The sequence below is a fragment of the Streptomyces sp. NPDC031497 genome, from assembly GCF_055580905.1.
Genome location: NZ_JBVIKO010000016.1, coordinates 114,658 through 172,328, shown reverse-complemented (window position 1 = coordinate 172,328; position 57,671 = coordinate 114,658). Strand labels below are relative to the sequence as shown.

The 57,671-nt window shown below is 70.4% G+C and carries 54 protein-coding genes (2 of these 54 only partly in view); 45 read left to right on the top strand and 9 right to left on the bottom strand.

Annotated features, from left to right (window positions below; translation table 11 throughout):
- The 12 genes from ACZ5K7_RS29720 to ACZ5K7_RS29665 form a co-directional block, all read left to right on the top strand.
- On the top strand, positions 1 to 944 hold the 3' portion of the coding sequence (locus ACZ5K7_RS29720) for a glycosyltransferase family 4 protein (protein WP_468917983.1). It extends 217 nt beyond the left edge of the window; only the last 944 of its 1,161 coding nucleotides appear in the window; the start codon falls outside the window, past its left edge; the stop codon is at positions 942 to 944.
- A gap of 157 nt (positions 945 to 1,101) precedes the next feature.
- Positions 1,102 to 1,665: a LemA family protein gene (locus ACZ5K7_RS29715; RefSeq protein ID WP_351707260.1), complete on the top strand. Its 564-nt coding sequence runs from the start codon at positions 1,102 to 1,104 to the stop codon at positions 1,663 to 1,665.
- A gap of 127 nt (positions 1,666 to 1,792) precedes the next feature.
- Complete coding sequence (gene pdxS / locus ACZ5K7_RS29710; RefSeq protein WP_351707257.1) at positions 1,793 to 2,698, top strand: pyridoxal 5'-phosphate synthase lyase subunit PdxS; 906 nt, start codon at positions 1,793 to 1,795, stop codon at positions 2,696 to 2,698.
- Positions 2,698 to 3,300 (top strand): pyridoxal 5'-phosphate synthase glutaminase subunit PdxT, encoded by a 603-nt coding sequence (gene pdxT / locus ACZ5K7_RS29705; protein ID WP_362565298.1) that lies wholly within the window; start codon positions 2,698 to 2,700, stop codon positions 3,298 to 3,300. The genes pdxS and pdxT overlap by 1 nt, the downstream gene beginning before the upstream one ends.
- 52 nt (positions 3,301 to 3,352) lie before the next feature.
- Complete coding sequence (locus ACZ5K7_RS29700) at positions 3,353 to 4,105, top strand: YebC/PmpR family DNA-binding transcriptional regulator (protein WP_351707251.1); 753 nt, start codon at positions 3,353 to 3,355, stop codon at positions 4,103 to 4,105.
- Positions 4,106 to 4,228: 123 nt separating this feature from the next.
- Positions 4,229 to 4,768 (top strand): crossover junction endodeoxyribonuclease RuvC, encoded by a 540-nt coding sequence (ruvC, locus tag ACZ5K7_RS29695; RefSeq protein ID WP_351707248.1) that lies wholly within the window; start codon positions 4,229 to 4,231, stop codon positions 4,766 to 4,768.
- Complete coding sequence (gene ruvA / locus ACZ5K7_RS29690; protein WP_351707245.1) at positions 4,765 to 5,370, top strand: Holliday junction branch migration protein RuvA; 606 nt, start codon at positions 4,765 to 4,767, stop codon at positions 5,368 to 5,370. The genes ruvC and ruvA overlap by 4 nt, the downstream gene beginning before the upstream one ends.
- 27 nt (positions 5,371 to 5,397) lie before the next feature.
- Positions 5,398 to 6,465, top strand: coding sequence for a Holliday junction branch migration DNA helicase RuvB (gene ruvB / locus ACZ5K7_RS29685; RefSeq protein WP_351707242.1), 1,068 nt, complete (start codon positions 5,398 to 5,400; stop codon positions 6,463 to 6,465).
- Between the two features lie 581 nt (positions 6,466 to 7,046).
- The gene (gene yajC / locus ACZ5K7_RS29680; RefSeq protein WP_351707239.1) at positions 7,047 to 7,586 is read left to right on the top strand and encodes a preprotein translocase subunit YajC; all 540 of its coding nucleotides are present in this window, start codon (positions 7,047 to 7,049) and stop codon (positions 7,584 to 7,586) included.
- 141 nt (positions 7,587 to 7,727) lie between these two features.
- Positions 7,728 to 9,518 carry a protein translocase subunit SecD gene (gene secD, locus ACZ5K7_RS29675; RefSeq protein ID WP_468917980.1) on the top strand — a complete coding sequence of 597 codons (1,791 nt, stop codon included), beginning with the start codon at positions 7,728 to 7,730 and terminating at the stop codon, positions 9,516 to 9,518.
- Positions 9,519 to 9,521: 3 nt separating this feature from the next.
- Entirely contained in the window at positions 9,522 to 10,628 is a 1,107-nt protein-coding gene (gene secF / locus ACZ5K7_RS29670) for a protein translocase subunit SecF (protein ID WP_468917978.1), read from the top strand.
- Positions 10,625 to 11,164: an adenine phosphoribosyltransferase gene (locus ACZ5K7_RS29665; RefSeq protein WP_468917976.1), complete on the top strand. Its 540-nt coding sequence runs from the start codon at positions 10,625 to 10,627 to the stop codon at positions 11,162 to 11,164. The genes secF and ACZ5K7_RS29665 overlap by 4 nt, the downstream gene beginning before the upstream one ends.
- A 99-nt stretch (positions 11,165 to 11,263) precedes the next feature.
- Here the strand turns inward: ACZ5K7_RS29665 and ACZ5K7_RS29660 are convergent, their stop codons facing one another.
- Positions 11,264 to 11,491, bottom strand: a complete 228-nt coding sequence (locus ACZ5K7_RS29660) for a hypothetical protein (protein WP_403373808.1) — start codon at positions 11,489 to 11,491, stop codon at positions 11,264 to 11,266.
- Between the two features lie 414 nt (positions 11,492 to 11,905).
- On the opposite strand from ACZ5K7_RS29660, the gene ACZ5K7_RS29655 reads away from it, so the two are divergent.
- The gene (locus ACZ5K7_RS29655; RefSeq protein ID WP_468917973.1) at positions 11,906 to 14,446 is read left to right on the top strand and encodes a RelA/SpoT family protein; all 2,541 of its coding nucleotides are present in this window, start codon (positions 11,906 to 11,908) and stop codon (positions 14,444 to 14,446) included.
- 67 nt (positions 14,447 to 14,513) lie between these two features.
- On the opposite strand, the gene ACZ5K7_RS29650 is transcribed toward ACZ5K7_RS29655, so the two are convergent.
- Both ACZ5K7_RS29650 and ACZ5K7_RS29645 read right to left on the bottom strand, forming a co-directional pair.
- On the bottom strand, positions 14,514 to 15,743 hold the full coding sequence (locus tag ACZ5K7_RS29650; protein WP_468917970.1) for a DUF349 domain-containing protein: 1,230 nt from the start codon (positions 15,741 to 15,743) through the stop codon (positions 14,514 to 14,516).
- Between the two features lie 135 nt (positions 15,744 to 15,878).
- Positions 15,879 to 16,700, bottom strand: a complete 822-nt coding sequence (locus ACZ5K7_RS29645) for a peptidylprolyl isomerase (RefSeq protein WP_351707221.1) — start codon at positions 16,698 to 16,700, stop codon at positions 15,879 to 15,881.
- 178 nt (positions 16,701 to 16,878) lie between these two features.
- On the opposite strand from ACZ5K7_RS29645, the gene ACZ5K7_RS29640 reads away from it, so the two are divergent.
- Together ACZ5K7_RS29640 and hisS are read left to right on the top strand one after the other, a co-directional pair.
- On the top strand, positions 16,879 to 17,589 hold the full coding sequence (locus ACZ5K7_RS29640) for an MBL fold metallo-hydrolase (RefSeq protein WP_351707218.1): 711 nt from the start codon (positions 16,879 to 16,881) through the stop codon (positions 17,587 to 17,589).
- Between the two features lie 11 nt (positions 17,590 to 17,600).
- Positions 17,601 to 18,863: a histidine--tRNA ligase gene (hisS, locus tag ACZ5K7_RS29635; RefSeq protein WP_351707215.1), complete on the top strand. Its 1,263-nt coding sequence runs from the start codon at positions 17,601 to 17,603 to the stop codon at positions 18,861 to 18,863.
- A gap of 36 nt (positions 18,864 to 18,899) precedes the next feature.
- Here hisS and ACZ5K7_RS29630 read toward each other — a convergent pair whose 3' ends face one another.
- The 4 genes from ACZ5K7_RS29630 to ACZ5K7_RS29615 are packed head-to-tail and all read right to left on the bottom strand — an operon-like array spanning position 18,900 to position 22,424.
- Entirely contained in the window at positions 18,900 to 19,523 is a 624-nt protein-coding gene (locus tag ACZ5K7_RS29630) for a response regulator (protein ID WP_468917967.1), read from the bottom strand.
- Positions 19,520 to 20,716, bottom strand: coding sequence for a sensor histidine kinase (locus ACZ5K7_RS29625; RefSeq protein WP_468918085.1), 1,197 nt, complete (start codon positions 20,714 to 20,716; stop codon positions 19,520 to 19,522). The genes ACZ5K7_RS29630 and ACZ5K7_RS29625 overlap by 4 nt, the downstream gene beginning before the upstream one ends.
- Positions 20,713 to 21,561 carry an ABC transporter permease gene (locus ACZ5K7_RS29620; protein WP_468917964.1) on the bottom strand — a complete coding sequence of 283 codons (849 nt, stop codon included), beginning with the start codon at positions 21,559 to 21,561 and terminating at the stop codon, positions 20,713 to 20,715. The genes ACZ5K7_RS29625 and ACZ5K7_RS29620 overlap by 4 nt, the downstream gene beginning before the upstream one ends.
- Positions 21,558 to 22,424 (bottom strand): ABC transporter ATP-binding protein, encoded by an 867-nt coding sequence (locus ACZ5K7_RS29615; protein WP_468917962.1) that lies wholly within the window; start codon positions 22,422 to 22,424, stop codon positions 21,558 to 21,560. Before ACZ5K7_RS29615 ends, ACZ5K7_RS29620 begins: the two co-directional genes overlap by 4 nt.
- A gap of 145 nt (positions 22,425 to 22,569) precedes the next feature.
- Between ACZ5K7_RS29615 and ACZ5K7_RS29610 the strand changes: the two genes are divergently transcribed.
- From ACZ5K7_RS29610 to rpsD, 3 genes are all read left to right on the top strand, one after another.
- Positions 22,570 to 23,226, top strand: a complete 657-nt coding sequence (locus tag ACZ5K7_RS29610; RefSeq protein WP_450972894.1) for a vitamin K epoxide reductase family protein — start codon at positions 22,570 to 22,572, stop codon at positions 23,224 to 23,226.
- A 43-nt stretch (positions 23,227 to 23,269) separates the two neighbouring features.
- On the top strand, positions 23,270 to 24,625 hold the full coding sequence (locus tag ACZ5K7_RS29605; RefSeq protein ID WP_450972893.1) for a replication-associated recombination protein A: 1,356 nt from the start codon (positions 23,270 to 23,272) through the stop codon (positions 24,623 to 24,625).
- 304 nt (positions 24,626 to 24,929) lie between these two features.
- Positions 24,930 to 25,544, top strand: coding sequence for a 30S ribosomal protein S4 (rpsD, locus tag ACZ5K7_RS29600; RefSeq protein ID WP_351707197.1), 615 nt, complete (start codon positions 24,930 to 24,932; stop codon positions 25,542 to 25,544).
- Between the two features lie 27 nt (positions 25,545 to 25,571).
- Here rpsD and ACZ5K7_RS29595 read toward each other — a convergent pair whose 3' ends face one another.
- Complete coding sequence (locus tag ACZ5K7_RS29595; protein ID WP_468917958.1) at positions 25,572 to 27,737, bottom strand: ATP-binding protein; 2,166 nt, start codon at positions 27,735 to 27,737, stop codon at positions 25,572 to 25,574.
- Positions 27,738 to 27,896: 159 nt separating this feature from the next.
- Here ACZ5K7_RS29595 and ACZ5K7_RS29590 point away from each other — a divergent pair, with 159 nt between their 5' ends.
- The 13 genes from ACZ5K7_RS29590 (at position 27,897) to nusB (ending at position 40,728) form a co-directional block, all read left to right on the top strand.
- Positions 27,897 to 28,340, top strand: coding sequence for a DUF948 domain-containing protein (locus ACZ5K7_RS29590; RefSeq protein WP_351707371.1), 444 nt, complete (start codon positions 27,897 to 27,899; stop codon positions 28,338 to 28,340).
- Between the two features lie 11 nt (positions 28,341 to 28,351).
- On the top strand, positions 28,352 to 28,699 hold the full coding sequence (locus tag ACZ5K7_RS29585; RefSeq protein WP_351707191.1) for a hypothetical protein: 348 nt from the start codon (positions 28,352 to 28,354) through the stop codon (positions 28,697 to 28,699).
- Positions 28,699 to 31,371: an alanine--tRNA ligase gene (alaS, locus tag ACZ5K7_RS29580; RefSeq protein ID WP_468917955.1), complete on the top strand. Its 2,673-nt coding sequence runs from the start codon at positions 28,699 to 28,701 to the stop codon at positions 31,369 to 31,371. The genes ACZ5K7_RS29585 and alaS overlap by 1 nt, the downstream gene beginning before the upstream one ends.
- A gap of 14 nt (positions 31,372 to 31,385) precedes the next feature.
- Entirely contained in the window at positions 31,386 to 31,850 is a 465-nt protein-coding gene (gene ruvX / locus ACZ5K7_RS29575) for a Holliday junction resolvase RuvX (RefSeq protein ID WP_351707185.1), read from the top strand.
- A 122-nt stretch (positions 31,851 to 31,972) separates the two neighbouring features.
- Positions 31,973 to 33,706: an endolytic transglycosylase MltG gene (gene mltG, locus ACZ5K7_RS29570; protein ID WP_468917952.1), complete on the top strand. Its 1,734-nt coding sequence runs from the start codon at positions 31,973 to 31,975 to the stop codon at positions 33,704 to 33,706.
- Complete coding sequence (locus tag ACZ5K7_RS29565) at positions 33,687 to 34,526, top strand: shikimate dehydrogenase (protein ID WP_468917949.1); 840 nt, start codon at positions 33,687 to 33,689, stop codon at positions 34,524 to 34,526. Before mltG ends, ACZ5K7_RS29565 begins: the two co-directional genes overlap by 20 nt.
- Before the next feature lie 168 nt (positions 34,527 to 34,694).
- A complete protein-coding gene (aroC, locus tag ACZ5K7_RS29560; RefSeq protein WP_351707176.1) occupies positions 34,695 to 35,879 on the top strand; it encodes a chorismate synthase in 1,185 nt (394 codons plus the stop codon).
- The gene (locus ACZ5K7_RS29555) at positions 35,876 to 36,394 is read left to right on the top strand and encodes a shikimate kinase (RefSeq protein WP_468917946.1); all 519 of its coding nucleotides are present in this window, start codon (positions 35,876 to 35,878) and stop codon (positions 36,392 to 36,394) included. Before aroC ends, ACZ5K7_RS29555 begins: the two co-directional genes overlap by 4 nt.
- A complete protein-coding gene (gene aroB, locus ACZ5K7_RS29550) occupies positions 36,391 to 37,482 on the top strand; it encodes a 3-dehydroquinate synthase (protein ID WP_351707170.1) in 1,092 nt (363 codons plus the stop codon). The genes ACZ5K7_RS29555 and aroB overlap by 4 nt, the downstream gene beginning before the upstream one ends.
- Positions 37,483 to 37,624: 142 nt before the next feature.
- Positions 37,625 to 38,473 carry a Pro-rich N-terminal domain-containing protein gene (locus ACZ5K7_RS29545; RefSeq protein WP_450972891.1) on the top strand — a complete coding sequence of 283 codons (849 nt, stop codon included), beginning with the start codon at positions 37,625 to 37,627 and terminating at the stop codon, positions 38,471 to 38,473.
- Positions 38,474 to 38,576: 103 nt separating this feature from the next.
- Entirely contained in the window at positions 38,577 to 39,683 is a 1,107-nt protein-coding gene (locus ACZ5K7_RS29540; protein WP_351707164.1) for an aminopeptidase P family protein, read from the top strand.
- Between the two features lie 44 nt (positions 39,684 to 39,727).
- Complete coding sequence (gene efp, locus ACZ5K7_RS29535) at positions 39,728 to 40,294, top strand: elongation factor P (RefSeq protein WP_351707161.1); 567 nt, start codon at positions 39,728 to 39,730, stop codon at positions 40,292 to 40,294.
- Between the two features lie 2 nt (positions 40,295 to 40,296).
- Positions 40,297 to 40,728, top strand: a complete 432-nt coding sequence (gene nusB, locus ACZ5K7_RS29530) for a transcription antitermination factor NusB (protein ID WP_351707158.1) — start codon at positions 40,297 to 40,299, stop codon at positions 40,726 to 40,728.
- 285 nt (positions 40,729 to 41,013) lie between these two features.
- Here the strand turns inward: nusB and bldD are convergent, their stop codons facing one another.
- On the bottom strand, positions 41,014 to 41,517 hold the full coding sequence (gene bldD, locus ACZ5K7_RS29525; protein WP_351704518.1) for a transcriptional regulator BldD: 504 nt from the start codon (positions 41,515 to 41,517) through the stop codon (positions 41,014 to 41,016).
- A 252-nt stretch (positions 41,518 to 41,769) separates the two neighbouring features.
- Between bldD and pyrR the strand changes: the two genes are divergently transcribed.
- The 14 genes from pyrR to ACZ5K7_RS29455 all read left to right on the top strand — a co-directional run.
- Complete coding sequence (gene pyrR, locus ACZ5K7_RS29520; RefSeq protein ID WP_351707155.1) at positions 41,770 to 42,345, top strand: bifunctional pyr operon transcriptional regulator/uracil phosphoribosyltransferase PyrR; 576 nt, start codon at positions 41,770 to 41,772, stop codon at positions 42,343 to 42,345.
- A gap of 85 nt (positions 42,346 to 42,430) precedes the next feature.
- Positions 42,431 to 43,411, top strand: a complete 981-nt coding sequence (locus tag ACZ5K7_RS29515) for an aspartate carbamoyltransferase catalytic subunit (protein WP_351707152.1) — start codon at positions 42,431 to 42,433, stop codon at positions 43,409 to 43,411.
- A gap of 5 nt (positions 43,412 to 43,416) precedes the next feature.
- Positions 43,417 to 44,703, top strand: coding sequence for a dihydroorotase (locus ACZ5K7_RS29510; protein WP_468917939.1), 1,287 nt, complete (start codon positions 43,417 to 43,419; stop codon positions 44,701 to 44,703).
- The gene (locus ACZ5K7_RS29505) at positions 44,700 to 45,269 is read left to right on the top strand and encodes a PH-like domain-containing protein (protein ID WP_351707146.1); all 570 of its coding nucleotides are present in this window, start codon (positions 44,700 to 44,702) and stop codon (positions 45,267 to 45,269) included. Before ACZ5K7_RS29510 ends, ACZ5K7_RS29505 begins: the two co-directional genes overlap by 4 nt.
- The gene (gene carA / locus ACZ5K7_RS29500) at positions 45,266 to 46,420 is read left to right on the top strand and encodes a glutamine-hydrolyzing carbamoyl-phosphate synthase small subunit (RefSeq protein ID WP_468917936.1); all 1,155 of its coding nucleotides are present in this window, start codon (positions 45,266 to 45,268) and stop codon (positions 46,418 to 46,420) included. The genes ACZ5K7_RS29505 and carA overlap by 4 nt, the downstream gene beginning before the upstream one ends.
- Positions 46,413 to 49,721, top strand: coding sequence for a carbamoyl-phosphate synthase large subunit (carB, locus tag ACZ5K7_RS29495; protein ID WP_351707140.1), 3,309 nt, complete (start codon positions 46,413 to 46,415; stop codon positions 49,719 to 49,721). Before carA ends, carB begins: the two co-directional genes overlap by 8 nt.
- Positions 49,722 to 49,877: 156 nt before the next feature.
- Positions 49,878 to 50,984: a quinone-dependent dihydroorotate dehydrogenase gene (locus tag ACZ5K7_RS29490; RefSeq protein ID WP_351707137.1), complete on the top strand. Its 1,107-nt coding sequence runs from the start codon at positions 49,878 to 49,880 to the stop codon at positions 50,982 to 50,984.
- Positions 50,981 to 51,826 (top strand): orotidine-5'-phosphate decarboxylase, encoded by an 846-nt coding sequence (gene pyrF / locus ACZ5K7_RS29485; RefSeq protein ID WP_351707134.1) that lies wholly within the window; start codon positions 50,981 to 50,983, stop codon positions 51,824 to 51,826. The genes ACZ5K7_RS29490 and pyrF overlap by 4 nt, the downstream gene beginning before the upstream one ends.
- A gap of 278 nt (positions 51,827 to 52,104) precedes the next feature.
- Positions 52,105 to 52,428 carry an integration host factor gene (locus ACZ5K7_RS29480; protein ID WP_003977346.1) on the top strand — a complete coding sequence of 108 codons (324 nt, stop codon included), beginning with the start codon at positions 52,105 to 52,107 and terminating at the stop codon, positions 52,426 to 52,428.
- A gap of 60 nt (positions 52,429 to 52,488) precedes the next feature.
- Entirely contained in the window at positions 52,489 to 53,082 is a 594-nt protein-coding gene (gene gmk / locus ACZ5K7_RS29475; RefSeq protein WP_351707131.1) for a guanylate kinase, read from the top strand.
- A 51-nt stretch (positions 53,083 to 53,133) separates the two neighbouring features.
- Positions 53,134 to 53,406 (top strand): DNA-directed RNA polymerase subunit omega, encoded by a 273-nt coding sequence (gene rpoZ, locus ACZ5K7_RS29470; protein WP_003982715.1) that lies wholly within the window; start codon positions 53,134 to 53,136, stop codon positions 53,404 to 53,406.
- Positions 53,407 to 53,534: 128 nt separating this feature from the next.
- Entirely contained in the window at positions 53,535 to 54,740 is a 1,206-nt protein-coding gene (coaBC, locus tag ACZ5K7_RS29465) for a bifunctional phosphopantothenoylcysteine decarboxylase/phosphopantothenate--cysteine ligase CoaBC (RefSeq protein ID WP_351707128.1), read from the top strand.
- Positions 54,741 to 54,980: 240 nt separating this feature from the next.
- Positions 54,981 to 56,189 carry a methionine adenosyltransferase gene (gene metK / locus ACZ5K7_RS29460; protein ID WP_351707125.1) on the top strand — a complete coding sequence of 403 codons (1,209 nt, stop codon included), beginning with the start codon at positions 54,981 to 54,983 and terminating at the stop codon, positions 56,187 to 56,189.
- 406 nt (positions 56,190 to 56,595) lie between these two features.
- On the top strand, positions 56,596 to 57,671 hold the 5' portion of the coding sequence (locus ACZ5K7_RS29455; RefSeq protein ID WP_468917932.1) for a primosomal protein N'. Its footprint extends 1,072 nt past the window's final position; the window shows 1,076 of its 2,148 coding nt (coding positions 1–1,076); the start codon lies at positions 56,596 to 56,598; its stop codon lies off the right edge, out of view.

Below are 57,671 nucleotides of genomic sequence, written 5' to 3'. Positions count from 1 at the left end.
TCCTGTCCGCCGCGCGGGTGCGCCGCTGGTTGCACGACGGCGCCTTCGACGTGGTCCACATCCACGAGCCGACCTCCCCGTCCCTCGGCCTGCTGACCTGCTGGGCGGCGCAGGGCCCGATGGTCGCGACCTTCCACACCTCCAACCCGCGCTCCCGCGCGATGATCGCCGCGTACTCGATCCTCCAGGCCGCCCTGGAGAAGATCAGCGCCCGGATCGCGGTCAGCGAGTACGCCCGCCGCACGCTGGTCGAGCACCTCGGCGGGGACGCGGTGGTCATCCCCAACGGCGTCGACGTCGACTTCTTCGCCAGGGCCGAGCCGCGCCCCGAGTGGCAGGGCGACACCATCGGCTTCATCGGCCGGATCGACGAGCCCCGCAAGGGCCTTCCGGTGCTGATGAAGGCCCTCCCCAGGATCCTCGCCGCCCGCCCGGAGACCAGGCTCCTGGTGGCCGGCCGCGGCGACGAGGCGGCCGCCGTCGAGTCCCTGCCCGCCGAGCTGCGCTCCCGAGTCGAGTTCCTCGGCATGATCAGCGACGAGGACAAGGCCCGCTTCCTGCGCAGCCTCGACCTGTACATCGCGCCCAACACGGGCGGCGAGAGCTTCGGCATCATCCTGGTCGAAGCCCTCTCGGCCGGGGCCCCCGTCCTCGCCTCCGACCTCGACGCCTTCGCCCAGGTCCTGGACCAGGGGGCGGCGGGCGAACTCTTCGCCAACGAGGACGCCGACGAACTGGCGGAGGCCGCGCTACGGCTCCTGGCGGACCCGGAGCGCCGGGCCGCGCTGAGCGCACGCGGCAGCGTGCACGTACGCCGCTTCGACTGGTCGACCGTGGGCGCGGACATCCTGTCCGTCTACGAGACGGTGACCGCGGGCGCGGCCGCGGTCGCGGCGGACGAACGCCCGGGCCTGAGAGCCCGCTTCGGACTGGCACGGGACTGAGCGCCGAGCGCTCCGCCGGGAGTGCCGCGATGTGCCGTCGTTCGGCCGCAGCGCCGTCGTGGCTGGTCGCGCCCGCGCGGCGGCAGCCGTATGTCGGATAGGGCCCAGCGCCCCTTTGGGGCGCACTGCCGTGGGAGCGTCCTATAGCGTTCCGCCCGTGACCGCAACGCTCATCTGGACGCTCTGGATTCTCGCCGCCCTCGTCGTGACCGGCCTCTATCTGAGCTGGACCGCGGGGCGGCTCGACCGGCTGCACGCGCGCATCGACGCCGCTCGCGCCGCCCTCGACGCCCAGCTGCTGCGACGCGCCTCCGTCGCCCAGGAGCTGGCGACCTCCGGGGTGCTGGACCCGGCCGCCTCGATCGTGCTCTACGAGGCCGCGCACGCCGCCCGGCAGGCCGAGGAGGACCAGCGGGAGGTCGCCGAGAGCGACCTGAGCCAGGCCCTGCGCGCGGTCTTCGAGCACCCGCAGCAGGTCGAGGAGGTCCGCGCGGCCCCCGGCGGCGAGGCCGCGACGAGCGAGCTGGCCGAGGCCGTACGCCGGGTGCCGATGGCCCGCCGCTTCCACAACGACGCCGTCGGCGGGGCCCGCCGGCTGCGCGAGCACCGCAAGGTCCGCTGGTTCCGGCTGGCCGGGCACGCCCCCTTCCCGATGGCCTTCGAGATGGACGACGAGCCGCCCGCGGCACTGGTGGACCGGGGCACCGGACCGGCCGCCTGAACTGCGGCGGGGCGACCCCGGAGGGCCAAAAGGATCCACCGGCTTGCCATTGGCCCTTGCTGTGGACTGGTCCACTCGCGTTTCCTCGGTGTTTGCAGAAATCCTCTTTCACCCAGTGAGGTCACCCGTGTCCACCGTTGAGAACCAGGCCCCCGAGACCGGCACCGCCCGCGTGAAGCGCGGCATGGCCGAGCAGCTCAAGGGCGGCGTGATCATGGACGTCGTCACGCCGGAGCAGGCGAAGATCGCCGAGGACGCGGGCGCCGTCGCCGTCATGGCCCTGGAGCGGGTCCCGGCCGACATCCGCAAGGACGGCGGCGTGGCCCGGATGTCCGACCCGGACATGATCGAGGGCATCATCGAAGCCGTCTCCATCCCGGTCATGGCCAAGTCCCGGATCGGTCACTTCGTCGAGGCCCAGGTCCTCCAGTCGCTCGGCGTCGACTACATCGACGAGTCCGAGGTCCTCACCCCGGCCGACGAGGTCAACCACTCCGACAAGTGGGCCTTCACCACCCCCTTCGTCTGCGGCGCCACCAACCTCGGTGAGGCCCTGCGCCGGATCGCCGAGGGCGCGGCCATGATCCGCTCCAAGGGCGAGGCCGGCACCGGCAACGTCGTCGAGGCCGTCCGCCACCTGCGCCAGATCAAGGGCGAGATCGCCAAGCTGCGCGGCTGCGACAACAACGAGCTGTACGCCGCCGCCAAGGAGCTGCGCGCCCCCTACGAGCTGGTCAAGGAGGTCGCCGAGCTCGGCAAGCTCCCGGTGGTGCTGTTCTCCGCCGGCGGCGTCGCCACCCCGGCCGACGCGGCCCTGATGCGCCAGCTCGGCGCCGAGGGCGTCTTCGTCGGCTCCGGCATCTTCAAGTCCGGCGACCCGGCCAAGCGCGCCGCCGCCATCGTCAAGGCGACCACCTTCTACGACGACCCGAAGATCATCGCGGACGCGTCCCGCAACCTCGGCGAGGCCATGGTCGGCATCAACTGCGACACCCTCCCCGAGACCGAGCGCTACGCGAACCGGGGCTGGTGATGACCACTCCGGTGGTCGGAGTCCTCGCGCTCCAGGGCGACGTACGGGAACACCTCGTCGCCCTGGCCGCGGCCGACGCCCTGGCCAGGCCGGTCCGGCGCCCCGAGGAACTCGCCGAGGTGGACGGCCTGGTCATCCCGGGCGGCGAGTCCACCACCATCTCCAAGCTGGCCGTCCTGTTCGGCGTGATGGAGCCTCTCCGCGCGCGCGTGCGGGCCGGAATGCCCGTCTACGGCACCTGCGCGGGCATGATCATGCTCGCCGACAAGATCCTCGACCCGCGCTCGGGCCAGGAGACGATCGGCGGCATCGACATGATCGTGCGCCGCAACGCCTTCGGGCGGCAGAACGAGTCCTTCGAGGCGGCGGTCGACGTCAAGGGCGTCACGGGCGATCCTGTAGAGGGCGTGTTCATCCGCGCCCCCTGGGTCGAGTCGGTCGGCGCCGCGGCCGAGGTGCTCGCCGAGCACGACGGTCACATCGTCGCGGTCCGCCAGGGGAACGCCCTCGCCACGTCGTTCCACCCGGAGCTGACCGGCGACCACCGCGTGCACTCCTTGTTCGTCGACATGGTGCACGCGAACCGGGCGACGGAGTCCTAGTAGGATCTCTGGCGTTCGTTGCAGAGATGGGTTACGCGAAGGAGACAGGCAGATGTCCGGCCACTCTAAATGGGCCACGACGAAGCACAAGAAGGCCGTGATCGACGCCAAGCGCGGCAAGCTCTTCGCGAAGCTGATCAAGAACATCGAGGTCGCCGCGCGTATGGGCGGCGTCGACATCGAGGGCAACCCGACGCTCTACGACGCCATCCAGAAGGCGAAGAAGCAGTCGGTCCCGAACAAGAACATCGACTCCGCGGTCAAGCGCGGCGGTGGTCTTGAGGCCGGCGGCGCCGACTACGAGACGATCATGTACGAGGGCTACGGCCCGAACGGCGTCGCGGTGCTCATCGAGTGCCTCACCGACAACCGCAACCGCGCGGCCTCCGACGTCCGCGTCGCCATGACCCGCAACGGCGGTTCCATGGCCGACCCGGGCTCGGTGTCGTACCTCTTCAACCGCAAGGGCGTCGTGATCGTCCCCAAGGGCGAGCTGACGGAGGACGACGTGCTGGGCGCGGTGCTCGACGCGGGCGCCGAGGAGGTCAACGACCTGGGCGAGTCCTTCGAGGTGCTCAGCGAGGCCACCGACATGGTCGCGGTCCGCACCGCCCTCCAGGACGCCGGCATCGACTACGACTCCGCCGAGGCCAACTTCGTCCCGACCATGCAGGTCGAGCTGGACGAGGAGGGCGCCCGGAAGATCTTCAGGCTGATCGACGCCCTCGAGGACAGCGACGACGTGCAGAACGTCTTCGCCAACTTCGACGTCAGCGACGAGGTCATGGAGAAGGTCGACGCGTAACACGCGCACGGGCTGAACGGACCGAACGGGCCGACGGGACACACCCGTCGGCCCGTCGTCATGTCGGCCGCTGTCGGTGGCACCGGATAGCCTGCACAAACAGGTGACCGAAGGGAGGGGCGCGTGCGCGTACTGGGGGTGGATCCCGGGCTGACCCGATGCGGTGTCGGGGTCGTCGACGGCGTCGCCGGACGGCCGCTGACCATGGTCGGTGTCGGAGTCGTGCGCACGCCCGCGGACGCCGAACTCGGCCGGCGCCTGGTCGCCATCGAGCAGGGCATCGAGCAGTGGCTGGACGAGCACCGGCCCGAATACGTCGCCGTGGAGCGGGTGTTCAGCCAGCACAACGTCCGGACCGTGATGGGCACCGCCCAGGCCAGCGCCGTCGCCATGCTGTGCGCCGCCCGCCGGGGCATCCCGGTCGCCCTGCACACCCCCAGCGAGGTCAAGGCCGCCGTCACCGGCTCGGGGCGCGCCGACAAGGCTCAGGTCGGCGCCATGGTCACCCGGCTGCTACGGCTCGACGCGCCGCCCAAACCGGCCGACGCCGCCGACGCCCTCGCGCTCGCCATCTGCCACATCTGGCGGGCCCCCGCCCAGAACCGACTCCAGCAGGCCGTCGCCCTGCACGCAGCCAACGCAACGAAAGGCCGTACGGCATGATCGCCTTCGTGAGCGGCCCGGTCGCCGCCCTCGCCCCGGACTCCGCGGTCGTCGAGGTGGGCGGGATCGGCCTCGCGGTCCAGTGCACGCCCAACACCCTGTCCGGGCTGCGGATGGGCCAGCAGACCAAGCTCGCCACCTCCCTCGTCGTCCGGGAGGACTCGCTCACCCTGTACGGCTTCGCCGACGACGACGAGCGCCAGACCTTCGAACTGCTGCAGACGGCGAGCGGGGTCGGCCCCCGGCTCGCCCAGGCCATGCTGGCGGTGCACAGCCCCGACGCCCTGCGCCGGGCCGTCGCCACCGGAGACGAGAAGTCCCTCACCGCCGTCCCGGGCATCGGCAAGAAGGGTGCCCAGAAGCTGCTCCTGGAGCTGAAGGACCGCCTCGGCGAGCCCCTCGGCGCCCCCGCGATCGGTGCGCCGGTCAGCCAGGGCTGGCGCGACCAGCTGCACGCCGCGCTGATCGGTCTCGGCTACGCGACCAGGGAGGCCGAGGAGGCCGTCACCGCCGTCGCCCCGCAGGCCGAGGCCGCCGGGGGCACCCCCCAGGTCGGCCAGCTGCTCAAGGCGGCCCTGCAGACCCTCAACCGCGCCCGCTGACCCCACCACCGCTGAGGCACATCACTTATGAACTGGGACGACACGACCGACACCGGCGCCGACGCGGAGCGGCTGGTGGGTGCTGTCGCCGACCGTGAGGACCAGGCCGTCGAGGCCGCCCTGCGCCCCAAGGACCTCGGCGAGTTCATCGGCCAGGAGAAGGTCCGCGAGCAGCTCGACCTGGTCCTGCGGGCCGCACGCGCGCGGGGCGCCACCGCCGACCATGTGCTGCTCTCCGGCGCGCCCGGCCTGGGCAAGACCACGCTCTCCATGATCATCGCGGCGGAGATGGGCGCGCCGATCCGCATCACCTCGGGCCCCGCCATCCAGCACGCCGGCGACCTGGCCGCGATCCTCTCCTCCCTCCAGGAGGGCGAGGTCCTCTTCCTCGACGAGATCCACCGGATGTCGCGGCCCGCCGAGGAGATGCTGTACATGGCGATGGAGGACTTCCGGGTCGACGTGATCGTCGGCAAGGGCCCCGGCGCCACCGCCATCCCCCTCGAACTGCCCCCGTTCACCCTGGTCGGCGCCACCACGCGGGCCGGCCTGCTGCCGCCGCCGCTGCGCGACCGCTTCGGCTTCACCGGGCACATGGAGTTCTACGAGCCGCGGGAGCTGGAGCGGGTGGTGCACCGCTCGGCGAACCTGCTGGACGTCGAGATCGACACCGCCGGCGCCACCGAGATCGCCGGCCGCTCGCGCGGCACGCCCCGGATCGCCAACCGGCTGCTGCGCCGCGTCCGCGACTACGCGCAGGTCAAGGCGGACGGGCTGATCACGCGCGAGATCGCGCACGCCGCGCTGGCCGTCTACGAGGTGGACGAACGCGGCCTCGACCGCCTCGACCGCGCGGTCCTGGAGGCCCTGCTCAAGCTGTTCGGCGGCGGCCCGGTCGGCCTGTCCACGCTCGCCGTCGCGGTGGGGGAGGAGCGCGAGACGGTCGAGGAGGTCGCCGAGCCCTTCCTGGTCCGTGAGGGACTGCTCGCCCGCACCCCACGCGGCCGCGTCGCCACCCCCGCCGCCTGGGCCCACCTGGGCCTGACCGCCCCGCGGGGGACGGGACCCGGCCAACAGGACCTGTTCGGCACGTGACACCGGGCCGACACCCGGCTCCCACCACAGGCCGCCCCACCGGCCCGGCAACGCCACCGAGGCAGACGGCCCCCAATGCCCGGCGCCCGGTGCCCGGTCTTCACGCATGCCGACGGATACGTGGCGGCAGGCCTACGTGCCTGCTGTCGGGCGTGGTGCCGTGTCCGGTCCTCGCGTCTGCCCGCGGACGTGCCTCGTCCGGTCTTCGCGTCTACCGTCGGATGTAGTGGTGCCGGGCCTCCGTGCCGGTTCCCTGTGCGTGGTGTCCGGTCGTGGCACCTGTGCCGGACGTACCGGGCCGCGGCTTCGTGTCCGCGCCCCGGGTGCGCCCCGCCACGACCCTCCTTTACCCCTGGTCCCCGGCGTCCCGCCGCCCGCCGCGCAGGCTCCGGGGGCAGACGTGATCTCTTCGTGACGGCGGGGCATTGGCGGGTGCAGGAACCCAGGTGCCATGCTGAGCGTTGTTCCATGCGCGCGGACTCGCTTAGACTCCGCCGATGCTGCCTTTGCGGGCGGCGCCGACCACACCCCCATCATCCAGGCCGCTCACTGCCGCGGCTGCGCGAAGGAAATTCCGTCTCGTGAATACCTTGCCTCTTCTCTTCTTCATCGTCCTTATCGCGGCCATGTTCCTGATGACGCGTTCCAACAGGAAGCGCCAGCAGCAGGCGAAGCAGATGCGGAACGAGATGCAGCCCGGCAGTGGCGTCCGCACGATCGGGGGCATGTACGCGACGGTCAAGGAAGTCAACGAGGACACGGTCCTCCTCGACGCCGGCCCCGGCGTCGACCTCCTCTTCGCGAAGAACGCGATCGGCGCCGTTCTCACCGACGACGAGTACAACCGCATCGTGCACGGCATCGAGCACGACCTGAAGTCCGACACCGACATCGTCCCGGACGACGCCTCCTCCCTCACCGAGACCGACGACGAGCCCGCCGGCGCTGCCGCCGCCTCCGGCGACAAGACCGTCGACTTCGGGAAGAAGGACGCGGCCGAGGAGAAGGCCGACGAGAAGGCCGAGGGCACGGTGGAGGCCAAGGCCGAGGAGGCGGAGCCCACCGAGGCGAAGGCCGACGAAGAGCCGAAGAAGACCGACGGCGAATCCGACGCGAAGTAGCCGTGTCCCGGGGAGCACGGCGCGCATCATCCGCGCCGGCCGCACCCCGGGCACGTCTGTTTCCCGGACGGGATCCCGACACCATGTCATGGCCGACCGCGCCGACCAGGCGCGCGGCGGCCCGAGAGGGAGTACGAGAAGGTGGCAGCACCTAAGAGGGGCCGGAGCGCGAGCGCCCAGAGCAAGCCAGGGCGCTCGCTGGCCTTGATCCTGATCGCCATCGTGGCGCTCACCGGAGGGATGTTCCTCTCCGGAAACACCACTCCGCGTCTCGGTATCGACCTGGCCGGTGGCACGAGCATCACGCTGCAGGCGAAGGCCGACCAAGGGTCCGCGATCAACAAGGCCAACATGGACACCGCGGTCGCGATCATGAACCGTCGTGTCAACGGTCTGGGCGTATCAGAGACGGAGGTCCAGACCCAGGGCACAAGCAACATCATCGTCAACATCCCCAAGGGCACCAACTCCGCAGAGGCCCGCCAGCAGGTCGGCACCACCGCGAAGCTGTACTTCCGCCCGGTCCTGGCCCAGGAAGCCAGCGCCGGCGCCGCGGCCAGCGCCTCTCCGAGCGCGTCCGCCGGCGGCAGCTCCAGCGCCTCCCCGAGCGCATCCCCGTCGAGCAGCGCGTCGGCGTCCCAGAAGGCGACCGGGACGTCCTCGGCCTCGCCGTCGTCCTCGGCCACCTCTCAGGGCCGCGCGGTCACCGACGCCCTGAAGGCCGGCTCCACCTCGTCGTCCTCGGTGTCCGCCTCCTCGTCGGCGAGTCCCTCCGCCACCTCCTCGGCCGACGCGAGCGCCTCCGCCGCGGCCTCGAAGCTGGAGGCCGAGTACACCGCGCTGGACTGCTCCAATGCCACCCAGCGCGCCACGGCCGGCAAGACCGCCAAGCCCACCGACACCACCGTGGCCTGCGGCAAGATCGACGATGCCTGGTACAAGTACGTCCTCGGCCCGGCCCGTGTCGACGGCACCGACGTCAAGAAGGCCCAGGCCGTCTTCGACACGCAGGGCGCCGCCGGCTGGCAGGTCCAGATGACCTTCACCTCGGGCGGAGCCAAGAAGTTCGCGGACGTCACCGGCGAGCTCGCCAAGAACGCCTCCCAGCCGACGAACGAGTTCGGCATCGTCCTCGACGGTGAGGTCGTCTCCAGCCCGACCGTGAGCCAGTCCATCACCGGCGGTTCGGCGGAGATCTCCGGCAGCTTCACGCAGACAGAGGCCCAGAGCCTCGCCAACGTGCTGTCGTACGGCGCGCTCCCGCTCTCCTTCAAGACGCAGAGCGTCACCACCGTCACCGCCGCCCTGGGCGGCCAGCAGCTGCACGCCGGTCTGCTGGCCGGTGCCATCGGTCTCGCGCTGGTCATCGTCTACCTGGTGGCCTTCTACCGCGGCCTGTCGCTCATCGCGATCCCCTCGCTGCTGGTGTCCGCGATCCTCACCTACACGATCATGTCGCTGCTCGGCCCCGCGATCCACTTCGCGCTGAACCTGCCGGCCGTCTGCGGTGCGATCGTCGCGATCGGCATCACGGCGGACTCGTTCATCGTGTTCTTCGAACGCATCCGGGACGAGATCCGCGAGGGCCGCACGCTGCGTCCCGCCGTCGAGCGGGCCTGGCCGCGTGCCCGGCGCACCATTCTGGTCTCCGACTTCGTGTCGTTCCTGGCCGCCGCCGTGCTGTTCATCGTGACCGTCGGCAAGGTCCAGGGCTTCGCGTTCACCCTCGGTCTGACCACAGTGCTCGACGTGGTCGTCGTCTTCTTCTTCACCAAGCCGCTGATGACGCTCTTCGCCCGGCGTAAGTTCTTCGCGAGCGGCCACAAGTGGTCCGGCCTCGACCCGAAGGGCCTGGGCGCCAAGGCCCCGCTGCGCCGCACCCGCCGTCCCGCCGGTCCCGTCTCCGGCCCTGTCGACCCGAAGGAAGCGTGAGCGATGTCGAAACTCGGCAACCTCGGCGCCCGACTCCACCGCGGCGAGATCAGCTACGACTTCGTCGGTAAGCGCAAGATCTGGTACGGCGTCTCCATCCTGATCACCATCACGGCCATCGTCGGCCTGGCGGTGCGCGGCCTGAACATGGGCATCGACTTCCAGGGCGGCGCCGTCTTCACCACATCGAAGACCAGTATCTCGGTGGCCCAGGCGGAGACCTATGCGAAGGAGGCCTCCGGCCACGACGCGACCGTGCAGAAGCTCGGCACGGGCGGCCTGCGCATCCAGATCGCCGGCATGGACACCGAGAAGTCGGACGCGACCAAGGTCAAGCTGGCCAAGGACATGAAGGTGGACCCCGAGTCCATCGCCGCCGACCTCGTCGGCCCGAGCTGGGGTGACGAGATCGCCAACAAGGCCTGGGAGGGCCTCGGCATCTTCATGGTCCTCGTGGTGATCTACCTGGCGATCGCCTTCGAGTGGCGGATGGCGATCGCGGCCCTGGTCGCGCTGATCCACGACATCACCATCACGACCGGTATCTACGCCCTGGTCGGCTTCGAGGTCACGCCCGGCACGGTCATCGGTCTGCTGACGATCCTCGGTTACTCGCTCTACGACACGGTCGTCGTCTTCGACAGCCTCAAGGAGCAGACGAAGGACATCACCCGGCAGACCCGCTTCACCTACAGCGACATCGCCAACCACTCGATCAACGGCACCCTGGTCCGTTCGATCAACACCACGGTCGTCGCACTGCTGCCGGTCGCCGGCCTGCTGTTCATCGGTGGCGGTTTCCTCGGCGCGGGTACGCTCAACGACATCTCGCTGTCGCTGTTCGTCGGCCTCGCCGCCGGTGCCTACTCCTCGATCTTCATCGCCACGCCGCTCGTCGCCGACCTCAAGGAGGCCGAGCCGCAGATGAAGGCGCTGAAGAAGCGTGTCCTCGCCAAGCGCGCGCAGGCCGCCGCGGAGGAGGAGATGGCCGAGGCCCGGGGCACCGACGCCGACGAGCACGACGCCGCCCCGGCCGTCGTCGGCCCGCGCAACCAGCCCGCGTCCCGCAACAACCGGGGCCGTGGCCGACCTTCCGGGAAGCGCCGGTGACCGACATCAGGGAACTGCTGCTCAGCCGTATCCGGGACGTCGAGGACTACCCGGAGCAGGGCGTGATGTTCAAGGACATCACGCCGCTGCTCGCGGACCCTGCCGCGTTCACCGCGCTCACCGACGCGCTCGCCGGGATCGCCGCCGAGACCGGCGCCACCAAGGTCGTCGGCCTGGAGGCGCGTGGCTTCATCCTGGGCGCCCCGGTCGCCGTGCGGGCCGGGCTCGGCTTCATCCCCGTGCGCAAGGCAGGCAAGCTCCCCGGAGCCACCCTCCGGCAGGCCTACGAGCTGGAGTACGGCTCTGCCGAGATCGAGGTACACGCCGAGGACCTCGGCACGGAAGACCGGATCCTGATCGTCGACGACGTGCTAGCCACCGGCGGCACCGCCGAGGCCGCGATCCAGCTGATCCACCGTGCCGGTGCCGAGGTCGCGGGCGTCGCGGTCCTGATGGAGTTGGGCTTCCTGGGCGGACGGGCCCGTCTGGAATCCGCCCTCAAGGGCGCCCCTTTGGAGGCCGTGCTCACCATCTGAGCGGAGATGGAGACGACGCAGCCCCGGGTGCGACTTAAATGCGCACTCGGGGCCGCTTCATTTTTCCGTGCTATTCACGGAATCCGGCTGATTTCGAAATCAGCAGTCCTCGATGTCGCTGGTTATGATGGTGCCGGGCTCCTTGAGGTGTCCCTTCTCGTCGCCCGCAGCGGTGATGCGGTGCAGGTTGTTCTCCGCACCGTCCTTCCACCACACGCACAGGTGCTTCGTCGTGCTGCACGTGTTGTGGTAGTAGATGGTGGTCGTGGTGGTGCCGTCCGCCCAAGACCAGTTGAAGCACCCCGAGCTACCTCGGTGCGTCGACATGGGGGACACGGTCGCAGCGTCCGCGGGAAGCGCGAAAGCCGCGCTCAGACCCACGGTCAGAGCCGCAGCCGCCACTGTCTTTCCGAACATTCTCATACTCATCCCGTTTCTTTTTCTTTGAAAGCGGAATAGGTCAATTTCTTCCGCTTCCGGGTCGAAGTGGATCTTATGTAGCGGCTGATGTTCGAGTCAACAGCATTAATGGTCTCGATTTTCCGGATCTGTCCAATTGGTGAGTTTTTGGAAAAGGGTTTCTGGGCTCTGCTGCAGGGACAGGGAATCCGGTGGCAGCCGCCCGTGTTAACGCGGTGGACCGCTCTCACATCGGCCTGAAGGCGATCCCGGAGCCCGGGATCGCTACCATGGGTCATCCGGAGCCTGACCGGGGACCCGGATCGCGCACGAGGAGCCCTCTTGCCAGACGAGGCCCAGCACCTGACCGCCGCCAAGCCCGAGTCCGCCTCGGCGGCTGCGGACAAGCCCGCGCCGAGCACGCCGCACGCGAAGAACGACGCCCGCGGGCCGGTGGAGCATGCCCAGTCCGGGCCCGTCGACAAGTCGGCCGAGCAGTCGCGTGCCAAGCCGGCCCCGCCCGAGCGCCCCGAGACGGCGCCCACGGCCCGTCCGAACGCCGGCCAGCCCGCGCGCACCGGCTCCTCCAACCGCGTCCGTGCCCGCCTCGCCCGCCTCGGCGTACAGCGCGCGAACCCGTACAACCCGGTCCTGGAACCGCTGCTGCGCATAGTCCGCAGCAACGACCCCAAGATCGAGAACGCCACACTGCGCCAGATCGAACGCGCCTACCAGGTCGCCGAACGCTGGCACCGCGGCCAGAAGCGCAAGAGCGGCGACCCGTACATCACCCACCCGCTGGCGGTGACCACGATCCTCGCCGAGCTGGGCATGGACCCGGCGACCCTGATGGCGGGGCTGCTGCACGACACCGTCGAGGACACCGAGTACGGCCTGGAGGACCTGCGCCGCGACTTCGGCGATGTCGTCGCGCTGCTCGTCGACGGCGTCACCAAGCTGGACAAGGTCAAGTTCGGCGAGGCCGCGCAGGCCGAGACCGTGCGCAAGATGGTCGTCGCCATGGCCAAGGACCCGCGCGTCCTGGTCATCAAGCTCGCCGACCGCCTGCACAACATGCGCACCATGCGCTACCTCAAGCGCGAGAAGCAGGAGAAGAAGGCGCGCGAGACGCTTGAGATCTACGCGCCGCTCGCCCATCGCCTGGGCATGAACACCATCAAGTGGGAGCTGGAGGACCTCGCGTTCGCGATCCTCTACCCCAAGATGTACGACGAGATCGTCCGGCTGGTGGCCGAGCGGGCACCGAAGCGTGACGAGTACCTGGCCATAGTGACCGACGAGGTCCAGACCGACCTGCGCGCCGCCCGGATCAAGGCGACCGTCACCGGCCGCCCGAAGCACTACTACAGCGTCTACCAGAAGATGATCGTCCGCGGCCGGGACTTCGCGGAGATCTACGACCTGGTGGGCATCCGCGTCCTGGTGGACACCGTCCGCGACTGCTACGCGGCCCTGGGCACCGTCCACGCGCGCTGGAACCCGGTTCCGGGGCGCTTCAAGGACTACATCGCGATGCCCAAGTTCAACATGTACCAGTCGCTGCACACGACGGTCATCGGCCCCAACGGCAAGCCCGTCGAACTCCAGATCCGGACGTTCGACATGCACCGCCGCGCCGAGTACGGCATCGCCGCGCACTGGAAGTACAAGCAGGAGGCCGTCGCCGGCGCCTCCAAGGTCCGCACCGACGTGCCGAAGTCGTCCGGCAAGGGCAAGGACGACCACCTCAACGACATGGCGTGGCTGCGGCAGTTGCTGGACTGGCAGAAGGAGACCGAGGACCCCAGCGAGTTTCTGGAGTCCCTGCGCTTCGACCTGTCCCGCAACGAGGTCTTCGTCTTCACCCCCAAGGGCGATGTCATAGCGCTCCCGGCCGGAGCCACCCCGGTCGACTTCGCCTACGCCGTGCACACCGAGGTCGGCCACCGCACGATAGGCGCGCGGGTCAACGGCCGCCTGGTGCCGCTCGAATCCACCCTGGACAACGGCGACCTGGTCGAGGTCTTCACCTCCAAGGCACCCGGCGCGGGCCCGTCCCGCGACTGGCTCGGCTTCGTCAAGTCACCGCGCGCCCGCAACAAGATCCGCGCCTGGTTCTCCAAGGAGCGCCGGGACGAGGCGATCGAGCAGGGCAAGGACGCCATCGTCCGCGCGATGCGCAAGCAGAACCTGCCGATCCAGCGCATCCTCACCGGCGACTCGCTGGTCACGCTCGCCCACGAGATGCGCTACCCGGACATCTCCTCGCTGTACGCGGCGATCGGCGAGGGCCATGTCGCCGCGCAGAACGTCGTGCAGAAGCTGGTGCAGGCGCTCGGCGGCGAGGAGGCGGCCACCGAGGAGATCGACGAGTCGGTCCCGCCGGCCCGCGGCCGCCGCAGCAAGCGCCGCAGCAGCCAGGACCCCGGTGTGGTCGTGAAGGGCGTCGACGACGTCTGGGTCAAGCTGGCCCGCTGCTGCACGCCCGTGCCCGGCGACCCGATCATCGGCTTCGTCACCCGCGGCAGCGGTGTATCGGTTCACCGCAGCGACTGCGTCAACGTGGAGTCACTGTCCCGGGAGCCGGAGCGCATCCTCGACGTCGAGTGGGCGCCCACCCAGTCCTCGGTCTTCCTGGTCGCCATCCAGGTCGAGGCACTGGACCGCTCCCGGCTCCTGTCGGACGTCACCCGCGTCCTGTCCGACCAGCACGTCAACATCCTCTCCGCGGCCGTCCAGACCTCCCGCGACCGGGTGGCCACCTCGCGCTTCACCTTCGAGATGGGCGACCCCAAGCACCTGGGCCACGTCCTGAAGGCCGTACGAGGCGTGGAGGGCGTCTACGACGTCTACCGGGTCACCTCGGCCCGCAACCGGTCGTAGCGCACGGCATACGACGAGAGGGGCCCTGTACGGCGTGTACGGGGCCCCTCTCGTCGTATGCGTGGCCCTAGCCGCCGAACTCCTGGAGGCCCTTCAGAGCCTGGTCCAGGAGCGCCTGGCGGCCTTCCAGCTCACGCTCCAGCTTCTCCGCCTTGGACGCGTTGCCCTGGGCGCGGGCCTGGTCGATCTGCGTCCTCAGCTTGTCCACGGCGGCCTGCAGCTGGCCGGTCAGACCCGCGGCACGCGCGCGTGCCTCCGGGTTGGTCCGGCGCCACTCGGCCTCCTCGGCCTCCTGGATGGCCCGGTCGACCGTGTGCATCCGGCCCTCGACCTTGGGTCGCGCGTCGCGCGGCACATGGCCGATGGCCTCCCAGCGCTCGTTGATCGAGCGGAAGGCGGACCGCGCGGACTTCAGGTCCGTGATCGGCAGGAGCTTCTCGGCCTCGCCGGCCAGCTCCTCCTTCAGCTTCAGGTTCTCGGTCTGCTCCGCGTCCCGTTCGGCGAAGGCGGAGCCACGGGCCGCGAAGAACACGTCCTGGGCGCCGCGGAAGCGGTTCCACAGGTCGTCCTCGTGCTCGCGCTGGGCGCGCCCGGCGGCCTTCCACTCCGTCATCAGCTCGCGGTAGCGGGCGGCCGTCGGACCCCAGTCCGTCGAGTCGGACAGCGACTCGGCCTCGGCGACCAGCTTCTCCTTGGCCTTGCGGGCGTCCTCGCGCTGCGAGTCCAGCTGCGCGAAGTGCGCCTTGCGGCGCTTGGAGAACGCCGACCGGGCGTGCGAGAAGCGGTGCCACAGCTCGTCGTCCGACTTGCGGTCCAGACGCGGCAGCCCCTTCCAGGTGTCCACCAGCGCCCGCAACCGCTCACCGGCCGACCGCCACTGGTCGGACTGGGCCAGCTGCTCCGCCTCGACGACCAGGTCCTCCTTGGCCTTGCGGGCCTCGTCGGACTGCTTGGCACGCTGCGCCCGACGCTCCTCGCGACGCGACTCCACGGTCTTCACCAGCCCGTCGAGCCGGTCCCGCAGCGCCTGCAGATCACCGACCGCGTGGTGCGCCTCCACCTGCTCGCGCAGATGGTCGATGGCGGCCTGGGCGTCCTTCGCGGACAGGTCGGTGGTCCGTACTCGCTTTTCGAGGAGGCCGATCTCGACAACCAGGCCCTCGTACTTGCGCTCGAAGTAGGCCAGCGCCTCGTCAGGAGAGCCGGCCTGCCAGGAACCGACGACCTGCTCGCCGTCGGCCGTACGCACGTACACGGTCCCCGTCTCGTCGACGCGGCCCCACGGGTCGCTGCTCACAGCGCCTCCTCCACATGATGCCCGCGAGGGGCCTCAGCGCCCCCGGGCATCGTCCACAGTTTCGTCACGGCCAACATAGGCGACCGGCGGGTTGCCTGTCCGCATCCCGCGCGACCGAAGTTTCGCGGTTGGACCTCAGGATTTCGTGACCGTCGCCTTGTTGATGACGACCGTCGCGTTCGGGGCTCCGTCACCGGCTCCGGTGCTTTCTCCGGCGGCGGCGATCTTCTTCAGGACCTTGAGTCCGGCCGCGTCCACCGTGCCGAACGGGGTGTAGCTGGCCGGCAACTGGCTGTCCTGGTAGACCAGGAAGAACTGGCTGCCGCCGGTGTGCTTCTGACCGGTGTTGGCCATCGCGATCGTGCCCGTCGGGTAGACACCGCCCTTCAGGCTTTTGTCCTTCAGGTTCTCGTCGGGAATCGTGTACCCGGGACCGCCGCTGCCGGTACCCGTCGGGTCGCCGCACTGCAGCACGTAGATGCCGTTGGTGGTGAGCCGGTGGCACTTCGTGTGGTCGAAGTAGCCCTTCGACGCCAGGAAGTCGAACGAGTTCACCGTGTGCGGGGCCGCCGCCGTCTTCAGCGCGACGTCGATGTCACCGCACGTCGTCGCCAGCTTCATCGTGTAGTTCGCCGACGTGTCGATCGACATCGCCGGCTCCTTCTTCCAGCTCAGCTTCGCCACCTTGCCGGCGGCGGGCTTCTCGCACGGGTCCGGCGCCTTGCTGGCGCTGGGCGTGGCGCTGGGCGTCGTCTCCGAGCTGGCGTTCGCCTTGTCGTCGTTCTTCAGCACGCCGGTCGTGTACAGCGCCACACTGCCGATCACGATCACGCCGAGCACGGACGCGATCACGGAGTTGCGCATGCGTGACTTGCGCCGTGCGCTGGTACGCCGCTGCTGCTGCCGCAAGAACTTCTCCCGGGCGAGCTGACGCCGCCGCTGCTCCTGGGTGACCACCGGGTTCTCTCCTCATGCGTGTCGTATGTCGACCGGTACGCGTGCGTCCTGTGCGCTGTGTGAGCCGACCACTGCGTGTAGCCCCGTACCGTATATGGGTTCGCTGAGGAAACGGCAGCGCCGGTAGGCTCTGGACCACAGCTTGTAGCCACCCGAACCGACACAACGAAGGACGATCGTGCTCATTGCCGGGTTCCCCGCCGGGGCCTGGGGGACGAACTGTTATCTCGTCGCCCCCGCCGCCGGTGCGGAGTGCGTGATCATCGACCCCGGCCACCAGGCCGCCGAAGGCGTCGAGGAAGCACTGAGGAAGCATCGGCTCAAGCCCGTCGCCGTCGTCCTCACCCACGGCCACATCGACCACGTGGCCTCGGTCGTCCCGGTGTGCGGCGCGCACGACGTGCCGGCCTGGATCCACCCCGAGGACCGGTACATGATGAGCGACCCCGAGAAGGCGCTCGGCCGGTCCATCGGCATGCCGCTGATGGGCGAGCTGACGGTGGGGGAGCCCGACGACGTCTTCGAACTGACCGACGGCGCGAAGCTGGAGCTGGCCGGACTCGAACTCTCCGTCGCGCACGCCCCGGGCCATACCAAGGGGTCGGTGACCTTCCAGATGCCGGAGACGGCCGACATCCCCTCGGTCTTCTTCTCGGGCGATCTGCTCTTCGCCGGCTCCATCGGACGCACGGACCTGCCGGGCGGCTCCATGGACGACATGCTGGCCTCGCTGGCCCGTGTCTGCCTGCCGCTCGACGACTCCACCGTGGTGCTGTCCGGCCACGGCCCCCAGACGACCATCGGCCAGGAGCGCGCCACCAACGCCTACTTGCGGCAGGTGGCCGCCGGCCAGGGAGCGCAAGCCGACGCTCCCCGACGAGGAATGTGACGAGAAATTCCGTGAGCACCTTTCAGGCCCCCAAGGGCACCTACGACCTGATCCCGCCGGAGAGCGCCAAGTACCTGGCCGTCCGCGAGGCGATCGCCGCGCCGCTGCGCAACTCCGGCTACGGCTACATCGAGACCCCGGGCTTCGAGAACGTCGAACTCTTCGCGCGCGGTGTCGGCGAGTCCACCGACATCGTCACCAAGGAGATGTACGCGTTCGAGACCAAGGGCGGCGATAAGCTGGCCCTGCGTCCCGAAGGCACGGCCTCCGTCCTGCGCGCCGCTCTGGAGGCGAACCTCCACAAGTCCGGCAACCTCCCCGTCAAGCTCTGGTACTCCGGCTCGTACTACCGCTACGAGCGCCCGCAGAAGGGCCGTTACCGCCACTTCTCGCAGGTCGGCGCCGAGGCGATCGGTGCCGAGGACCCGGCCCTGGACGCCGAGCTGATCATCCTGGCCGACCAGGCGTACCGCTCGCTGGGTCTGCGCGACTTCCGCATCCTGCTGAACAGCCTGGGCGACAAGGAGTGCCGCCCCGTGTACCGCGCGGCGCTCCAGGACTTCCTGCGCGGCCTGGACCTGGACGAGGACACCCTGCGCCGCGCGGAGATCAACCCGCTCCGCGTCCTGGACGACAAGCGCGAATCGGTCCAGAAGCAGCTGGGCGACGCCCCGCTGCTCCGTGACTACCTCTGCGACGCCTGCAAGGCGTACCACGAGGAGGTCCGCGAACTGATCACGGCGGCGGGCGTGGGATTCGAGGACGACCCGAAGCTGGTCCGGGGCCTGGACTACTACACCCGCACGACCTTCGAGTTCGTCCACGACGGTCTGGGTTCCCAGTCCGCGGTCGGCGGCGGCGGCCGCTACGACGGCCTCTCCGAGATGATCGGCGGCCCCGCGCTGCCGTCGGTGGGCTGGGCGCTCGGCGTCGACCGCACGGTCCTCGCCCTGGAGGCCGAGGGCGTGGAGCTGAACCTGCCCTCCGCCACCAGCGTCTTCGCGGTCCCGCTCGGCGAGGAGGCCCGCCGGATCCTGTTCGCCAAGGTCACGGAGCTCCGCCGGGCGGGCGTCGCGGCGGACTTCTCCTACGGCGCCAAGGGCCTCAAGGGCGCGATGAAGAACGCCAACCGCAGCGGGGCCCGCTACACGATCGTCGCCGGCGAGCGCGACCTCGCCGAGGGCGTCGTCCAGCTGAAGGACATGGAGTCCGGCGAGCAGACGTCGATCGGCGTCAACGAGATCGTGGCGGAACTGGAGTCGAGGCTCGGCTGAGCCCGGCGGAGTGGGAGTGAGGGGGCGCCAGTCCCCTCACTCCAGCAACCCGAACCGCATCGCGTGCGTCACCGCTGCCGTTCGGTCGTCCACCCCGAGTTTGGAGAAGGCCCGCAGCAGGTGCGTCTTCACCGTCGACTCCCCGATGAAGAGCCGGCGGCCGATCTCCGCGTTCGTACAGCCTTCGGCCACCAGGCGCAGGACAGCGATCTCCCGCTCCGAGAGGCGCGGGCGCTCCGGCCGGACCCTCAGCCGGTCCACCAGCCGCGCCGCCACCGACGGGGCCAGCACGGTCTCGCCCCGCGCGGCCGCCCGCACCGCGTCGGCCAGTTCGCCCCGGGGCAGATCCTTCAGCAGGTAGCCGGCCGCACCCGCCTCCACGGCGCGCAGAATGTCCCGGTCGTTCTCGTACGTCGTCAGGACGACCACCCGGCAGCGCAGCCCCGCCTCGGACATGCGGACGATCGAGTCGACGCCCCCGCCGCCCGGCATCCGCAGATCCATCAGCACGATGTCGGGGCGGAGTTCCGCCGCCAGCGCCTCCGCCTGCGGCCCGTTGGACGCGTCGGCCACCACCTCCAGGTCCGGCTCGGCGCTCAGCATCGCCCGCAGGCCCTCCCGTACGACGGGATGGTCGTCGGCGAGCACGATCCGGATCACCGGGGACCACCTCCCAGCGGCAGCCGTACCGTCACCGTCGTACCGGCCCCCGGCGCGCTGCGCACCGTCGCCGTCCCGCCCGCCGCCACGGCCCGCGCCCGCAACCCCGCCAGACCGTAACCGCTGCCCACGGCGTCCGGATCGAATCCGCAGCCGTCGTCATGGATGGCCACCGTGAGGCTCTCCTCCTCGTAGGCGAGCCGGATTCCCACCGGCACCGAACTCCCCGCGTGTCTGCGGGCGTTGGTCAGCCCCTCCTGGCATGAGCGCAGGGCGACCACCTCGGCGCCGGCCGGCAGCGGCCGTACCGGCCCGGTCACCTCAAGGCGGGCCGACGCGTGCCGGTCCACCAGCCGGCGCAGCGCGTCCGGCAGCGACGCGCCGTCCAGATCGGCGGGCGCGCCCCCGGCGACGAGCGCCCGGGCCTCGGCGAGGTTCTGCCGGGCCGTCCCGTCCATCAGGGTCAGATGGCGGCGGGCCTGCGGCAGATCGTGCTGGTCGAGCTCCGCCTCCACCGCCTGGACCAGCATCAGCAGACTGGTGAACCCCTGGGCGAGGGTGTCGTGGATCTCGCGCGCCATCCGCTCCCGTTCCGCGAGCGCGCCGTGCGCCGCCGAGAGCCGGGAGATCTCGTGCCGGCTGGCGTCCAACTCCGCGATCAGCTCGGCCCGTTCCGCGCTCTGCTCGATGATGCGGACGACCCAGCTGCCGATCACGACCGAGAAGACCAGAGACACGGTGGCGGACAGGGAGTTGGCGAACAGGTCGGGGACCGCCGGCCGCCACAGCAGCGCCCAGCCCGCCACCGGCGCCAGGTTGATCACGGTGACCGCGATCAGCGCCCTGCGCATCCGCAGGGTCATGAAGCACTGGGGGATCAGCGCGAACGTCATCAGCCGGACCTCGCCGACCAGCACCGCCGACGGCAGGAACAGCGCCATCACCCCGGCCAGGTAGCGCATCGTCCGCCGCTCGGCCGACTCGGCCGGCTGGATCAGCGCCCGTCCGACCAACAGGTACCACGGCACCAACGGCACCAGCAGCAACGCCGCGACGAGCCGGACCGGCCACCCCGGGAACCCGGCGCCGAGCACGAAGGCCAGGGTGGCCGCCCACACCACCGCGAAGTACACGTCCCAGAGCCGGATCGTCCGGTCCCAGGCGTCCACGTCACGGGCCGCGCCCCGGGTCATCCGTCGCGCCGGTTCTTCCAGCGGAAGGTCAGCAGACACAGCACCAGTCCTCCGACGCACCAGGCGGCCAGCACCAGGGCGATCCGCCCGAACTCCCAGGCGCCCGCCTGCTCCAGCACCTTCGCCGAGTCCGGCAGGAACACCCCGCGCAGCCCCTGGCACAGCCACTTCAGCGGGAACAGCGCGCCGATGTCCAGCATCCAGCCGGGGATGGTGCCGACCGAGATGTAGACCCCGGAGATGAACTGCAGGACCAGGAACGGGAGGACGACCACGGAGCTGGCGCTCTTCGCCGACTTCGGCACCGAGCTGATCGCGATGCCGAGCAGCGCGCACGCGGTCAGCCCGAGCACGAAGATCCAGGCGAAGTCCAGCCAGCGGGTCGCCGAGGTCGGCAGCGAGACGTTGTACAGCGTGGTGCCGACGGCGAGCAGGATCGCCGTCTCCAGGATGCCCGTGAAGAGAACCAGCCAGATCTTGCCGAGGAAGTACGCGGACGGCGGCATCGGGGTGCCGCGCAGCCGGCGCAGGACCCTCTCGTCGCGTTCGACCGCGATCGAGATGCCGAGCGACTGGAAGCTGGTCGACATGATCCCCGAGGCCATCATGGCCGGCACGTACAGCTGGGAGGCGGTGACACCGCTGCCCGCGACGTCGTCGTGGAAGATCGACGCGAAGAGGAAGAGGAAGACGACCGGGAAGGCGAAGGTGAAGACCACCTGGTCGCGCTGGCGGAAGAACTGCCGGATCTCCAGGGCGCCCCGGCGCAGGCCGAGCGTCCAGGCGCCCGGCAGCCGTGTGTCGCCGCTGCGGGCCCGCACCGTGGCGGCGGTCGTCGTGGTCATCGGGCGGCCTCCTGCCCGGTCAGCCGGAGGTAGACGTCCTCCAGGGTGGGGCGGCTCACCCGGAGCCCCGGGATCTCGCCGTCGAAGCGGCGCATGAGCTCGGCGACCGTCTTCGTCGGGGTCTCCGTGTGCTCCGCGCGCGTGGTGCCGTCGGGTTCCGTCCACTCGACGGTGGCGCCGGTGCCGAAGCGGTCCCGGAGCGCCTGCGGCTCGCCCTCGGCGACCACCCGGCCGCCGGCCACGATCGCCAGCCGGTTCGCGAGGGCCTCCGCCTCCTCCAGGTAGTGGGTGGTGAGCAGGATCGTGGTGCCCTCGTCCGCGAGGAGCCGGATCAGATCCCAGAACCGGCGTCTGGCCGCCGGGTCGAAACCGGTCGTCGGCTCGTCCAGGAGGAGCAGCTCGGGGCCGCCGATCACGCCGAGCGCCACGTCCAGACGGCGGCGCTGGCCGCCCGAGAGGCCCTTGACCCGGCTGTTCGCCTCGGCTTCGAGACCGACCAGGCCGATCACCTGCTCGGGGTCCCGTGGCCTCGGGTAGTAGTGCGCGAAGTGCCGTACGGTCTCGCGGACCGTCAACTCGGCGGGCGCCGATTCGTCCTGCCAGACGATTCCCACCCGGGACCGCCACGCGCGCGTGCCCGTCGCCGGATCGGAACCCAGGACCGAGACCTCGCCGCCGTCCCGGGTCCGGTTGCCCTGGAGGATCTCCACCGTCGTGCTCTTGCCCGCCCCGTTGGGCCCGAGCAGGCCGAACACCTCGCCCCGCCGGATGCCCAGATCGATACCGTCCACCGCGGTCACGCCCCCGTACCGCTTGCGCAGCCCCCGGACGTCCACCGCGAGTTCGCTCGCGTGTGCTGTCATGCCTCGATCATGGGCCCGAACCGAACACTCCGGGACGACCGTGCGTACATCCTTATGTCCACCGAACGGTGGACAGGACGCCTCGTGCGGCACAATGGCCCCTGCCCGAAGAAGTTCCAACTCTCAAACAGACGGAATCGGCGTGATGAGCAAGACGACAGTCAACGACGTCTCCACCGAGCCCGGGCCCGAGCACGCCTCCGCAGCACCGCGCACCGAGGGCGGCAGCATCGCCTTCGGCCTGCTGCTGATCATCACCGGCGCCGCCGGGCTGCTGGCCGCCTGGGTCATCACGATCGACAAGTTCAAACTGCTGGAAGCCAAGGTCGAGGGCAAGACGTTCACCCCCGGGTGCAGCCTCAACCCGGTCGTCTCCTGCGGCAGCGTCATGGAGTCCAAGCAGGCCGCCGCCTTCGGCTTCCCCAACCCGATGCTCGGCCTGGTCTGCTACGGCATCGTCATCTGCGTCGGCATGAGCCTGCTGGCCCGCGCCCGCTTCCCGCGCTGGTACTGGCTGACCTTCAACTTCGGCACCCTCTTCGGCGTCGGATTCTGCAGCTGGCTGCAGTTCCAGTCCCTGTACCGGATCAACGCGCTGTGCCTGTGGTGCTCGCTGGCCTGGGTCGCGACGATCATCATGTTCTGGTACGTGACGTCCTTCAACATCCGCAAGAGCTTCCTGCCGGCCCCGAACTGGCTGAAGTCGTTTTTCGGCGAGTTCACCTGGGTGCTGCCGGTCCTGCACATCGGCATCATCGGCATGCTGATCCTGACCCGCTGGTGGGACTTCTGGACCAGCTGACAGCCCTGGAGGGATTGTCAGTGCCGTGTTCTAGGGTTTCAGCGTGGAACCCGACCTGTTCACCGCAGCAGCAGAAGAACGCCAGGAGAAGGACCCGACCGGCAGCCCCCTGGCGGTCCGGATGCGCCCGCGCACCCTCGACGAGGTGGTGGGCCAGCGGCATCTGCTGAAGTCGGGGTCCCCGCTGCGCCGACTGGTCGGCGAGGGCTCCGGCGGCCCGGCCGGCCCCTCCTCGGTGATCCTCTGGGGACCGCCCGGCACCGGCAAGACCACCCTCGCGTACGTCGTCTCCAAGGCGACCGACAAGCGGTTCGTGGAGCTCTCCGCGATCACCGCGGGCGTCAAGGAGGTCCGCGCGGTCATCGACGGCGCCCGCCGCGCCACCGGGGGATACGGCAAGGAGACCGTGCTCTTCCTCGACGAGATCCACCGCTTCAGCAAGGCCCAGCAGGACTCCCTGCTCCCGGCCGTTGAGAACCGCTGGGTCACCCTGATCGCCGCGACCACCGAGAACCCGTACTTCTCGGTGATCTCCCCGCTGCTCTCCCGCTCCCTGCTGCTCACCCTCGAACCGCTCACCGACGACGACGTCCGCGGCCTGCTCAGAAGGGCCCTGACCGACGAGCGCGGCCTGAAGGACTCCGTCACCCTCCCCGAGGACACCGAGGAGCACCTGCTGCGGATCGCCGGCGGCGACGCCCGCCGCGCCCTGACCGCCCTGGAGGCCGCCGCCGGAGCCGCTCTCGACAAGGGCGAGACGGAGATCGGCCTCCAGACCCTGGAGGAGGTCGTCGACCGGGCCGCGGTGAAGTACGACCGGGACGGCGACCAGCACTACGACGTCGCCAGCGCCCTCATCAAGTCCATCCGGGGCTCCGACGTCGACGCGGCCCTGCACTACCTGGCCCGCATGATCGAGGCCGGCGAGGACCCCCGCTTCATCGCCCGCCGCCTGATGATCTCCGCCAGCGAGGACATCGGGCTCGCCGACCCGAACGCCCTGCCCATAGCGGTGGCCGCCGCCCAGGCCGTCGCCATGATCGGCTTCCCGGAGGCCGCCCTCACCCTCAGCCACGCCACCATCGCCCTCGCCCTGGCCCCCAAGTCCAACTCCGCGACCATGGCGATCGGCGCCGCCCTGGAGGACGTACGCAAGGGACTGGCCGGACAGGTGCCCCCGCATCTGCGGGACGGCCACTACAAGGGCGCCGCCAAGCTGGGGCACGCGCAGGGGTACGTCTATCCGCACGACCTGCCCGAGGGCATCGCCGAGCAGCAGTACGCCCCGGACCCGATCAAGGACCGCGAGTACTACGCCCCGACCCGGCACGGCTCCGAGGCCCGCTACGCGGACGCGGTCGAGTGGACCAGGAAGCACCTCGGTCGCAGGCGGTCCTGAGCAGCCTGTAGAATCCCTCGAAGCGCTGAGTCCCGCGCTGTCAGAGCGGGACAGTCGGCCGGAGCCCCCGCAAGGGGGTTCCAGGAGCGTCGCGCACCGTCGAACGGTGTCGCGGGCAGCCCACCACCACTCGCCGCACGGCGGGACCGGTCGGTGGGCCACTCGCGTGCTGCACGTATGTGCCCAGACCAGGGGAGCGGCTGCCCACCAGGCCCGGCAACGGGTCCCGGCGGGTTTCCCCGGCTGCGGATTGCGACCTCCCTTAACCCTGACGAGCCGGATATCAGAAGGAAGAAAGAGACAAGTGGCGAACCAGTCCCGCCCCAAGGTCAAGAAGTCGCGTGCCCTCGGCATCGCGCTGACCCCGAAGGCCGTCAAGTACTTCGAGGCCCGTCCCTACCCGCCGGGTGAGCACGGCCGCGGCCGCAAGCAGAACTCGGACTACAAGGTCCGTCTGCTGGAGAAGCAGCGTCTGCGCGCGCAGTACGACGTGTCCGAGCGCCAGCTCGTCCGCGCCTACGAGCGTGCCTCCAAGGTGCAGGGCAAGACCGGTGAGGCCCTGATCATCGAGCTGGAGCGTCGCCTCGACGCGCTGGTCCTGCGTTCGGGCATCGCCCGCACGATCTACCAGGCCCGCCAGATGGTCGTCCACGGCCACATCCAGGTCAACGGCCAGAAGGTCGACAAGCCGTCCTACCGCGTGCGTCCGGACGACGTCATCCAGGTCCGCGACCGCTCGAAGGACAAGACGCTCTTCCAGATCGCCCGTGAGGGTGGCTTCGCCCCCGACGGCGAGATCCCGCGCTACCTGCAGGTGAACCTCAAGGCCCTGGCGTTCCGCCTGGACCGCGAGCCGAACCGCAAGGAAGTTCCGATCATCTGTGACGAGCAGCTCGTCGTCGAGTACTACGCCCGCTGATCCCAGCCCCGGCGCAGCACTCCAGCGTCAGCCCGCCGTCTCCCCGCCCTTCCTGGTGGGCGAGGCGGCGGGCTTCCGCATACCGGGACCGTCCCGCCGCTCCCTTACCGGCCCGCGCGGGGACGGCAGCGCGTCCAGCGGCCGTGCCCCGAAGTACTCCAGCGCCCGGGCCACCGCCGCCTCCCGGTCCAGCAGGGTCCCCTGCCGAAGGCACTCCGCGTACCGCTCCTCGCCCAGCGCCCGCCGGGCCGTCGCCTCGCACAGCCCGTGCGGGGCGTTGTAGTGGGCCGAGCCGAACAGCGGCAGCCCCACCGACGGCCACATCCGCGCCGCCGCGCCCTGCAGCACCGCCGCCTCCGCCGGATCGCCCTCGGCCACCGTCACCAGGGCAAGCAGCTCGATCGACAGCACCGCACCCAGCAGGTCATGGAAGCCGTGCGCGTGGCCCAGGCAGTCGGTCAGCAGCTCGCGGGCGCCCGCGTGGTCGCCGTCCCGCCAGGCCGCGTACGCCAGCACATACAGCGCGTACGACCGGGCCCAGTGCTCGCCGTGGTCCTCGCACACCCGGCGCACGTCCTCGCACAGCCGTACCGCGTCCGGCAGATCGCCGAGGAACGCCCTGGTCATCGCCAGCTCGACCTGCCCCATCAGGACATTGCTGTTGAGCTCGCCGATCTCCTGGTAGCGGCCGAGCGCAGAGCGCAGCAGCGTCTCCGCCCGCGCCATGTCGTCCGTGACCAGGGCCAGGCAGCCGGTGCGGTGCTCCGCGTACGCCACCGCCAGGGGGTCGGCGACCAGCTCGGCCTCCTCCCGGCACTCCTGGAGCGCGGCCAGCGCGGGTACCGCGTCGCCCTGCAGGATCGCCACATAACCGAGCACCCACAGCGCCTTCAGCCGGGACCGCGGGTACTCCGAGTCCAGTTCCAGGCTGAGCTCCAGCCAGCGCCGCCCCTCCGAGAGCCGCCCGCAGCCCACCCAGTAGAACCACAGCGAGCCCGCCAGGTACTGGCCCAGATGCGCCTCGTCCGGCTCGGTCAGACAGTGCTCCAGGGCGGCCCGCAGGTTCGCCAGCTCGGCCTCGACGCGCGCGGCCACCTCGCCCTGCCGCGGCGAGAACCAGTCCAGCTCGCACCAGGTCGCCAGCCCCATGAACCAGTCGCGGTGCCGACGCCGCAGCCGCCCCGCGTCCCCCGCCGCGGCCAGCCAGTCCGCACCGTACGCCCGCACGGTGTCGAGCATCCGGTAGCGCACCCCCGTCGGAGTCTCCTCCCGGGACAGCACCGACTGCGCGAGCAGCTCCGCCAGCACGTCCAGGACGTTCTCGGACGACAGCCCGTCCCCGCCGCACACGTACTCGGCGGCCTCCAGGTCGAAGGTCCCCGCGAACACCGACAGCCGCGCCCACAGCAACCGCTCGGCGGGGGTGCACAGTTCATGGCTCCAGCCGATCGCCGTGCGCAGCGTCTGATGGCGGGGGAGGCCGTCCCGCCCGCCGCCGGTCAGCAGCCGGAACCGGTCGTCGAGCCGCTCCAGCAGCTGCCCCGGCGACAGCGCCCGCAGCCGGCCCGCCGCCAGCTCGATCGCCAGCGGGATCCCGTCAAGACGCCGGCACACCTCCCGGACCTCCGCACGGTCCCGGACATCCAGCCCCTGCCGCTCGGCGCGCTCGGTGAACAGCTCCACCGCGTCGTCCTCGCCGAGCGGCGCCAGCGGGAACAACCGCTCACCCGCCACGCCCAGCGGCCGCCGCCCGACCGCCAGCACGGTCAGGTCGGGCAGCCGCCGCAGTAACTCGCCCACCAGCTCCGCGCACCCGTCGACGAGGTGCTCGCACCCGTCGAGCAGCAGCAGGCAACGGCGGCCGGCCAGGTGCTCCAGCAGCGCCTCGCGCGGCAGCCGGGTGGTGTGGTCGGTCAGGCCCAGTGCCTCCACGACCGCGTACTCCACGAACTCCGGATCGCGCACCGCCGCCAGCTCCACCCGCCACACCCCGTCCCGGGGCGCCGCCGCGGCGGCCGCCCGGGCCGCGAGCCGGGACTTGCCGACCCCGCCGACCCCGGTCACCGTCACCAGCCGGACGGACTCCAGGGCCCGGGCCAGCTCGCCGAGTTCGGCCGAGCGACCGACGAACGCGGTCAGTTCCAGGGGCAGATTGCCGTCCGCCGAAGAGCCGGGACGCTGAGGACCTCGCATGGGACACGGAGCGTACTTAACCGTGTTCGGTCCGTACAATCGCTTCCCGTGACTCCACCTCCAGCGCGCCGGTAATCCGGTACGGAGTCCCACGCCCGGCGCGATAGGCTCGGTGCAGACTTTTCGATGTTGATCGTTCAGGCACGAGACAGGGAGCGGGTGCGCGCGGTGTCCGGTGGAGAGGTGGCCGGGATCCTGGTGGCCGTCTTCTGGGCGATCCTGGTCTCCTTCCTCGCGGTGGCTCTCGTGAGGCTGGCCCAGACGCTCAAGGCGACCACCAAGCTGGTGGCGGACGTGACCGACCAGGCCGTCCCGCTGCTCGCCGACGCCTCCGCGGCCGTACGCTCCGCGCAGACCCAGATCGACCGGGTCGACGCGATCGCCTCCGACGTCCAGGAGGTCACCTCCAACGCCTCCGCGCTGTCGACCACCGTCGCCTCCACCTTCGGCGGCCCGCTGGTCAAGGTCGCGGCGTTCGGCTACGGCGTGCGCCGGGCACTGACCGGCCGCAAGGCGGAGGACGTGCCCGCCCGGGAGCCCGGGCGTACCGTGATCGTGGGCCGGACCGTGCCCGCCGCACGGCGGAAGAACCGGGGAAAGTAGGAGCCAGGCAGATGTTCCGCCGTACCTTCTGGTTCACCACCGGTGTCGCCGCCGGTGTCTGGGCCACCACCAAGGTCAACCGCAAGCTCAGGCAGCTGACCCCCGAGAGCCTCGCCGCCACCGCCGCGAACAAGGCACTGGAGACCGGACACCGGATCAAGGACCGGGCGGTCGGCTTCGCGCTCGACGTCCGCGACAACATGGCCCAGCGGGAGGCGGAGCTGGGGGACGCGCTGGGCATCAACGCGGACCCCGAACTCCCCGCGCCCCGGCGGCTCACCGCCATCGAGAACAACCGCAGCAACCCCAAGTACATCGAGAACACGACGTACTCGTACGACCGGAATGAGGACCACTGATGGAGTCGGCAGAGATCCGCCGCCGCTGGCTGAGCTTCTACGAGGAGCGCGGGCACACCGTCGTCCCTTCGGCGTCGCTCATCGCGGACGACCCGACTCTGCTCCTCGTCCCGGCCGGCATGGTGCCCTTCAAGCCCTACTTCCTCGGCGAGGTCAAGCCGCCGTGGTCGCGCGCCACCAGCGTGCAGAAGTGCGTGCGCACCCCCGACATCGAAGAGGTCGGCAAGACCACCCGGCACGGCACCTTCTTCCAGATGTGCGGCAACTTCTCCTTCGGCGACTACTTCAAGGAAGGCGCCATCAAGTACGCCTGGGAGCTGCTCACCACGCCCCAGGACAAGGGCGGTTACGGCCTGGAGCCGGAGAAGCTCTGGATCACCGTCTACAAGGACGACGACGAGGCCGAGCGCATCTGGCACGACGTCATCGGTGTGCCGAAGGAGCGCATCCAGCGCCTCGGCATGAAGGACAACTACTGGTCCATGGGCGTCCCCGGCCCGTGCGGCCCGTGTTCCGAGATCAACTACGACCGCGGCCCCGAGTTCGGCGTCGAGGGCGGCCCCGCCGTCAACGACGAGCGGTACGTGGAGATCTGGAACCTCGTCTTCATGCAGTACGAGCGTGGCGAGGGCATCGGCAAGGACAACTTCGAGATCCTCGGCGAACTGCCCAGCAAGAACATCGACACGGGCCTCGGCCTGGAGCGACTCGCCATGATTCTGCAGGGCGTGCAGAACATGTACGAGATCGACACCTCCATGGCCGTCATCAAGAAGGCCACCGAGCTGACCGGCGTCCACTACGGCGAAGCCCACGCCTCGGACGTCTCGCTGCGGGTCGTCACCGACCACATGCGGACGTCGGTCATGCTCATCGGCGACGGCGTCACCCCCGGCAACGAGGGCCGTGGCTACGTCCTGCGCCGCATCATGCGCCGCGCCATCCGCAACATGCGCCTGCTCGGTGCCACCGGCCCGGTCGTCCTCGACCTGATCGACACCGTCATCCGGATGATGGGTCAGCAGTACCCGGAGCTGGTCACCGACCGCGAGCGCATCGAGAAGGTCGCCGTCGCCGAGGAGAACGCCTTCCTCAAGACGCTGAAGGCCGGCACCAACATCCTCGACACCGCCGTCACCGAGACCAAGGACGCCGGTGGCACGGTCCTCGCCGGCGACAAGGCCTTCCTGCTCCACGACACCTGGGGCTTCCCGATCGACCTCACCCTCGAAATGGCCGCCGAGCAGGGCCTGGCCGTGGACGAGGACGGCTTCCGGCGCCTGATGAAGGAGCAGCGGGACCGCGCCAAGGCCGATGCCCAGGCCAAGAAGACCGGGCACGCCGGTGCCGGCGCCTACCGCGAGATCGCCGACAGGACCGGCGAGACCGACTTCATCGGTTACTCCGACACCGAGGGCGAGACCACGATCGTCGGCATCCTCGTCGACGGCGTCTCCTCCCCGGCCGCCACCGAGGGCGACGAGGTCGAGATCGTCCTGGACCGCACCCCGTTCTACGCCGAGGGCGGCGGCCAGATCGGCGACACCGGCCGGATCAAGGTCGACTCCGGTGCCGTCGTCGAGATCCGCGACACCCAGAAGCCGGTCCCGGGCGTCTACGTCCACAAGGGCGTCGTCCAGTTCGGCGAGGTCACGGTCGGCGCCAAGGCCCACGCCGCGATCGACCAGCGCCGCCGTACCGCCATCGCCCGTGCCCACTCGGCCACCCACCTCACCCACCAGGCGCTGCGCGACGCCCTCGGCCCGACGGCCGCCCAGGCCGGTTCCGAGAACCAGCCCGGCCGCTTCCGCTTCGACTTCGGCTCGCCGTCCGCCGTTCCGACGGCCGTGATGACCGACGTCGAGCAGAAGATCAACGAGGTGCTCGCCCGCGACCTGGACGTGCGCGCCGACATCATGGGCATCGACGAGGCCAAGAAGCAGGGCGCCATCGCCGAGTTCGGCGAGAAGTACGGCGAGCGGGTGCGCGTCGTGACCATCGGCGACTTCTCCAAGGAGCTGTGCGGCGGCACCCATGTGCACAACACCGCCCAGCTGGGCCTGGTCAAGCTGCTCGGCGAGTCGTCGATCGGCTCGGGTGTGCGCCGTATCGAGGCCCTCGTCGGCGTCGACGCCTACAACTTCCTGGCCCGCGAGCACACGGTCGTCGCCCAGCTCCAGGAGCTGATCAAGGGCCGCCCGGAGGAGCTTCCGGAGAAGGTCTCCGCCATGCTCGGCAAGCTGAAGGACGCCGAGAAGGAGATCGAGAAGTTCCGTGCGGAGAAGGTGCTGCAGGCCGCCGGCGGTCTGGTCGACTCCGCGAAGGACATCCGCGGGATCGCCCTGGTGACCGGGCAGGTCCCGGACGGCACCACCCCGGACGACCTGCGCAAGCTGGTCCTCGACGTGCGCGGCCGTATCCAGGGCGGACGGGCCGCCGTGGTCGCCCTGTTCACGGTCAACAACGGCAAGCCGCTCACGGTCATCGCCACCAACGACGCCGCCCGCGACCGCGGCCTCAAGGCCGGTGACCTGGTGCGCACCGCCGCCAAGACCCTCGGCGGCGGTGGCGGCGGCAAGCCGGACGTCGCCCAGGGCGGCGGCCAGAACCCGGCCGCCGTGGGCGAGGCCATCGACGCCGTCGAGCGTCTCGTGGCCGAGACCGCCAAGTAAGAAACGGTAAGAAGATGCGAAGAGGACGTCGACTCGCCGTCGACGTCGGGGACGCCCGGATCGGGGTCGCCTCGTGCGACCCCGACGGGATCCTCGCCACCCCGGTCGAGACGGTCCCGGGCCGGGACATCCCGGCGGCCCACCGCCGGCTCGGGCAACTGGTCGAGGAGTACGAACCGATCGAGGTCGTCGTCGGACTCCCGCGCTCCCTCAAGGGAGGCGAGGGTCCGGCCGCCGTCAAGGTGCGGGCCTTCGCCCAGGAGCTCGCCAACAGCATCAAGCCGGTGCCGGTCCGGCTGGTCGACGAGCGGATGACGACCGTGACGGCCAGTCAGGGACTGCGTGCCTCGGGGGTGAAGTCCAAGAAGGGCCGCTCCGTCATCGACCAGGCCGCCGCTGTGATCATCCTCCAGCAGGCGCTGGAATCCGAACGGGTGTCAGGTAAACCACCCGGCGAGGGCGTCGAAGTGGTCATCTGATCGCGATACGGTAACGTTCCGCGCGATGCGATGGTTTTCGAACAGCCACCGCACAGCAAGAAGCGGTACGACAGTCGGCCCACCAGCCGCGTGACGCGCCGCCTCGCGGCTCTAGGGGATCGATGACTGAGTATGGCCGGGGCGAAGGCCCCGAACCGTGGCATCCGGAGGACCCGTTGTACGGGGACGACGGATGGGGAGGACAGCAGGCCCACGTGGGTCAGCAGTCCCCCTACGGCGGTCAGCCGCAGCACTATCCGCAGCAGCCGCAGCAGCAGTACGGCGACTGGAGCCAGCACCCGCAGGGCGGGTACGACCAGCACACCGGCCAGCAGCAGTACGCGTACTACGACGAGCAGGGCCAGCTTCAGTACGCCGACGGACAGAGCCGGCAGCAGTACGACCAGCAATACGGCGAGCAGTACGCCGGCCATGCCCAGCAGCAGTACCACCAGGGCGGCTGGGACGCGACCGGCACCCACGGCCAGGTCCCCTACGCCGCCGACCCGGGCGACCCCTACGGCCAGCAGCCGGTGGCGTACGGCGGGGAGCAGCCCGACTTCTACGGCACCGAGGACGCCTACCCGCCGCCGGAGCCGCCCGGCCGCCGGCGCGACGCGGAGCCGGAGACGCAGCCGGAGCCCGTCGCCGAGGAGGAGGAGCAGCACCCCTTCTTCACGGGCGCCGACGACGATGACGACGAGGATGACGACGACCCGAAAGGGCGCCGCGGTGGTGGCCGCGGCAAGGACGCGAAGGGCGGCAAGGGGGCCAAGAAGCGCCGCAACGGCTGCGCCTGTCTGGTGGTCTGCCTGGTCTTCGGCGGCGGTGCGGCGACGGTCGGCTACTACGGCTGGCACTTCTACCAAAATCGTTTCGGCCCGGCCCCGGACTACGCGGGCAGCGGCAACGGCGAGAACGTGACCGTCGAGATCCCCAAGGGCGCGGGCGGATACGAGATCGGCCGTCGGCTGGAGGAGGCCGGCGTCATCAAGAGCGTCGACGCGTTCGTGGCCGCCCAGTCGCAGAACCCCGATGGAAAAACGATTCAGGCAGGCGCCTATCTCCTGAAGAAGGAGATGTCCGCGGCAAGTGCCGTGCAGTTGATGCTGGATCCGAAGAGCCAGAGCAATGTGGTCGTCAGGCCGGGCGAGCGCGCGGCAGCCGTCTACGTGGCCCTCGACAAACAGCTCGGCCTTTCCTCCGGCACCACCAAGAAGGTCGCCAAGACCGGATACAAGAGCCTCGGTCTGCCGAGCTACGCGAACACCAACAGCAAGATCATGGACCCGCTGGAGGGCTTCCTCTTCCCGGGCACCTATCCCGCGGCCAAGGGCATGAAGCCCGACGTGATCCTGAAACAGATGGTCGCCGCGGCCAAGGAGGAATACGCCACCTACGACCTGGCGGCCCAGGCCAAGAAGTACGACCTGGACAACCCGTTGCAGGTCATCACGGTCGCGAGCCTCGTCCAGGCCGAAGGAAAGACGCACGACGACTTCCGCAAGATGGCGGAAGTCGTCTACAACCGTCTCGAGCCCACGAACACCGAGACGAACCGGTTGCTGCAATTCGACTCGGCCTTCAACTACCTGAAGGGCACGAGCAACATCCACATCAGCGAGTCGGAGATCAACAGCAACCAGAACCCGTACAACACGTACACCCAGAAGGGCCTTCCGCCGGGCCCGATCGGCAACCCCGGCGACGAAGCGCTGAAGGCGGCACTGAATCCGACCGACGACGGCTGGATGTATTTCGTGGCGACCGACGGCGTGAACAACACCGAATTCGCCAAGACCAATGCCGAATTCGAGAAGCTCAAGGAAAAGTTCAATGCCACCTCGGGCCACTGACGCCCGCCGGGCCGCCGTGCTCGGTAAGCCCATCGCCCACTCGCTCTCCCCGGTGCTGCACCGGACCGCGTACGACGAACTCGGGCTCACCGACTGGTCGTACGAGCGCTTCGAGATCGACGAGACCCGGCTGCCCGGCTTTCTCGGGGAGCTGGGACCGGAGTGGGCGGGGCTGTCGCTGACCATGCCGCTGAAGCGGGCGGTCATCCCGCTGGTCGACGAGATCAGTGAGACGGCCGCCTCGGTCGACGCGGTCAACACGGTCGTCTTCACGGAGGACGGCCGGCGGCTCGGGGACAACACCGACATCCCGGGCATGGTCGCCGCGCTGCGCGAGCACGGCATCGAACAGGTCGACTCCGCCGCCGTCCTCGGCGCCGGCGCCACCGCCTCCTCGGCACTGGCCGCGCTCGCCCGGATCTGCACCGGCGAGGTCGTCGCCTACGTCCGCAGCGAGGAGCGCGCCGCCGAGATGCGGCACTGGGGCGAGCGGCTCGACGTGGACGTACGGACCGCCGACTGGGCCGACGCCGAACAGGCCCTGCATGCCCCCCTGGTCATCGCCACCACCCCGGCCGGCACCACCGACGCCCTCGCCGCCGCCGTACCCGAGCGCCCCACCACCCTCTTCGACGTCCTCTACCACCCCTGGCCCACGGCGCTGGCCGCACGCTGGTCCATGTTCGGCGGAGCCGTGGTGAGCGGCCTCGACCTCCTGGTGCACCAGGCCGTGCTCCAGGTCGAACAGATGACCGGCTGCGCCCCGGCGCCGCTGGACGCCATGCGCCGGGCCGGTGAGAAGGCACTCGCCGAGCGCTGACCGGGTCCAGCTCCGCGTCCGTCTGCTGGACCGGCGGCCGGGTTCACCGCCCGGACGTGGGAGGATCGGAGACGGCGGACCGGGGCCGCGCACCCGGTCGGGCCGTCGCCGTACGCGAGGACGCGCGTACGCAGGGCAGTACCAGGGCGCGAGCACTGAGGAGCATCGTTGAGCAGGCTGCGTTGGCTGACCGCGGGGGAGTCCCATGGTCCCGCACTTGTCGCGACGCTGGAGGGCCTTCCCGCCGGCGTGCCGATCACGACCGAGATGGTCGCGGACCATCTGGCGCGACGGCGGCTCGGTTACGGACGCGGTGCGCGCATGAAGTTCGAGCAGGACCAGGTCACCTTCCTGGGCGGTGTCCGGCACGGCCTCACGCTCGGCTCCCCGGTCGCGATCATGGTGGGCAACACCGAGTGGCCCAAGTGGGAGCAGGTCATGGCGGCCGACCCGGTCGACCCCGAGATCCTCGCCGGGCTCGCCCGCAACGCCCCGCTGACCCGCCCGCGTCCCGGCCACGCCGACCTGGCCGGCATGCAGAAGTACGGCTTCGACGAGGCCCGGCCGATCCTGGAGCGCGCCTCCGCGCGGGAGACCGCGGCCCGGGTGGCGCTCGGCGCGGTGGCCCGGTCGTACCTGAAGGAGACGGCCGGCATCGAGATCGTCTCGCACGTCGTCGAACTGTGCTCCGTGAAGGCCCCCAAGGGCGTGTACCCCACCCCGGCCGACGTCGAGAAGCTGGACGCGGACCCGCTGCGCTGCCTGGACGCGGACGCGTCGAAGGCGATGGTCGCGGAGGTCGACCAGGCCCACAAGGACGGCGACACCCTCGGCGGTGTGGTCGAGGTGCTGGCCTACGGCGTGCCGGTCGGCCTCGGCTCGCACGTCCACTGGGACCGCAAGCTGGACGCCCGCCTCGCCGGTGCCCTGATGGGCATCCAGGCGATCAAGGGCGTCGAGATCGGCGACGGGTTCGAACTGGCGCGGGTGCCCGGCTCCCAGGCGCACGACGAGATCGTCGGCACCGACGAGGGCATCCGGCGTGTCTCCGGCCACGCCGGCGGCACGGAGGGCGGCCTGTCCACCGGTGAGCTGCTGCGGGTCCGTGCCGCGATGAAGCCGATCGCGACCGTGCCGCGCGCCCTGCGGACCGTGGACGTGGCCACCGGCGAGGCCACCCAGGCCCACCACCAGCGCTCCGACGTCTCCGCAGTGCCGGCCGCGGGCATCGTCGCCGAGGCGATGGTCGCGCTCGTCCTCGCGGACGCGGTCGCGGAGAAGTTCGGCGGTGACTCGGTGCCCGAGACCCGCCGTAACGTCCGGTCGTACCTCGAGAACCTGGCCATCCGATGAGCGGCGCACCGATGGTGGTGCTGGTCGGACCGATGGGCGTCGGCAAGTCCACGGTCGGGCACATGCTCGCCGAGCGGCTCGGTGTCGGCTACCGGGACACCGACGAGGACATCGTCGCCGCCGAGGGCCGCGCCATCGCCGACATCTTCGTGGCCGAGGGCGAGCCGGTGTTCCGGGAGATCGAGAAGCGGGCCGTGGAAGTCGCGCTGGCGGACCACGAGGGCGTCCTCGCACTCGGCGGCGGCGCGATCCTCGACGCGGACACGCGCGCGCTGCTCGCCGGCCGGCGGGTGGTCTACCTCTCGATGGACGTCGAGGAGGCCGTCAAGCGCACCGGCCTGAACGCGGCCCGGCCGCTGCTCGCCATCAACCCGCGCAAGCAGTGGCGCGAGCTGATGGACGCACGGCGGCACCTGTACGAGGAGGTCGCCTCGGCCGTCGTCGCGACCGACGGGCGTACGCCCGAAGAGGTCACCCAAGCAGCGCTGGACGCACTGGAGTTGAAGGAAGCATGAGCGAGGCAGTCACCCGGATCCAGGTCGGCGGCACGGCGGGCACCGAGCCGTACGAGGTCCTGGTGGGCCGTCAACTGCTCGGCGAACTGGGCGGGTTGATCGGCGAGAGGGTCAAGCGGGTCGCCGTGATCCACCCCGAGGCGCTCGCCGAGACCGGCGACGCGCTCCGCGCCGACCTGGCCGGGCAGGGCTACGAGGCCGTCGCCATCCAGGTGCCCAACGCGGAGGAGGCCAAGACCGCCGAGGTCGCCGCCTACTGCTGGAAGGCGCTCGGCCAGTCCGGGTTCACCCGCTCCGACGTCATCGTCGGCGTGGGCGGCGGGGCGACGACGGACCTGGCCGGTTTCGTGGCCGCCACCTGGCTGCGCGGGGTCCGCTGGATCGCCGTCCCGACCACCGTCCTCGCCATGGTCGACGCGGCGGTCGGCGGCAAGACCGGCATCAACACCGCCGAGGGCAAGAACCTGGTGGGCGCCTTCCACCCGCCGGCGGGGGTGCTCTGCGACCTGGCCGCGCTGGACTCCCTCCCGGTCAACGACTACGTCTCCGGGCTCGCCGAGGTCATCAAGGCCGGCTTCATCGCCGACCCGGCGATCCTGGAACTCATCGAGTCCGACCCCGAGGCCGCGCGCACCCCGGCCGGCCCGCACACGGCCGAGCTGATCGAGCGCTCCATCCGGGTCAAGGCCGAGGTCGTCTCCTCCGACCTCAGGGAGTCGGGCCTGCGGGAGATCCTCAACTACGGCCACACGCTCGGCCACGCCATCGAGAAGAACGAGCGTTACAAGTGGCGGCACGGCGCGGCGGTCGCCGTCGGCATGCACTTCGCCGCCGAGCTGGGCCGGCTGGCCGGGCGTCTGGACGACGCGACGGCGGATCGGCACCGCACGGTCCTGGAGTCGGTCGGCCTCCCGCTGCACTACCGCTACGACCAGTGGCCCAAGCTCGTCGAGACGATGAAGGTCGACAAGAAGTCCCGCGGCGACCTGCTGCGCTTCATCGTCCTGGACGGCCTCGCCAAGCCGACCGTCCTGGAAGGCCCGGACCCGGCCGTGCTGCTCGCCGCCTACGGCGAGGTCGGGCAGTAAGTCCGCTGCTGTTCCTTCCGCCCGATTCGCCTCCCGGCACGGGCACTTCGTACCGCCCCCGGCCGTTTCACCAAACGACGACCGGGGGCGGTACCGTTCGGTAACGAGCGCAGCCGCACATGACGAGACGGAGTGGCACCGGATGCAGCACGCAGTGGGATCTCCGCTGCCGCCGCCCCATCAGCCGGGGCAGGGACCGACCGGCTGGCCGCCGGCCGCACACCACCCGGGAGCGCCGCAGGGCCCCGCACCCGTGCCGCCGCCACCGGCCGCGCCCCCGCAACCGCCCGTTCCGCCGCCGCCCCCCTTGCCCTCGGCCTTGCCCTCGGCCCCGCCGCCCCCCGACACCACGGGCCATGTCCCGCTGCCGCCGGGCGCCCCGGTCGGCATCCCCACCGCACCGCCGGCCGCGACCACCACGCCCGACCCGACCACCACCACCCTGGCCGTCCTCCTCATCGGCCCGGCGGGCGCGGGCAAGACGAGCGTCGCCAAGTACTGGGCCGACCACCGCCGGGTCCCCACGGCCCACATCAGCCTCGACGACGTCCGCGAATGGGTCCGCTCCGGCTTCGCCGACCCCCAGTCCGGCTGGAACGACAACTCCGAGGCCCAGTACCGCCTGGCCCGCCGCACCTGCGGCTTCGCCGCGCGCAACTTCCTGGCCAACGGGATCTCGTGCATCCTCGACGACGCGGTCTTCCCGGACCGCCCGGTCGTCGGCCTCGGCGGCTGGAAGCGTCACGTCGGCCCCGGGCTCCTCCCGGTCGTCCTCCTCCCGGGCCTCGACATCGTCCTGGAGCGCAACGCCGAACGCACGGGCAACCGCCGCCTCGCCGACGAGGAGGTGGCCCGCATCCACGGCCGTATGGCGGGCTGGTACGGCTCGGGCCTCCCGATCATCGACAACTCGCAGTTGGACGTACCGAGCACGGCCCGCGTTCTGGACGAGGTCCTGGCACGGGCGATAGCGAGCCCACCGAGCTGGTAGGCGGGGGCAACCCCCACCAACCCGCACCCCACAACGGCGCCCAACCACCCCACTCGGCCCCCCTCGACCGGCACAAATCGCCCACGACTCCTACGCTCGACTCATGTCAGACGTGTACGCGGCCCGCCGAACCAGGCTGAGGGAACGATGCAACGCGGCCGGCTGCCAGTCCGCGCTCGTCTCACGCCCCGCCAACGTGAGATACCTCGCCGGTGCCGCCCCCACCGGCTCCGTCCTGCTGCTCGGCAAGCGCGAGGACCTCCTCGTCAGCCCCGGCCCGCAGGACGACCGCCCCACCGAGGTCCGCCCCGACGACTCCCTTCGGCAGCACCTCCTCGAAGGGCCCGGTGGTGACCCCGCCGTGGCCGCCGCCGACCTCGCCGCCGTCCAGGACGCCGACGCCCTCGCCGTCGAGGAGCACCACCTCACGGTGACCCGGCACCGCGCCCTCTCCTCGGTCGCCCCCCGCCTCCGCCTCACCGACCTCGGCGGCGCCGTCGAGCAGCTGAGGGTCGTGAAGGACGAGGAGGAGATCTCCTGCCTCCGGATCGGTGCCGAGATCGCCGACCAGGCCCTCGGCGAGCTGCTGGAGTCGATCCTCGTCGGCCGCACCGAACGGCATCTCGCCCTGGAGCTGGAGCGCCGCCTGGTCGACCACGGCGCCGACGGCCCGGCCTTCCCCACCTCCGTGGCGACCGGACCGAACGCCGGCCGCCGCGGCCACCGCCCGACCGACCGGCGGGTCGAGGAGGGCGACTTTCTCTCCGTCTGCCTCGGCGCCACCTACCGCGGCTACCGCTGCGAGATCGGGCGTACGTTCGTCATCGGCACCTCGCCCGCCGACTGGCAGATCGAGCTGTACGACCTCGTCTTCGCCGCTCAGCGGGCCGGCCGGGAGAGCCTCGTACCTGGGGCGGCCTACCGTGATGTGGACCGCGCCGCCCGCCAGGTGCTGGACTCCGCGGGCTACGCCGAGGGACTCCAGCCCCTCACAGGACATGGCGTCGGACTCGAAATCGACGAGGACCCGCAGCTCGCCCCGTCGTCCATGGGTAAACTGGACGCTTGCGTGCCGGTCACCGTCGAACCGGGGGTCCACCTCCCGGGCCGGGGCGGTGTCCGGATCGATGACACGCTCGTCGTACGCCCTGAGGCGGACGGCGGACCCGAGCTACTCACCATCACGACCAAGGAACTGCTCGCGCTGTAGCGCGTGACCCGGGGTCGTACGTCAGTCCAGGAGATTCCGCAACCGTGGCTTCCACGAACGACCTCAAGAACGGCCTGGTGCTCAAGCTCGACGGAGGCCAGCTCTGGTCCGTCGTCGAGTTCCAGCACGTCAAGCCCGGCAAGGGCCCGGCCTTCGTGCGCACCAAGCTGAAGAACGTGCTGTCCGGCAAGGTGGTCGACAAGACCTTCAACGCCGGCGTCAAGGTCGAGACGGCCAACGTCGACAAGCGCGACATGCAGTTCTCGTACATGGACGGCGACTACTTCGTCTTCATGGACATGGACACGTACGACCAGCTGCACATCGACCGCAAGACCGTCGGTGACGTCGCGAACTTCCTGATCGAGGGCTTCGAGGCCATGGTCGCGCAGAACGAGGGCCAGGTGCTCTACGTCGAGCTGCCCGCCGCCGTCGAGCTGACCATCGCCGAGACCGAGCCTGGCGTCCAGGGCGACCGCTCCACCGGCGGCACCAAGCCCGCCAAGCTGGAGACCGGCTACGAGATCCAGGTCCCGCTCTTCATCACCTCCGGTGAGAAGATCAAGGTCGACACCCGCACCGGCGACTACCTCGGCCGGGTGAACAGCTAACCGTGGCTGCCCGCAACACGGCCCGCAAGCGTGCCTTCCAGATCCTCTTCGAGGGCGACCAGCGCGGGGCCGACGTCCTGACCGTTCTCGCGGACTGGATCAGGCTCTCCCGGGACGACACCCGGCAGCCGCCGGTGAGCGAGTACACCATGCAGCTGGTCGAGGGCTACGCGGAGCACGTGCGGCGGATCGACGAGCTGATCGCCCAGTACGCCGTCGGCTGGACCCTCGACCGGATGCCGGTCGTCGACCGCAACATCCTGCGTCTCGGGGCGTACGAGCTGATCTGGGTCGACGAGACGCCGGACGCGGTCGTCCTCGACGAGATGGTGCAGCTGGCGAAGGAGTTCTCGACCGACGAGTCGCCGTCGTTCGTGAACGGACTGCTGGGACGGCTGAAGGAGCTGAAGCCGTCGCTGCGCCGGGAGGCGTGAGCCGACAAACGCCGGAGGGCCTGCAGCACGCGCCTGCTGCGGGCCCTCCGGCGTCTGTGTGCCCAATGGGGTGGGTGGTGCGCTTGTAGGGCGGCTGCGGGCCGTGTGGGGCCTGTCGCGCCCACGCGGCGGAGCCGTATATCGATACAGCCCCGCGCCCCTGGGCCGGCAGGCAGCTCTCCACGTCCAGCTCGGCCCCGTGATGCGAAGAGTGCCGCCGAGCCGACCGGAACCATCGGGTTCCGGCCAGTCCGGCGGCACGTTTCTGCTAAGGCGTTGTGGGGGTCAGGCGTCCTCGTGGGTGGCGACCGCGCGGCGGGCGTCCGCGTCCAGGACACCCCAGCTGATCAGCTGCTCGGTGAGGACCGAGGGGGACTGGTCGTAGATGACGGCCAGTGTGCGCAGGTCGTCCTGGCGGATCGACAGCACCTTGCCGTTGTAGTCACCGCGCTGGGACTGGATCGTCGCCGCGTAGCGCTGCAGCGGGCCCGCCTTCTCGGCCGGCACGTTGGCCAGCCGCTCCAGGTCCAGGACCAGCTTCGGCGGGGGCTCGGCGGCGCCGCCCGGGGTGGTGCCCGGCAGCAGCTCCTGCACCGGAACGCCGTAGAAATCCGCCAGCTCGGCAAGGCGCTGCACGGTCACGGCACGGTCGCCACGCTCGTACGAACCGACCACCACGGCCTTCCAGCGCCCCTGGGACTTCTCCTCGACACCGTGGAGGGAAAGGCCCTGCTGGGTGCGGATGGCCCGGAGCTTGGCCCCGAGCTGTTTGGCGTATTCGCTGGACATATGGCTCCCCGGACACTGTGTCGACGCGGCCGGCCTTGGTCCCGCCGCGCGGCTGGTAACTCACTGTGAGGTTACGCAGCGTTACTCTCTCGCGTCAAGCCGAATGGTCCGCACCGACTCTTCCGCGGCAGCGACGACCGGTTACGCCAAGGGGGTGATCGGGGGCCTCTCCGGCACCTGATACGGTGGATGGCGCAAATCCGACGTCCTTTAAGGTCCGTCCCGTGAGGCGGAGAAGGGGGTCCGTTTCGTATGGACAAGCAGGTAAAGCCCGACCTCCAGGCATCCGACGCCCGGCCCGTTCTCGAAGGGCCCGACATCGCGCGGGTTCTGACCCGCATCGCCCACGAGATCGTCGAGCGCGCCAAGGGCGCCGACGACGTGGTGCTCCTCGGCATTCCGACCCGCGGTGTCTTCCTCGCCCGGCGGCTCGCCGCCAAGCTGGAGGAGATCACCGACCGCAAGATGCCCGTCGGTTCACTCGACATCACCATGTACCGCGACGACCTGCGCATGCACCCGCCGCGTGCGCTGGCCCGCACCGAGATCCCCGGTGACGGCATCGACGGCAGACTGGTCGTCCTCGTCGACGACGTGCTCTTCTCCGGCCGCACCATCCGCGCCGCCCTCGACGCCCTGAACGACATCGGGCGCCCGCGCGCGGTGCAGCTCGCGGTCCTCGTCGACCGCGGCCACCGTGAACTGCCCATCCGCGCCGACTATGTCGGCAAGAACCTCCCCACGTCGCTGCGGGAGACGGTCAAGGTCCTGCTCACCGAGGAGGACGGTCGCGACACCGTGCTGCTCGGTGTGAAGCCGACCCCGTAGCAAGCCCAGGGGCCCGCACCGCACCGGTGCGCCCACGCTTGCCCGCAATCTCCCGATATGTGAACTGCCTTACGGAGCCTGACAGATGCAGCGTCATCTCATCTCGGCCGCCGACCTCACCCGCGACGACGCCGTCCTGATCCTCGACACCGCCGAGGAGATGGCCCGGGTCGCCGACCGGCCGATCAAGAAACTGCCGACCCTGCGCGGCCGCACCGTGGTCAACCTCTTCTTCGAGGACTCGACCCGGACCCGGATCTCCTTCGAAGCCGCCGAGAAGCGGCTGTCGGCGGACGTCATCAACTTCACCGCCAAGGGGTCGAGCGTCTCCAAGGGCGAGTCCCTGAAGGACACCGCCCAGACCCTGGAGGCGATGGGCGTCGACGCCGTCGTCATCCGGCACGGCGCCTCCGGAGCCCCCTACCGCCTCGCCACCTCCGGGTGGATCGACGCCGCCGTCATCAACGCCGGTGACGGCACCCACCAGCACCCCACGCAGGCCCTTCTCGACGCCTTCACCATGCGCCGGCGGCTCGTCGGCCGGGACGCCGGAATAGGGCAGGACCTGGCCGGCAAGCGCATCACGATCGTCGGCGACGTCCTGCACAGCCGGGTCGCCCGCTCCAACGTCGATCTGCTGCACACCCTGGGCGCCGAGGTCACCCTGGTCGCCCCGCCCACCCTGGTGCCGGTCGGCGTCGGGAACTGGCCCTGCGAGGTGTCGTACGACCTCGACGCCGTCCTCCCCAAGTCCGACGCGGTGATGATGCTGCGCGTCCAGCGCGAGCGCATGAACGCCGCGTTCTTCCCGACCGAGCGCGAGTACTCGCGGCGCTACGGCCTCGACGGCGACCGCATGGCGCGGATGCCCGAGCACGCCATCGTGATGCACCCCGGCCCGATGGTCCGCGGGATGGAGATCACCGCCGAGGTCGCCGACTCCGACCGCTGCACCGTGGTCGAGCAGGTCGCAAACGGAGTCTCCATCCGGATGGCCGTTCTCTACCTCCTGCTCGGCGGCAACGAACCCGCCGTCAGTCCCGCCCGCACCACCGAGGAGAAGTAACACCCATGAGCAAGATCCTGATCCGTGGTGCGAAGGTGCTCGGCGGTGAACCGCAGGACGTCCTGATCGACGGCGAGGTCATCGAGGCGGTGGGCAGCGGGCTGTCCGCCGAGGGCGCGGAGGTCGTCGAGGCCACCGGAAAGGTGCTGCTGCCGGGCCTGGTCGACCTGCACACGCATCTGCGCGAGCCCGGTCGCGAGGACTCCGAGACCGTGCTCACCGGCACCCGCGCGGCCGCCTCCGGCGGCTACACGGCCGTGTTCGCCATGGCCAACACCTTCCCGGTCGCCGACACCGCCGGTGTGGTCGAGCAGGTCTACCGGCTCGGCCAGGAGCACGGCTACTGCGACGTCCAGCCCATCGGCGCCGTCACCGTCGGCCTGGAGGGCAGGAAGCTCGCCGAACTGGGGGCCATGCACGAGTCGGCCGCCGGGGTCACCGTCTTCTCCGACGACGGCAAGTGCGTCGACGACGCCGTGATCATGCGCCGCGCGCTGGAGTACGTGAAGGCCTTCGGCGGGGTCGTCGCCCAGCACGCGCAGGAGCCGCGGCTGACCGAGGGCGCCGAGATGAACGAGGGCGTCGTCTCCGCCGAGCTGGGACTCGGGGGCTGGCCCGCGGTCGCCGAGGAGTCGATCATCGCCCGGGACGTCCTGCTCGCCGAGCACGTCGGCTCCCGCGTCCACATCTGCCACCTCTCGACCGCCGGCTCCGTCGAGATCGTGCGCTGGGCCAAGTCCCGGGGCATCGACGTCACCGCCGAGGTCACCCCGCACCACCTGCTCCTCACCGACGAGCTGGTGCGGTCGTACAACCCGGTCTTCAAGGTCAACCCGCCGCTGCGCACCGAGCGCGATGTGATGGCCCTGCGTGAGGCGCTCGCCGACGGCACCATCGACATCGTCGCCACCGACCACGCCCCGCACCCGCACGAGGACAAGGACTGCGAGTGGGCCGCGGCCGCCATGGGGATGGTCGGCCTGGAGACCGCGCTGTCGGTGGTGCAGGAGACCATGGTGGACACGGGCCTGCTGACCTGGGCCGGAGTCGCCGACCGGATGTCCGTCAAGCCCGCGCGGATCGGACAGGCCGCCGGTCACGGCCGGCCCGTCTCGGCAGGTGAGCCCGCCAACCTCGCCCTCGTCGACACGGAATACCGTGGCCTGGTGGACCCCGCGGGCTTCGCCTCGCGCAGCCGCAACACCCCTTACGAGGGGCGTGAGCTGCCGGGCCGTGTCACCCACACATGGCTGCGGGGCAAGGCGACGCTCGTGGACGGGAAGCTGACGTGACACCTCTGATCCTGCTGGCCGACGACAAGAAGTCGGCCGCGGTCACCGACTGGTCCGCCCGCATCGGCTGGCTCGTCGGCCTCGCCCTGTTCGTCGCGCTCGTCTACTGGCTGATGCGCGAGGGCTGGAAATGGCGTGGCACCCTCCAGGGCGACCTCCCGGAGCTTCCCACCGCGCCGGACGACCTCGGTGAAGCCAGACTGACCATGAGCGGGCGCTACCACGGCTCCACCACCGCCGGGCAGTGGCTGGACCGCATCGTGGCCCGCGGCCTCGGCTCCCGCAGCCGGGTCGAGCTCACCCTGACCGACGCGGGCCTGGACGTCGTGCGCCCCGGCGCGACCGACTTCTTCATCCCCGCCGCCGCGCTCCGCGAGGCCCTGCTCGGCAAGGGCATCGCGGGCAAGGTCCTCACCGAGGGCGGACTGCTCGTGGTGACCTGGCAGCACGGCGACCGGCTGATCGACTCCGGATTCCGCTCCGACCAGGCGGCCGAGCACACCGAATGGGTCGACGCCCTCAACTCCATGATCAAGACACCCAGCACGGAAGGCGCCGAACGATGACGACCTCCACCAGGGGAACCGCTTCTCACAAGAAGGCGACTCCCGCCGTACTCGTCCTGGAGGACGGCCGGATCTTCCGCGGCCGCGCCTACGGGGCCGTGGGGGAGACCTTCGGCGAGGCCGTGTTCTCCACCGGTATGACCGGTTACCAGGAGACCCTCACCGACCCGTCCTACGACCGCCAGATCGTGGTCGCCACCGCCCCGCAGATCGGCAACACGGGGTGGAACGACGAGGACGACGAGTCGAGCCGCATCTGGGTCTCCGGCTACGTCGTGCGCGACCCCGCGCGCGTGCCCTCCAACTGGCGTGCCAAGCGGTCCCTGGACGACGAGCTGGTCGCGCAGGGCGTGGTCGGCATCTCCGGGATCGACACCCGTGCCCTCACCCGCCACCTCCGCGAGCGCGGCTCGATGCGCTCCGGCATCTTCTCCGGCGAGGCGGTCGCCGCCGACTCCGAGCTCCTCGCGCGCGTGCAGGCCCAGCCGCACATGAAGGGCGCGAGCCTCTACGAGGAGGTCGCGACCAAGGAGACGTACGTCGTCCCCGCGGTCGGGGAGAAGCGATTCACCGTCGCCGCCATCGACCTCGGCATCAAGGGGATGACCCCGCAGCGCATGGCCGAGCGCGGCATCGAGGTGCATGTGCTGCCGGCCACGGCCACCGAGGACGACGTGTACGCCGTCGGCCCCGACGGCGTGTTCTTCTCCAACGGACCCGGCGACCCGGCCACGGCCGACGGCCCGGTGGCCCTGATGACCTCCGTCCTGGAGCGGAAGACCCCGCTGTTCGGCATCTGCTTCGGCAACCAGATCCTCGGCCGCGCGCTCGGCTTCGGCACCTACAAGCTGAAGTACGGCCACCGGGGCATCAACCAGCCGGTCCAGGACCGTACGACCGGCAAGGTCGAGGTCACCGCCCACAACCACGGCTTCGCCGTCGACGCGCCGCTCGACCAGGTCAGCGACACGAAGTTCGGCCGCGCCGAGGTCTCCCACGTCTGCCTGAACGACGACGTCGTGGAGGGGCTGCAGCTGCTCGACCAGCCGGCCTTCTCCGTCCAGTACCACCCCGAAGCGGCAGCCGGCCCACATGACGCCGCCTACCTGTTCGACCGCTTCGTCTCTCTGATGGAGGGCCAGCGTGCCTAAGCGCACCGATATCCAGTCCGTCCTGGTCATCGGCTCCGGCCCGATCGTCATCGGCCAGGCCGCCGAGTTCGACTACTCCGGCACCCAGGCCTGCCGCGTCCTGCGCGCCGAGGGCCTGCGGGTCATCCTGGTCAACTCCAACCCGGCGACGATCATGACCGACCCGGAGATCGCCGACGCGACCTACGTCGAGCCGATCACCCCGGAGTTCGTCGAGAAGATCATCGCCAAGGAGCGCCCCGACGCCCTGCTGCCCACCCTGGGCGGCCAGACCGCGCTCAACACCGCGATCTCGCTGGCCGAGAACGGCGTCCTCGCCAAGTACGGCGTCGAACTGATCGGCGCCAACGTCGAAGCCATCAACAAGGGCGAGGACCGCGACCTCTTCAAGGGCGTCGTGGAGGCCGTGCGCGCCAAGATCGGGCACGGTGAGTCCGCCCGGTCGGTGATCTGCCACACCATGGACGAGGTGCTCGCCGGCGTCGACGAGCTCGGCGGCTACCCGGTCGTCGTCCGCCCCTCCTTCACCATGGGCGGCGCCGGCTCCGGCTTCGCGCACGACGAGGGAGAGCTGCGCCGGATCGCCGGCCAGGGCCTGACGCTCTCGCCCACCACCGAGGTGCTCCTGGAGGAGTCCATCCTCGGCTGGAAGGAGTACGAGCTGGAGCTGATGCGCGACAAGCACGACAACGTCGTGGTCGTCTGCTCCATCGAGAACTTCGACCCCATGGGCGTGCACACCGGTGACTCGATCACCGTCGCCCCGTCGATGACGCTGACCGACCGCGAGTACCAGATCCTGCGGGACATCGGCATCGCCGTGATCCGCGAGGTCGGTGTCGACACCGGCGGCTGCAACATCCAGTTCGCGGTGAACCCCGAGGACGGCCGGGTCATCGTCATCGAGATGAACCCGCGCGTGTCGCGGTCCTCGGCACTCGCCTCCAAGGCCACCGGCTTCCCGATCGCGAAGATCGCGGCGAAGCTGGCGGTCGGCTACACCCTCGACGAGATTCCGAACGACATCACGCAGGAGACCCCGGCCTCCTTCGAGCCCACGCTCGACTATGTGGTCGTCAAGGCCCCGCGTTTCGCGTTCGAGAAGTTCCCGCAGGCCGACTCCACGCTGACCACGACCATGAAGTCGGTCGGCGAGGCGATGGCCATCGGCCGCAACTTCCCCGAGGCCTTCCAGAAGGCGCTTCGCTCGCTGGAGAAGAAGGGCAGCCAGTTCACGTTCGTCGGCGAGCCCGGCGACAAGGAAGCGCTGCTGCGGGAGGCCGTGCGGCCCACCGACGGCCGTATCAACGCGGTCATGCAGGCCATCCGCGCGGGCGCCTCGCCCGAGGAGGTCTTCGAGTTCACGAAGATCGACCCGTGGTTCGTCGACCAGCTGTTTTTGATCAAGGAGATCGCCGACGAGCTGGCGGCCGCCGCCGAACTCACCCCCGACCTGCTCGCCGAGGCCAAGCGGCACGGCTTCTCCGACCAGCAGATCGGCGAGATCCGCGGCCTGCGCGAGGACGTCGTCCGCGAGGTCCGGCACGCGCTCGGTGTCCGTCCGGTCTACAAGACGGTCGACACCTGCGCGGCCGAGTTCGCCGCGAAGACGCCGTACTTCTACTCCTCCTACGACGAGGAGACCGAGGTCGCCCGGCGCGAGAAGCCGGCCGTCATCATCCTGGGCTCCGGTCCCAACCGCATCGGCCAGGGCATCGAGTTCGACTACTCCTGCGTGCACGCGTCCTTCGCGCTGTCGGACGCCGGGTACGAGACCGTGATGGTCAACTGCAACCCGGAGACCGTCTCCACCGACTACGACACCTCCGACCGGCTGTACTTCGAGCCGCTCACCCTGGAGGACGTCCTGGAGATCGTCCACGCCGAGCAGCAGGCCGGTCCGGTCGCCGGTGTGGTGGTGCAGCTGGGCGGGCAGACGCCGCTGGGTCTGGCGCAGGCGCTGAAGGACAACGGCGTGCCGATCGTCGGCACGCCCCCCGAGGCCATCCACGCGGCCGAGGACCGGGGCGCCTTCGGGCGCGTCCTCGCCGAGGCGGGCCTGCCGGCCCCCAAGCACGGCACCGCCACCAAGTTCGCCGAGGCAAAGGCCATCGCCGACGAGATCGGCTACCCGGTACTCGTACGGCCGTCGTACGTCCTCGGCGGCCGGGGCATGGAGATCGTCTACGACGAGACCCGCCTCGCCTCCTACATCGCCGAGTCCACCGAGATCAGCCCCTCCCGGCCGGTGCTCGTCGACCGGTTCCTGGACGACGCGATCGAGATCGACGTCGACGCCCTCTACGACGGCCAGGAGCTGTACCTCGGCGGCGTCATGGAGCACATCGAGGAGGCCGGTATCCACTCCGGCGACTCGGCGTGCGCCCTGCCGCCGATCACGCTGGGCGGATTCGACATCAAGCGCCTGCGGGCCTCGACGGAGGCCATCGCCAAGGGCGTCGGCGTACGCGGTCTGATCAACATCCAGTTCGCGATGGCCGGGGACATCCTCTACGTCCTCGAAGCCAACCCGCGCGCGTCCCGTACGGTCCCCTTCACCTCGAAGGCGACCGCGGTGCCGCTGGCCAAGGCCGCCGCCCGGATCTCGCTGGGCGCGACCGTCGCCGAGCTGCGCGCCGAGGGACTGCTGCCGGCCCGCGGCGACGGCGGTGAGCTGCCGCTCGACGCGCCGATCTCCGTCAAGGAGGCGGTCATGCCGTGGTCGCGGTTCCGCGACATCCAGGGCCGGGGCGTCGATACGGTCCTCGGCCCGGAGATGCGCTCCACCGGCGAGGTCATGGGCATCGACTCCGTCTTCGGCACGGCGTACGCCAAGTCGCAGGCGGGGGCGTACGGGCCGCTGCCGACCAAGGGCCGCGCGTTCATCTCGGTCGCCAACCGCGACAAGCGCTCGATGATCTTCCCGGCGCGTGAGCTGGTCGCCCACGGCTTCGAACTGCTCGCCACGTCCGGCACGGCCGAGGTGCTCAAGCGCAACGGCATCAACGCGACCGTGGTGCGCAAGCAGTCGGACGGCGTCGGTCCCCAGGGCGAGAAGACGATCGTCCAGCTGATCCACGACGGCGAGGTCGACCTCATCGTCAACACCCCGTACGGCACGGGGGGTCGCCTGGACGGGTACGAGATCCGGACGGCCGCGGTGGCCCGGTCGGTGCCGTGTCTGACGACGGTGCAGGCGCTGGCCGCGGCTGTGCAGGGGATCGATGCGCTGAACCATGGAGATGTGGGGGTGCGGTCGCTCCAGGAGCATGCGGAGAGGTTGACGGCCGCGCGGGACTGATAGGCCGTAGTGAGGCTGCGGGCCGGTTGTGGCTGGTCGCGCCCACGCGGCGGAGCCGCACATTGAGTACCGCCCCGCGCCCCTTCGGGGGCGCGTTGCCCAGCTGTCGATATGGGGGGCACCGTACGCCGGTGTCCCCCTTCCCATGAGGACTCGATGTACAAGATCTTCTTCAACCTCGTCTTCCGGCGGATGGACCCCGAGGCCGCCCATCACCTCGCCTTCCGGTGGATCCGGCTCGCCGCTCGCATCCCCGTGCTGCGCGCCTTCGTCGCCGCCGCGCTCGCGCCGCGGTACAAGGAACTGCGCACCGAGGCCTTCGGGCTGCGGATGCACGGGCCCTTCGGGCTGGCCGCGGGGTTCGACAAGAACGCCGTCGCGATCGACGGGATGTCGATGCTCGGGTTCGACCATGTCGAGATCGGCACCGTGACCGGTGAGGCGCAGCCCGGTAATCCCAGGAAGCGGCTGTTCCGGCTCGTCGCCGACCGGGCGCTGATCAACCGGATGGGGTTCAACAACGACGGATCGCTGACCGTCGCCGCGCGGCTGGCGACCCGTGAGCCCGTCTTCAGGACCGTCGTGGGCGTCAACATCGGCAAGACCAAGGTCGTACCGGAGGCCGAGGCGGTCCGCGACTACGTGAAGTCCGCCGAGCGGCTCGCGCCGTACGCCGACTACCTGGTCGTGAACGTGTCGTCGCCGAACACACCGGGCCTGCGCAACCTCCAGGCCGTCGACCACCTGGGTCCGCTCCTGACGGCCGTGCGCGAGGCCGCCGACCGTGTGGCGGCGAACCGCCGGGTGCCGCTGCTGGTGAAGATCGCGCCGGACCTCGCCGACGAGGACGTCGACGCCGTCGCCGACCTGGCAGTCGAGCTGGGTCTCGACGGGATCATCGCGACCAACACCACCATCGCGCGGGAGGGCCTCGGGCTGCGCTCCGACGCTGAGCTGGTGAAGGAGACCGGGGGGCTCTCCGGGGCGCCGCTGAAGGCGCGGTCCCTGGAGGTGCTGCGGCGGCTGTACGCGCGCGTGGGCGACCGGATCACCCTGGTGGGCGTCGGCGGCATCGAGAACGCCGAGGACGCCTGGCAGCGCATCCTGGCCGGTGCCACGCTGGTCCAGGGCTACAGCGCCTTCATCTACGAGGGGCCCTTCTGGGGCCGTGCCATCCACAAGGGGCTCGCGGCGCGCCTGCGCACCAGCCCGTACGCCACGCTCGCCGACGCGGTGGGCGCCGATGTGAGGAAGGCCGTATGAGCCCGTTGGAGCCCTTCGGCGCGCGGCTGCGCCGTGTGATGGACGAGCGCGGTCCGCTCTGCGTCGGTATCGACCCGCATGCCTCGCTGCTCTCCGAGTGGGGCCTGAACGACGACGTGGCAGGGCTGGAGCGGTTCAGCCGTACCGTGGTGGAGGCCGTGGCCGACCGGGTCGCGGTCATGAAGCCGCAGAGCGCGTTCTTCGAGCGGTTCGGCTCGCGCGGGGTGGCCGTCCTGGAGCGGGTGGTGCGGGAGGCACGGGACGCCGGGACGCTGGTCGTCATGGACGCCAAACGCGGCGACATCGGCTCCACCATGGCCGGGTACGCGGAGGCCTACCTGAGCAAGGACGCGCCGCTGTTCTCGGACGCCCTCACCGTCTCGCCGTACCTCGGCTACGGCTCGCTCAGCCCGGCCGTGGCGCTGGCCAGGGAGAGCGGGGCCGGCCTGTTCGTGCTGGCCCTGACCTCGAACCCGGAGGGCCCCGAGGTGCAGCACGCGGTGCGCGGCGACGGCCGGACGGTCGGCGCGACCATGCTGGCCCACCTGGCCGCCGAGAACGCGGGGGAGGAGCCGCTGGGCTCCTTCGGCGCCGTCGTGGGTGCCACGGTCGGCGACCTGTCGTCGTACGACCTCGACATCAACGGCCCGCTGCTCGCGCCGGGCGTCGGGGCGCAGGGGGCGACGGCCGCCGACCTCCCCACGGTCTTCGGGGCTGCGGTGCGCAACGTGGTTCCAAACGTGAGCCGAGGTGTTTTGCGTCACGGTCCTGATGCCGGGGCTCTGCGGGCGGCCGCGGAGCGGTTCGCGGGCGAGATCCGGGACGTCGTCGCAGGTCGGTGAGGGCCCCGATGAGTGATCCGGGAGCGCTTCGGCGGGCGCTCGGGCGACGGGTGCAGTGTGAATACATCCTCAAATCCTGGGCAGTATGTCTGAAATGTCCGGCCCTACAGAGGCTGACCAGGACTTTTCCGCTGTTCTCGCTGACTCTGGCGGACTTGCCCGCTAGTCTCCGAGCAGGGTGAACGGGCAAGCGTGTTGCTCGTGGCTCCCCAGGTGTGGGGCGACTAGGTTCCTCACCGGTCCGTATCCGACAGTTCGACATCCGAGGTGACGTAGGCGTGGCTCTTCCGCCCCTTACCCCTGAACAGCGCGCAGCCGCGCTCGAAAAGGCCGCCGCGGCTCGCCGGGAGCGGGCCGAGGTCAAGAATCGACTGAAGCACTCCGGCGCCTCTCTCCACGAGGTCATCAAGCAGGGCCAGGAAAACGACGTCATCGGCAAGATGAAGGTCTCCGCCCTGCTCGAGTCCCTGCCGGGCGTGGGCAAGGTCCGCGCCAAGCAGATCATGGAGCGACTCGGGATCTCCGAGAGCCGACGGGTGCGTGGCCTCGGTTCCAACCAGATCGCGTCCCTGGAGCGCGAGTTCGGCAGCACCGGCTCCTGATCACCGGGCCGTCCGGGACACCCGTCCCGGGCAACCTGCGATTGCTGGAATAATCGCTGCATGGCTGCAACATTCCGGGGGACGACCCCCGAGCCCCCGGACGTACGTCCGCGGCTGACCGTGCTCTCCGGCCCCTCCGGGGTCGGCAAGAGCACGGTCGTCGCCCATATGCGCAAGGAGCACCCCGAGGTCTGGCTCTCGGTGTCGGCGACCACCCGCAAGCCCCGCCCGGGCGAGAAGCACGGAGTGCAGTACTTCTTCGTCTCCGACGAGGAGATGGACAAGCTCATCGCCAACGGCGAACTCCTGGAGTGGGCCGAATTCGCGGGCAACCGCTACGGCACCCCGCGGCAGGCGGTGCTGGAGCACCTGGAGTCCGGCGTGCCGGTCCTGCTGGAGATCGACCTCCAGGGTGCTCGGCAGGTCCGCGAGTCCATGCCGGAGGGCCGTCTGGTGTTCCTGGCTCCTCCTTCCTGGGACGAGCTGGTACGCCGGCTCACCGGACGGGGCACCGAGCCGCCCGAGGTGATCGAGCGCCGTCTGGACGCGGCCAAGATCGAGCTGGCGGCCGAGCCGGAGTTCGACGAGACGCTGGTCAACACCTCCGTCGAGGACGTGGCGCGCGAGCTGCTAGCCTTGATGGACGTTGTGTGATCGTCTCTGATCATTCAGACTGAATCTTTCCCATCCATCGGAAGGCAGAGCGTGTCCTCTTCCATCACCGCGCCCGAGGGCATCATCAACCCTCCGATCGACGAGCTCCTCGAGGCCACCGACTCGAAGTACAGCCTCGTGATCTACGCGGCCAAGCGCGCCCGTCAGATCAACGCGTACTACTCGCAGCTCGGCGAGGGTCTCCTGGAGTACGTCGGTCCGCTCGTCGACACCCACGTCCACGAGAAGCCGCTCTCCATCGCCCTGCGTGAGATCAACGCGGGTCTGCTGACCTCCGAGGCCGTCGAAGGCCCGGCACAGTAGTGCTGCAGTAGTACTTTCGTATTGCAGTTGACTTATCCACAGGCCCGGCAGCCGACTGTCGGGCCTGTGGTGTGTGATGGAGTCGTGCGCCGGAGCCGGTGCACGGGAGCCGAGTGCGGGGAGAGACGGTGGACAAGCCGAAGGTCGTGCTGGGGGTCAGTGGTGGCATCGCCGCCTACAAGGCCTGCGAGCTGCTGAGAAGGTTCACCGAGTCGGGCCACGACGTCCGGGTCGTGCCCACCGCCTCCGCGCTGCACTTCGTCGGCGCCGCCACCTGGTCCGCCCTCTCCGGCAACCCCGTCTCCACCGAGGTCTGGGACCACGTCGAAGAGGTCCCGCACGTCCGGATCGGCCAGCACGCCGACCTGGTCGTGGTCGCCCCCGCCACCGCCGACATGCTCGCCAAGGCGGCCCACGGCCTCGCCGACGACCTCCTCACCAACACCCTCCTCACAGCCCGCTGCCCGGTCGTCTTCGCCCCCGCGATGCACACCGAGATGTGGGAGCACCCGGCCACCCAGGAGAACGTGGCGACGCTGCGCCGCCGCGGCGCCGTCGTCATCGAACCGGCGGTCGGCCGCCTCACCGGGGTCGACACGGGCAAGGGCCGCTTCCCCGACCCGGCGGAGATCTTCGAGGACTGCCGTCGCATCCTGGCGCGCGGAGCGCGGGAGCCCGACCTGACGGGCCGCCATGTCGTCGTCTCCGCCGGCGGCACCCGCGAGCCCCTCGACCCCGTCCGCTTCCTCGGGAACCGCTCTTCCGGCAAGCAGGGCCACGCCCTCGCCCGCACGGCCGCCGCGCGGGGCGCCCGGGTGACACTGGTCGCGGCCAACACCACCGGCCTGCCCGACCCGGCCGGCGTGGACGTCGTCCCGGTCGGGACGGCCGTACAGCTGCGGGAGGCGGTGCTGAAGGCGGCCGCGGACGCCGACGCCGTGGTCATGGCCGCCGCCGTCGCCGACTTCCGCCCCGCGGTCTACGCGGCCGGGAAGATCAAGAAGAAGGACGGCCAGGAACCCGAGCCGATCGTCCTGGTGCGGAATCCGGACATTCTCGCGGAGATCTCCTCCGACCGGGCGCGGCCCGGACAGGTGATCGTCGGCTTCGCCGCCGAGACCGACGACGTCCTTGCCAACGGCCGGACCAAGCTGGCGCGCAAGGGCTGCGACCTGCTCGTGGTGAACGAGGTGGGAGAGCGCAAGACCTTCGGCTCCGAGGAGAACGAGGCCGTGGTGCTCGGAGCCGACGGCAGTGAGACGCCTGTGCCGCACGGCCCCAAGGAGGCTCTCGCCGACATCGTGTGGGATCTGGTGGCGGCCCGTCTGGGTTAACTTTTTTCAGCTGTATGTCAACTTTCCCGGACGTCACATTGGGGCGCGGTGGCTCTGGTCAACGCCGCCGCCCATTGGGCAGAATGCCCGTGCCGCAGGTCACAGCACTCCCGAGTGTCGAGACAGGTGGGCCGGCGGCGGAGTGCGACCGATAAACTGTTCTCGGACGACACACAGGCGCAGCCCACCGTGTCGTCCGCCAATGATCAGCCAGCAGCCGCTGCAACCCCAGGGAGCGTTGTGTCCCGTCGCCTGTTCACCTCGGAGTCTGTGACCGAGGGTCACCCCGACAAGATCGCTGACCAGATCAGCGACACCATTCTCGACGCGCTTCTGCGCGAGGACCCGACCTCCCGGGTCGCCGTCGAGACGCTGATCACCACCGGCCTGGTGCATGTGGCCGGCGAGGTCACGACCAAGACGTACGCGGACATCGCGACGCTGGTCCGCAACAAGATCCTCGAGATCGGCTACGACTCCTCGAAGAAGGGCTTCGACGGCGCCTCCTGTGGCGTCTCGGTGTCGATCGGCGCGCAGTCCCCGGACATCGCACAGGGCGTGGACACCGCGTACGAGAACCGGGTCGAGGGCGACGAGGACGAGCTCGACAAGCAGGGCGCCGGCGACCAGGGCCTGATGTTCGGCTACGCGACGGACGAGACGCCGACCCTGATGCCGCTGCCGATCTTCCTGGCGCACCGCCTGTCGAAGCGCCTGTCCGAGGTCCGCAAGAACGGCACCATCCCCTACCTGCGCCCGGACGGCAAGACGCAGGTCACCATCGAGTACGACGGCGACAAGGCCGTCCGCCTCGACACGGTCGTCGTCTCCAGCCAGCACGCCTCGGACATCGACCTGGAGTCGCTGCTCGCCCCCGACATCCGCGAGTTCGTCGTGGAGCCGGAGCTGAAGGCCCTGCTGGACGAGGGCATCAAGCTCGACACCGAGGGCTACCGCCTCCTGGTCAACCCGACCGGCCGCTTCGAGATCGGCGGCCCGATGGGCGACGCCGGCCTGACCGGCCGCAAGATCATCATCGACACCTACGGCGGTATGGCCCGCCACGGTGGCGGCGCCTTCTCCGGCAAGGACCCGTCCAAGGTCGACCGTTCCGCCGCCTACGCCATGCGCTGGGTCGCCAAGAACGTCGTCGCGGCCGGCCTGGCCTCCCGCTGCGAGGTCCAGGTGGCCTACGCGATCGGCAAGGCCGAGCCCGTCGGTCTGTTCGTGGAGACCTTCGGCACCGCCAAGGTCGACACCGAGAAGATCGAGAAGGCGATCGACGAGGTCTTCGACCTGCGTCCGGCCGCCATCATCCGCGACCTCGACCTGCTCCGCCCGATCTACGCCCAGACCGCCGCGTACGGCCACTTCGGCCGCGAGCTCCCCGAGTTCACCTGGGAGAAGACGGACCGCGTGGACGCCCTGCGCAAGGCCGCGGGCCTGTAACCCCGGAGCCGCCTCGACGAAGGCCCGGTTCCCCTTCGGGGGGAGTCGGGCTTTCGTCGCGTCCCCGGGCATGGAAATCGGCTGGCCGCGGTGACGGGGCGATCAGTACGGTGGTGGCGTCCCGGTGCGAGGGCTGCGGTTACTTCCGTGGAGTGCGCCCATGGGTGCACGGTGAAGCTGGTGTGTGTCGACCGTGGCCGGGCTGATCTCGGGAGACCGGCGCTGCCCGGTGCGCAGGCCTCGGATCCTTCCTTCCGGGTGATCCCCCCGCAGGTTCGAATCCTGCTGCCGGTTCTGGATCGGTATGGCCGAGTGGCCCAAGGCAGAAGACCGCCGTACGGCGTTCCGCGGCCGGAGTGATCTCGGGCGGCGCCGGTTGTCAGTGGCGTTTGGTAAGAATGCAAGGGTGAGCAGCGAGAACGGGCAGGGGGGCGAGGGCGCCGGAGGGGCGCCGCCGGAGCAGCTCGCGCTCATTCGGGAGAGCGTGCGGGGGGCCAAGGTGCCCCGGGCCAAGCCGCGGACCTGGCGGGGGGCCGAGCTGGCCGAGCGGCTGCCGGTCGCCCGGGTGCTCGTGGACAAGGGCGTGCTGCATCTCGACCGGTACTTCGACTACGCCGTCCCGGCCGAGTTGGACGCCGACGCACAGCCGGGGGTGCGGGTGCGGGTGCGGTTCGGAGCCGGCCGGCACCGGGTGCGGGACGGGCGCCGGGAGGGCGGGGGGCTCATCGACGGGTTCCTCGTGGAGCGGCTCGCCGAGTCCGAGTACGCGGGGCCGCTGGCCGCGCTGGCCCAGGTGGTGTCTCCCGAGCCGGTGCTGAGCGAGGAACTGCTGCGGCTCGCGCGGGCCGTCGCCGACCGGTATGCGGGGAGCCTCGCGGACGTGCTGCAGCTGGCCGTGCCACCGCGCAGCGCGCGGGCCGAGAAGCGGACCTCGCCCGAGCCGTTGCCGCCCCCGCCGGTGCCCGACGCCGGATCCTGGACGCGGTATGAGCACGGGGCGGCCTTCATCGAGTCGCTGGCCTCCGGCGCCGCGCCGCGTGCCGTGTGGAACGCCCTGCCGGGGCCCGAGTGGAGCGAGGAGATCGCCCGGGCCGCCGCCGCCACGCTCGCCTCGGGACGCGGCGCGCTCGTCGTCGTACCCGACGGGCGTGCCGCCGCGCGGGTCGATGCCGCGCTGACCGGTGTGCTGGGCGAAGTGCGGCATGCGCTGCTCACGGCCGACGCCGGGCCCGAGAAGCGGTACGCGCAGTGGCTGGCCGTCAGCCGCGGCTCGGTGCGGGCGGTGGTGGGGACCCGGGCTGCCATGTTCGCGCCGGTACGGGACCTCGGGCTCGTCGCGATCTGGGACGACGGCGACGACAGCCACAGCGAGCAGCACGCCCCGCAGCCGCATGCCCGGGATGTCCTGCTGCTGCGTGCCGCGCTGGACAAGTGCGGCTTTCTGCTGGGGAGTTGGAGCTGCACGGTGGAGGCCGCACAGCT

Coding starts and splice junctions, on each gene's coding strand:
- bldD (WP_351704518.1), bottom strand. CDS start 41,517: ATGTCCAGCGAATACGCCAAACAGCTCGGGGCCAAGCTCCGGGCCATC.
- ACZ5K7_RS29585 (WP_351707191.1), top strand. CDS start 28,352: ATGTTCCGCCGTACCTTCTGGTTCACCACCGGTGTCGCCGCCGGTGTC.
- ACZ5K7_RS29555 (WP_468917946.1), top strand. CDS start 35,876: ATGAGCGGCGCACCGATGGTGGTGCTGGTCGGACCGATGGGCGTCGGC.
- ACZ5K7_RS29515 (WP_351707152.1), top strand. CDS start 42,431: ATGCAGCGTCATCTCATCTCGGCCGCCGACCTCACCCGCGACGACGCC.
- ACZ5K7_RS29510 (WP_468917939.1), top strand. CDS start 43,417: ATGAGCAAGATCCTGATCCGTGGTGCGAAGGTGCTCGGCGGTGAACCG.
- pdxT (WP_362565298.1), top strand. CDS start 2,698: ATGACCACTCCGGTGGTCGGAGTCCTCGCGCTCCAGGGCGACGTACGG.
- ACZ5K7_RS29595 (WP_468917958.1), bottom strand. CDS start 27,737: ATGCGAGGTCCTCAGCGTCCCGGCTCTTCGGCGGACGGCAATCTGCCC.
- gmk (WP_351707131.1), top strand. CDS start 52,489: ATGGCTGCAACATTCCGGGGGACGACCCCCGAGCCCCCGGACGTACGT.
- ACZ5K7_RS29700 (WP_351707251.1), top strand. CDS start 3,353: ATGTCCGGCCACTCTAAATGGGCCACGACGAAGCACAAGAAGGCCGTG.
- mltG (WP_468917952.1), top strand. CDS start 31,973: ATGACTGAGTATGGCCGGGGCGAAGGCCCCGAACCGTGGCATCCGGAG.
- ACZ5K7_RS29490 (WP_351707137.1), top strand. CDS start 49,878: ATGTACAAGATCTTCTTCAACCTCGTCTTCCGGCGGATGGACCCCGAG.
- aroB (WP_351707170.1), top strand. CDS start 36,391: ATGAGCGAGGCAGTCACCCGGATCCAGGTCGGCGGCACGGCGGGCACC.
- ACZ5K7_RS29620 (WP_468917964.1), bottom strand. CDS start 21,561: ATGACCACGACGACCGCCGCCACGGTGCGGGCCCGCAGCGGCGACACA.
- ruvB (WP_351707242.1), top strand. CDS start 5,398: ATGAACTGGGACGACACGACCGACACCGGCGCCGACGCGGAGCGGCTG.
- secF (WP_468917978.1), top strand. CDS start 9,522: ATGTCGAAACTCGGCAACCTCGGCGCCCGACTCCACCGCGGCGAGATC.
- ruvA (WP_351707245.1), top strand. CDS start 4,765: ATGATCGCCTTCGTGAGCGGCCCGGTCGCCGCCCTCGCCCCGGACTCC.
- ACZ5K7_RS29610 (WP_450972894.1), top strand. CDS start 22,570: ATGAGCAAGACGACAGTCAACGACGTCTCCACCGAGCCCGGGCCCGAG.
- alaS (WP_468917955.1), top strand. CDS start 28,699: ATGGAGTCGGCAGAGATCCGCCGCCGCTGGCTGAGCTTCTACGAGGAG.
- ruvX (WP_351707185.1), top strand. CDS start 31,386: ATGCGAAGAGGACGTCGACTCGCCGTCGACGTCGGGGACGCCCGGATC.
- ACZ5K7_RS29545 (WP_450972891.1), top strand. CDS start 37,625: ATGCAGCACGCAGTGGGATCTCCGCTGCCGCCGCCCCATCAGCCGGGG.
- ACZ5K7_RS29625 (WP_468918085.1), bottom strand. CDS start 20,716: ATGACCCGGGGCGCGGCCCGTGACGTGGACGCCTGGGACCGGACGATC.
- ACZ5K7_RS29565 (WP_468917949.1), top strand. CDS start 33,687: ATGCCACCTCGGGCCACTGACGCCCGCCGGGCCGCCGTGCTCGGTAAG.
- ACZ5K7_RS29660 (WP_403373808.1), bottom strand. CDS start 11,491: ATGTCGACGCACCGAGGTAGCTCGGGGTGCTTCAACTGGTCTTGGGCG.
- pyrF (WP_351707134.1), top strand. CDS start 50,981: ATGAGCCCGTTGGAGCCCTTCGGCGCGCGGCTGCGCCGTGTGATGGAC.
- carA (WP_468917936.1), top strand. CDS start 45,266: ATGACGACCTCCACCAGGGGAACCGCTTCTCACAAGAAGGCGACTCCC.
- ACZ5K7_RS29540 (WP_351707164.1), top strand. CDS start 38,577: ATGTCAGACGTGTACGCGGCCCGCCGAACCAGGCTGAGGGAACGATGC.
- pyrR (WP_351707155.1), top strand. CDS start 41,770: ATGGACAAGCAGGTAAAGCCCGACCTCCAGGCATCCGACGCCCGGCCC.
- ACZ5K7_RS29615 (WP_468917962.1), bottom strand. CDS start 22,424: ATGACAGCACACGCGAGCGAACTCGCGGTGGACGTCCGGGGGCTGCGC.